General features: G+C 45.3%; 45 protein-coding genes. 30 read left to right on the top strand and 15 right to left on the bottom strand.

The features are described 5' to 3' along the window. The 4 genes from JC525_RS19905 to JC525_RS08750 all read left to right on the top strand — a co-directional run. Positions 1–240, top strand: a 240-nt coding sequence (locus JC525_RS19905) for a hypothetical protein (RefSeq protein WP_233095081.1), incomplete at its 5' end; no start/stop codon positions are given. Positions 241–325: 85 nt separating this feature from the next. After that, complete coding sequence (locus JC525_RS08760) at positions 326–1,879, top strand: EAL domain-containing protein (RefSeq protein WP_198815487.1); 1,554 nt, start codon at positions 326–328, stop codon at positions 1,877–1,879. 87 nt (positions 1,880–1,966) lie between these two features. Continuing rightward, on the top strand, positions 1,967–2,677 hold the full coding sequence (gene lolD / locus JC525_RS08755; RefSeq protein WP_198815486.1) for a lipoprotein-releasing ABC transporter ATP-binding protein LolD: 711 nt from the start codon (positions 1,967–1,969) through the stop codon (positions 2,675–2,677). Next, positions 2,664–3,890: a lipoprotein-releasing ABC transporter permease subunit gene (locus JC525_RS08750; RefSeq protein WP_198815485.1), complete on the top strand. Its 1,227-nt coding sequence runs from the start codon at positions 2,664–2,666 to the stop codon at positions 3,888–3,890. Before lolD ends, JC525_RS08750 begins: the two co-directional genes overlap by 14 nt. 170 nt (positions 3,891–4,060) lie before the next feature. Here JC525_RS08750 and JC525_RS08745 read toward each other — a convergent pair whose 3' ends face one another. Next, positions 4,061–5,407, bottom strand: a complete 1,347-nt coding sequence (locus tag JC525_RS08745; protein WP_198815484.1) for a dicarboxylate/amino acid:cation symporter — start codon at positions 5,405–5,407, stop codon at positions 4,061–4,063. Between the two features lie 114 nt (positions 5,408–5,521). On the opposite strand from JC525_RS08745, the gene JC525_RS08740 reads away from it, so the two are divergent. Continuing rightward, the gene (locus tag JC525_RS08740) at positions 5,522–8,071 is read left to right on the top strand and encodes an Ig-like domain-containing protein (RefSeq protein ID WP_198815483.1); all 2,550 of its coding nucleotides are present in this window, start codon (positions 5,522–5,524) and stop codon (positions 8,069–8,071) included. 146 nt (positions 8,072–8,217) lie between these two features. Here the strand turns inward: JC525_RS08740 and astB are convergent, their stop codons facing one another. Further along, entirely contained in the window at positions 8,218–9,558 is a 1,341-nt protein-coding gene (gene astB, locus JC525_RS08735) for an N-succinylarginine dihydrolase (RefSeq protein ID WP_198815482.1), read from the bottom strand. A 397-nt stretch (positions 9,559–9,955) separates the two neighbouring features. Between astB and topA the strand changes: the two genes are divergently transcribed. The 4 genes from topA to fdhD all read left to right on the top strand — a co-directional run bounded on the left by topA (position 9,956) and on the right by fdhD (position 14,942). Beyond that, complete coding sequence (gene topA, locus JC525_RS08730) at positions 9,956–12,616, top strand: type I DNA topoisomerase (RefSeq protein WP_198815481.1); 2,661 nt, start codon at positions 9,956–9,958, stop codon at positions 12,614–12,616. A 130-nt stretch (positions 12,617–12,746) separates the two neighbouring features. Further along, entirely contained in the window at positions 12,747–13,298 is a 552-nt protein-coding gene (locus JC525_RS08725; RefSeq protein WP_198815480.1) for a DUF2058 domain-containing protein, read from the top strand. A 167-nt stretch (positions 13,299–13,465) separates the two neighbouring features. After that, a complete protein-coding gene (gene mobA, locus JC525_RS08720) occupies positions 13,466–14,059 on the top strand; it encodes a molybdenum cofactor guanylyltransferase (protein ID WP_233095080.1) in 594 nt (197 codons plus the stop codon). A 7-nt stretch (positions 14,060–14,066) separates the two neighbouring features. Next, on the top strand, positions 14,067–14,942 hold the full coding sequence (gene fdhD / locus JC525_RS08715) for a formate dehydrogenase accessory sulfurtransferase FdhD (protein ID WP_332874092.1): 876 nt from the start codon (positions 14,067–14,069) through the stop codon (positions 14,940–14,942). Position 14,943: 1 nt separating this feature from the next. Here fdhD and JC525_RS08710 read toward each other — a convergent pair whose 3' ends face one another. Beyond that, entirely contained in the window at positions 14,944–17,268 is a 2,325-nt protein-coding gene (locus JC525_RS08710) for an FdhF/YdeP family oxidoreductase (protein ID WP_198815477.1), read from the bottom strand. A 287-nt stretch (positions 17,269–17,555) separates the two neighbouring features. On the opposite strand from JC525_RS08710, the gene JC525_RS08705 reads away from it, so the two are divergent. Continuing rightward, a complete protein-coding gene (locus JC525_RS08705; RefSeq protein WP_198815476.1) occupies positions 17,556–18,020 on the top strand; it encodes a GNAT family N-acetyltransferase in 465 nt (154 codons plus the stop codon). A gap of 107 nt (positions 18,021–18,127) precedes the next feature. On the opposite strand, the gene JC525_RS08700 is transcribed toward JC525_RS08705, so the two are convergent. The 4 genes from JC525_RS08700 to rne form a co-directional block, all read right to left on the bottom strand. Next, positions 18,128–18,805, bottom strand: a complete 678-nt coding sequence (locus JC525_RS08700) for a response regulator transcription factor (protein WP_198815475.1) — start codon at positions 18,803–18,805, stop codon at positions 18,128–18,130. Between the two features lie 43 nt (positions 18,806–18,848). Beyond that, a complete protein-coding gene (locus JC525_RS08695; RefSeq protein ID WP_198815474.1) occupies positions 18,849–20,420 on the bottom strand; it encodes a sensor histidine kinase in 1,572 nt (523 codons plus the stop codon). A 114-nt stretch (positions 20,421–20,534) separates the two neighbouring features. Then, on the bottom strand, positions 20,535–21,716 hold the full coding sequence (locus JC525_RS08690; protein ID WP_198815473.1) for an oxidoreductase family protein: 1,182 nt from the start codon (positions 21,714–21,716) through the stop codon (positions 20,535–20,537). 92 nt (positions 21,717–21,808) lie between these two features. Continuing rightward, positions 21,809–25,273, bottom strand: a complete 3,465-nt coding sequence (rne, locus tag JC525_RS08685; RefSeq protein WP_198815472.1) for a ribonuclease E — start codon at positions 25,271–25,273, stop codon at positions 21,809–21,811. Positions 25,274–26,065: 792 nt separating this feature from the next. Here rne and rluC point away from each other — a divergent pair. Both rluC and JC525_RS08675 read left to right on the top strand, forming a co-directional pair. Next, on the top strand, positions 26,066–27,007 hold the full coding sequence (gene rluC, locus JC525_RS08680; protein WP_198815471.1) for a 23S rRNA pseudouridine(955/2504/2580) synthase RluC: 942 nt from the start codon (positions 26,066–26,068) through the stop codon (positions 27,005–27,007). Between the two features lie 5 nt (positions 27,008–27,012). Further along, the gene (locus JC525_RS08675; RefSeq protein WP_198815470.1) at positions 27,013–27,720 is read left to right on the top strand and encodes an HAD-IA family hydrolase; all 708 of its coding nucleotides are present in this window, start codon (positions 27,013–27,015) and stop codon (positions 27,718–27,720) included. 7 nt (positions 27,721–27,727) lie between these two features. Here the strand turns inward: JC525_RS08675 and JC525_RS08670 are convergent, their stop codons facing one another. Beyond that, positions 27,728–28,348: a Maf family protein gene (locus tag JC525_RS08670; protein WP_198815469.1), complete on the bottom strand. Its 621-nt coding sequence runs from the start codon at positions 28,346–28,348 to the stop codon at positions 27,728–27,730. A 176-nt stretch (positions 28,349–28,524) separates the two neighbouring features. On the opposite strand from JC525_RS08670, the gene yceD reads away from it, so the two are divergent. The 14 genes from yceD (at position 28,525) to JC525_RS08600 (ending at position 40,128) form a co-directional block, all read left to right on the top strand. Then, the gene (gene yceD, locus JC525_RS08665; RefSeq protein WP_105931044.1) at positions 28,525–29,058 is read left to right on the top strand and encodes a 23S rRNA accumulation protein YceD; all 534 of its coding nucleotides are present in this window, start codon (positions 28,525–28,527) and stop codon (positions 29,056–29,058) included. Positions 29,059–29,061: 3 nt separating this feature from the next. After that, entirely contained in the window at positions 29,062–29,232 is a 171-nt protein-coding gene (gene rpmF / locus JC525_RS08660; protein WP_012518206.1) for a 50S ribosomal protein L32, read from the top strand. A gap of 15 nt (positions 29,233–29,247) precedes the next feature. After that, positions 29,248–30,273, top strand: coding sequence for a phosphate acyltransferase PlsX (gene plsX / locus JC525_RS08655; RefSeq protein WP_198815468.1), 1,026 nt, complete (start codon positions 29,248–29,250; stop codon positions 30,271–30,273). Continuing rightward, positions 30,270–31,235 carry a beta-ketoacyl-ACP synthase III gene (locus JC525_RS08650; RefSeq protein WP_198815467.1) on the top strand — a complete coding sequence of 322 codons (966 nt, stop codon included), beginning with the start codon at positions 30,270–30,272 and terminating at the stop codon, positions 31,233–31,235. The genes plsX and JC525_RS08650 overlap by 4 nt, the downstream gene beginning before the upstream one ends. Before the next feature lie 68 nt (positions 31,236–31,303). After that, positions 31,304–32,233: an ACP S-malonyltransferase gene (gene fabD / locus JC525_RS08645; protein WP_198815466.1), complete on the top strand. Its 930-nt coding sequence runs from the start codon at positions 31,304–31,306 to the stop codon at positions 32,231–32,233. 9 nt (positions 32,234–32,242) lie between these two features. Then, the gene (fabG, locus tag JC525_RS08640) at positions 32,243–32,983 is read left to right on the top strand and encodes a 3-oxoacyl-ACP reductase FabG (RefSeq protein WP_198815465.1); all 741 of its coding nucleotides are present in this window, start codon (positions 32,243–32,245) and stop codon (positions 32,981–32,983) included. A gap of 200 nt (positions 32,984–33,183) precedes the next feature. Further along, positions 33,184–33,423, top strand: coding sequence for an acyl carrier protein (gene acpP / locus JC525_RS08635; RefSeq protein ID WP_012518211.1), 240 nt, complete (start codon positions 33,184–33,186; stop codon positions 33,421–33,423). Between the two features lie 79 nt (positions 33,424–33,502). Beyond that, complete coding sequence (fabF, locus tag JC525_RS08630) at positions 33,503–34,741, top strand: beta-ketoacyl-ACP synthase II (protein WP_198815464.1); 1,239 nt, start codon at positions 33,503–33,505, stop codon at positions 34,739–34,741. A gap of 341 nt (positions 34,742–35,082) precedes the next feature. Further along, positions 35,083–35,931 (top strand): aminodeoxychorismate lyase, encoded by an 849-nt coding sequence (gene pabC / locus JC525_RS08625; RefSeq protein WP_198815463.1) that lies wholly within the window; start codon positions 35,083–35,085, stop codon positions 35,929–35,931. 109 nt (positions 35,932–36,040) lie between these two features. Continuing rightward, on the top strand, positions 36,041–37,054 hold the full coding sequence (mltG, locus tag JC525_RS08620) for an endolytic transglycosylase MltG (protein WP_198815462.1): 1,014 nt from the start codon (positions 36,041–36,043) through the stop codon (positions 37,052–37,054). A gap of 78 nt (positions 37,055–37,132) precedes the next feature. Then, positions 37,133–37,804, top strand: coding sequence for a dTMP kinase (tmk, locus tag JC525_RS08615; RefSeq protein WP_198815461.1), 672 nt, complete (start codon positions 37,133–37,135; stop codon positions 37,802–37,804). Then, positions 37,804–38,691 (top strand): DNA polymerase III subunit delta', encoded by an 888-nt coding sequence (locus JC525_RS08610; RefSeq protein ID WP_198815460.1) that lies wholly within the window; start codon positions 37,804–37,806, stop codon positions 38,689–38,691. The genes tmk and JC525_RS08610 overlap by 1 nt, the downstream gene beginning before the upstream one ends. Before the next feature lie 61 nt (positions 38,692–38,752). Continuing rightward, complete coding sequence (locus tag JC525_RS08605) at positions 38,753–39,535, top strand: YchF/TatD family DNA exonuclease (RefSeq protein WP_198815459.1); 783 nt, start codon at positions 38,753–38,755, stop codon at positions 39,533–39,535. 35 nt (positions 39,536–39,570) lie between these two features. Continuing rightward, positions 39,571–40,128, top strand: a complete 558-nt coding sequence (locus JC525_RS08600) for a pyridoxamine 5'-phosphate oxidase family protein (protein ID WP_198815458.1) — start codon at positions 39,571–39,573, stop codon at positions 40,126–40,128. 172 nt (positions 40,129–40,300) lie between these two features. On the opposite strand, the gene JC525_RS08595 is transcribed toward JC525_RS08600, so the two are convergent. The 3 genes from JC525_RS08595 to JC525_RS08585 form a co-directional block, all read right to left on the bottom strand. Next, entirely contained in the window at positions 40,301–40,933 is a 633-nt protein-coding gene (locus JC525_RS08595) for an SDR family oxidoreductase (RefSeq protein WP_198815457.1), read from the bottom strand. A 352-nt stretch (positions 40,934–41,285) separates the two neighbouring features. Further along, a complete protein-coding gene (locus JC525_RS08590) occupies positions 41,286–44,240 on the bottom strand; it encodes a ligand-binding sensor domain-containing diguanylate cyclase (RefSeq protein ID WP_198815456.1) in 2,955 nt (984 codons plus the stop codon). Between the two features lie 155 nt (positions 44,241–44,395). Continuing rightward, entirely contained in the window at positions 44,396–46,216 is a 1,821-nt protein-coding gene (locus JC525_RS08585) for a M2 family metallopeptidase (RefSeq protein ID WP_198815455.1), read from the bottom strand. Between the two features lie 159 nt (positions 46,217–46,375). Here JC525_RS08585 and JC525_RS08580 point away from each other — a divergent pair, with 159 nt between their 5' ends. Continuing rightward, on the top strand, positions 46,376–46,753 hold the full coding sequence (locus JC525_RS08580; RefSeq protein WP_198815454.1) for a DUF4870 domain-containing protein: 378 nt from the start codon (positions 46,376–46,378) through the stop codon (positions 46,751–46,753). Positions 46,754–47,276: 523 nt separating this feature from the next. On the opposite strand, the gene JC525_RS08575 is transcribed toward JC525_RS08580, so the two are convergent. Both JC525_RS08575 and JC525_RS08570 read right to left on the bottom strand, forming a co-directional pair. After that, positions 47,277–48,041 carry an SDR family NAD(P)-dependent oxidoreductase gene (locus JC525_RS08575; RefSeq protein WP_198815453.1) on the bottom strand — a complete coding sequence of 255 codons (765 nt, stop codon included), beginning with the start codon at positions 48,039–48,041 and terminating at the stop codon, positions 47,277–47,279. Between the two features lie 45 nt (positions 48,042–48,086). Next, a complete protein-coding gene (locus JC525_RS08570) occupies positions 48,087–49,001 on the bottom strand; it encodes a haloalkane dehalogenase (RefSeq protein ID WP_198815452.1) in 915 nt (304 codons plus the stop codon). 245 nt (positions 49,002–49,246) lie between these two features. Here JC525_RS08570 and JC525_RS08565 point away from each other — a divergent pair, with 245 nt between their 5' ends. The 3 genes from JC525_RS08565 (at position 49,247) to JC525_RS08555 (ending at position 54,488) form a co-directional block, all read left to right on the top strand. Then, complete coding sequence (locus tag JC525_RS08565; protein ID WP_198815451.1) at positions 49,247–51,370, top strand: 3-hydroxyacyl-CoA dehydrogenase NAD-binding domain-containing protein; 2,124 nt, start codon at positions 49,247–49,249, stop codon at positions 51,368–51,370. 127 nt (positions 51,371–51,497) lie between these two features. Next, positions 51,498–52,679: an acetyl-CoA C-acyltransferase gene (locus JC525_RS08560; protein WP_198815450.1), complete on the top strand. Its 1,182-nt coding sequence runs from the start codon at positions 51,498–51,500 to the stop codon at positions 52,677–52,679. Between the two features lie 9 nt (positions 52,680–52,688). Next, the gene (locus tag JC525_RS08555; protein ID WP_198815449.1) at positions 52,689–54,488 is read left to right on the top strand and encodes an acyl-CoA dehydrogenase C-terminal domain-containing protein; all 1,800 of its coding nucleotides are present in this window, start codon (positions 52,689–52,691) and stop codon (positions 54,486–54,488) included. Positions 54,489–55,173: 685 nt separating this feature from the next. Here the strand turns inward: JC525_RS08555 and JC525_RS08550 are convergent. Continuing rightward, positions 55,174–55,572, bottom strand: coding sequence for a DUF3718 domain-containing protein (locus JC525_RS08550; RefSeq protein WP_198815448.1), 399 nt, complete (start codon positions 55,570–55,572; stop codon positions 55,174–55,176). A gap of 242 nt (positions 55,573–55,814) precedes the next feature. Further along, entirely contained in the window at positions 55,815–56,213 is a 399-nt protein-coding gene (locus JC525_RS08545; RefSeq protein ID WP_198815447.1) for a DUF3718 domain-containing protein, read from the bottom strand. Between the last annotated feature and the right edge of the window lie 1,041 nt (positions 56,214–57,254).

Genomic DNA, 57,254 nt, shown 5'->3' with positions numbered 1-57,254 from the left:
TTGAATACCGGCCTGTCACGCCGGGGGTCGCGGGTTCGAGTCCCGTCCGCTCCGCCATTTTTGGAAGCCTTTAGATATATCTCCTCAGAAAGTTTCTTGGTATTTTCAAAATTACAGCCCACTTCAAAACAACAGTTTACGCCCAAAATAACACTTTACGCTTTTTTCCATACTTTCATTGAATTTTTAATCCAAGCTCCCGTTTATCAGATTCTGCTTTACCGATTTTCTCTTCATTAAAAACAATAATATGCGCTAAAGTCGTAATGCTTTTTTTCACAGTTGTACTAGAGTTACGCTCTGCATGTTCTAGAAGCAAAGACTTATGACAAAAAGTGAACAAAAACAGTATTTTCTCGCAGATAACCTAAAAGCCATTCTCGTTTCTTTAATCAGCGTAGTAGCCGTAACCCTGCTGCTTGGCGCTGTTATGTTTCTGTTTGTTCGAGAGCAGGAAGAAAATCGCGCATCAGAGATTCTCAATAATGTGCGTGCTGTTTTTAGAGATGCAGAAATAACATTGGACTACCTCAATGCACTTCCATATGAATCGTGTGGCAAAGACAACTTAGCTGAAATGAGAAAAACGCTCTTTCGCTCTCGTTTTGTAAAAGAAATAGGTTTTTATGAAGAAAATGCGCTTGTTTGCAGCACCTATCTGGGCATTTTAGAGGAGCCGTTAGCGACAGACGAGCCCGATTTTTATACCAAGCTTGATGATGCGTTTTGGATCAATACGCCGCTGCAGCTTTTTGACAAGCAAGCGACAGGGACTATTGTAAAACGAGGTCGTTACAATGCCGTGTTAGATATGGATAGTATCATTGGCTACAGCTATATCCAGGACTGGCAGCTTTTCTACAACGGTGATCAATTTTATCATATGGCTGGAAACCCTGCTTTAGTTGACTCGACGCTTAGTCAGCAGGACATGGATGCACGCACCGGGTATTTTTCATTACAGTTTATTTTGTGTGATGAACGTTATACCAGTACATGTCTTCAGGTTAAATCTGACCACGGAAGAGTGTTAGACCTGCATCTCGGAAAGCTTGTGCTATTTGTTTTCGTCATGCTAATGACGGCAGCACTCACACATATGATAACGTTTAATTATTTAAGACGAAGACGTTCATTAGAATCAAGAGTGAATAAAGGGCTGCGGGAACATAAATTTTACTGCCTTTATCAACCATTTGTAGACTTACAGTCTGGTAAGGTCATCGGTTGTGAAGTATTAAGCCGTTTTAAAGACGAGTTTGGGCCAATATACCCGGACGAATTTATTCCCCAAGTAAAAGAGCAAGATATGACGTGGGAATTCACCGTCGACATGATAACTAAAGCCATGAACGATCTTAACGACAACCCCGATATTCCTGAAGGATTTAAAGTGTCGTTTAATTTATTTCCGTTCGATTTTACCCGCGACAGTTGTCTTAACTTAGATTTTGTTCTTGATATGAACATCAAAAATTTCAAGTTGGTGTTAGAAATAACCGAAGACGAGCAAATAGCCACGCAGAGCGCAGCAAAACACATTAAGTCACTAAAAAGCAAAGGCTTCCTATTTGCTATTGATGATTTTGGGGTTGGCTATTCGAATTTAGGCCAGTTAAAAACGTTAAACTGTGATTATCTAAAAATTGACCGAAGTTTTGTCATGGATATGGAAGAAAACAGTATCCGCTCGTCACTTATTCCTCACATTGTAAGTATTGCAGATGGCCTCAACGTAGAGTTGATTGCGGAAGGCGTGGAAAATCTTGAGCAGCTTAATGAACTTAAAATGCTGAAAATAGGTTTTGGACAAGGTTGGTTATTCGGTAAACCACAATCAGCCAATGCACTTGCAAAAACCGTTCAAGAGACCCTCTGACGCGTTTTATGACTGTCATTTTTCGGTTGGTGTTGGTAGTGTTTAACGCTACCATTAACCGCCTGAAAAACTTAGAAGAACAGTCGCATGCAAGACGTGCTAATTTGCCGCAATATCAATAAAACCTATCAAGACGGAAGCAACGCTACGCCCGTTCTACATGATGTCTCTTTGGCGATCAAAGCTGGTGAGCATGTAGCAATATTAGGAAGCTCCGGTTCAGGAAAAAGTACACTTCTCCATATTCTCGGTGGCCTGGATAAACCTACAAGCGGTGACATTGAATTTAAAGGTAAGGCGCTAAGCCAGTTATCAAGTAATGCATTAGCAAAACTTCGCAACAATGAGATGGGTTTTATCTATCAATTCCACCATTTGCTTGGCGAATTTACGGCTCTGGAAAACGTGGCAATGCCCCTTCGTATAAGAGGTCTCTCAGCGAAGCATGCTGAAGCTAAAGCGAGAGATATGCTTGAGGAAGTCGGCTTATCACATCGCTTCGACCATTTACCTTCTGCTATGTCTGGCGGTGAGCGCCAACGAGTAGCCATTGCTCGCGCTTTGGTTACAGAACCTTCTGTTGTTTTAGCTGACGAGCCGACGGGAAATCTTGATGATTCCACCGGTCAGCAAATATATAAGCTACTTAAAAGCTTGAGTGAAAAAAAAGGTACTGCCTTCGTCGTTGTGACCCATGACATCGCGTTAGCGAAAAAAATGGATAGGGTGTTAAAAATAAAAGATGGCCGTTTAGCGAGTGAAGTAATACCAAAGGAGAGCCATCATGCTCGCCCTTGAACTTGCGCAAAAGTTTAGGAAAACACGTTCTCAACAGCGCTTTATATCTTTTATCTCGATGTCTTCTACCATTGGCATAGGGCTTGGATGTTTCGTTTTAATCGTGTTGCTTAGCGTGATGAACGGCTTTGAAAAAGAGCTTACCGGCAGAATATTGAGCGTGGTTCCCCATGGTGAAATTTATAGTAAAAGCGAAAGCGGCATCGAAAACCTTGAAGCGCAGCTATATCGTTTTTCTCAAGATAGCCGGCTAGCAAGTGTTACGCCTTATACCGGCCTAACAGGCATGCTTCAGTCGAACGGAGAGCTAAAAGCGATCAGTGTTACCGGGGTTCCTGTTGAACAAGTGGATGAAAAATATGCTGAAAGGGTGTCGAAGCAAGATTGGCTGAGGTTTAGCCGTCAAAGTAATAGTTTGATTGTGGGGAAAGGAATTTTCACCTCAATGGGTCTTGAGGTTGGCGATAAAGTACAGATCCTCATTCCTCAAACTACGCAAGATCTCACATTCAAAGCACCGCGTGCTATTACGCTTGAAATAGCGGGGGTATTATCTGTTGGTGGCGAACTGGATAACCAGCTAGGACTTATGCACCTTGAGGTCGCTTCAAACGCAATTGGGATAGCATCTAAAGCACAAGGTATACAGTTTACGTTGAAGGACCCTTTTTCTGCTTATGACACCATGCGCGATATTGGGTATAGCTATCCACAAGCGGTGTATATGTCTGACTGGACACGTACCCAAGGGCATTTGTACAGCGATATCCAATTAGTAAGAGCGGTTGTCTATATTGCATTATCGTTGGTAATAGCCGTTGCATGTTTCAACATCGTCTCGTCTCTGGTCATGGCAGTGAGAGATAAGCAGGCTTCTATTGCCATTTTAAAAACAATGGGAGCCAGCGATAGCTTAATTCGCAATGCATTCGTACTACAGGGCGTTATTAATGGTTTTGTCGGGATAACGGTAGGGGTGACACTTGCGCTTTTAGTCGCGCCTAATCTTTCAGATATTGTACGTATTATCGAATCAGGATTGGGCGTAGAAATATTGTCTGGCGACATCTATTTTATCGACTTCTTACCATCGAGCCTGCATTGGCAGGATGTTATTGTAACTATTATCGTTGCTATGTTCTTGAGCGTAGGGGCCACGCTATACCCTGCACAGAAAGCGGTAAACATTTCCCCATCTTCTGCGCTTCACTGATCATGAAGTTTTGATGTATGTTCTCTATGTTTTTAGCGGATAGTTCGATGAAGGTTTCTCTTAGGTGGCGACGTCGCTTGCGCATTTAGCTATAAGGGCGCATAGATGTTGTGTTTTATAAAAAAGGCCAGCGAAGCTGGCCTCTATTTGAGTAGACTTTCAAGCTTCTGCTATTGGTTTTTCTCAAAGTGCTCGAAATCCACGTCTTCTTGTTTCAAGCCCGCTTTCGGATCATTATAAACACTTTCATCAAGCGCGCCTTCGCTCTTTGCTACCACGCACGACACCATGCAGTCGCCAGTGATGTTAACCGCGGTACGGGTCATATCGAGCAGTCTGTCTACACCAATAATAAGAGCAATACCTTCAACGGGCAGGTTTACCTGTTGTAATACCATGGCAAGCATAATAAGCCCAACGCCCGGCACGCCAGCGGTACCAATAGAAGCGAGGGTGGCTGTCAGTACCACCATCATGTAGTCGCTCAGGCTTAGGTCTACGGCATAGACTTGCGCAATAAACACGGTTGCCACTCCCTGCATGATGGCGGTGCCGTCCATGTTGATTGTCGCACCTAGCGGTAGAGTAAACGAGGAGACTGAATTACCTACACCTAATTTGTTCTTTGCAGTTTCCATGGTTACAGGAAGCGTGGCACTGCTACTGGATGTGCTGAAGGCGAAAAGCGCTGCATCTCGCATTTTTCTCATTAATATAAACGGATTCAAACCTGCTAGTGCTTTAAGTAAAATAGAGTAAGTCACAAGCCCGTGAAGAATAAGCACGCCAAAGACCAAGAAGAAATATTTCGCTAAACTCAGTATGGTCTCGCCACCAATGGTTGAAAAGAGCTTTGCCATTAACACGTATACGCCATATGGCGCTAGGTTCATGATAATAGTAACTAAGCGCATAATAACGGTATTAATGTCTTCAAAGATGGCTGTCAGGCGTTTCCCTGCGTCGCCAGTCATCGCCATTGCGATACCAAAGAGTACCGCAAAAACAATAATTTGAAGCATATTGCCTTGCGCCATCGAATTTATCGGATTGCTTGGGAACATATTGACGATAACGTCAGATAAACTAGGCGCTTCTTTCGCTTCAAATGTTGTTTGTGTTGTTAAATTTAGCCCTTCACCTGGAGACACTACCAAAGCTATACTCATGGCTAGTGTTATAGCGATTGCCGTTGTGACAACATACAGCCCGACGGACTTTGCACCAAGCCTTCCCAATTTACTTGGGTCAGAAAGGGTACTGGTGCCACAGATCAAAGAAACAAAGACAAGCGGAACGACCAACATTTTTAAACTGGCGATAAATATTTGCCCGAGAGTCGAAAATATACCTTCTACAAGAATGTTATACGTTGAGAACTCGAAACCGAATATCGAAAAAGCAAAATCTCCGCTATCATCAAATAACAATTGGAGAAATACACCAGTCAAGATACCGGCAGCCATGCCGATAAAGATACGTGCGGTTAAACTATACTTATGTGCAGTTGAAGACATCAATGTTTCCTGTGCATTTTTATATTTTTAATCTTTCGTAGTGTGCCAGATTCAGTTGATTTTTAAACATAAAAAACGACGCAATTGTCAATAAAAGAGGTTCAGGAACGAATTATGTCGACATTAGCGAGAACGCTAAGCTTAATTAGCGCAATATTTATGCTAACAGCATGTGGTGGAGGCGGTTCGTCAGTCTCTCGGGAAGACACGGATAATGGAACTGGAGGCGGCGGTACAACAACCCCTTCTTATAAGATTTCGCTATCTTTAGAGAACGAAAGCGGAGCAAGCGATAACAATTTATCAGAAGACAACAGCTTGTTCGCTGTCGCGACTGTGACAGATGAAGACGGTAACCCCCTCTCAGATGCGCTTTTAACGTTTACGCTGAGCAATACTGAACTCGCTGAATTTGGCAACGACACAGGCACAGCACGCACCAACGCGAATGGTGTGGCACGGCTTCGTTTAAACGCCAGTACTGCATCTGGCGATGGTGAGATTACTGCAGCATTGAGTTCAGGGGAAACCGGAAAAACGACATTCTCCGCTACAGCGGTGAGTACCGTAGACCCAACAACGATAACCGTTGCGTTAACGTTGCAAAACGCCGCCGGAGAAACCGACAATAGCTTATCAACAAATAATGCATTAGTGGCGCTAGCAACGGTTACTAACTCTCAAGGTGAACCTCAGGCAGATCTTCTGCTTACGTTTTCGTTGAGTAACGATGAACTTGCAACGTTCTCAAATGATACAGCGACTGCACTAACTAATAGTGAAGGTGTTGCGACTATAGGTATGTCGGTGGGAAGCGCTTCTGGTGACGGTCAAGTAACCGCAACATTACCCACAGGTGAGAGTGATTCTACGACATTCAGCTCGACAGGAAGTACAACAGTTAGCGAAGAGCCTGCCTCCTTGGAACTTTTCGCTAACAATATTCAATTGGCTTCAAGCGGTAGCGATGAGGTAGAGTTGATTGCATTAGTTAAAAACGAACAAAGCGTATTGATGGAAGGGGTTGAAGTGAGCTTTTCAGCCCAAACAGGCGATGGCGTTGAGCTTCAACTCACGCAACCTGTTACCCTTTCCGATGGTACAGCCCGTGCAATACTGACATCGCAAAACGATAAATCAAACCGTACTATTACCATTACTGCCGGCGCTGGCAGTCTTTCTGAGTCTGTTGATATTACGATTCGAGGGACAGAAGTAATCATTAACGGTGCCTCATCTGTCATTTTAAATGATACTGTTGATTATACGATCCGCCTTCAAGACTCCGATGGCCAGCCTATTGATAACGAAGATGTTGTCTTAAGTGTTACTAATGGCACGCTTAGCAGCACCACAGTTAATACCGGGGCTAATGGTCAAGCTACGGTATCCTATACGGCATCCGCTTCTGGAGAAAATACAATTACGGCATCAGCACTTAATGCTGAAACAAACTTTACGGTGCAGGTTCAGCAAGACGAATTTAACTTTGTTAATTTGCCGGAAGAAGAAGTGCCATTGGGACAGTCGCAAACCATTACCGTACAGTGGCGTCAGAACAACACGCCCGTAGTTGGTCGAGACGTGACATTTAGCGCTTCTCGCGGTCAAATTGCTGGTGATGCTACGGTAACGACCGATGCAAATGGCCAAGCAAGTATCGATATTAGCGCAAATAATGCTGGTATTTCTGCAATTACAGCGTCTGCCAATGACGGAAGCGGCAATGTTTTAGTCTCCGCGCTAACGCAAATTGAGTTTATTGCAACAACACCGCATACACTTATCGCCGACGCATCACCTGATATTCTTGGCCCTGACGGTCAAACCAGCACGATTAGTGCTGTTGTTCGAGATGTAAATGGTAACCTGGTCAAAAATAGCGTGATAAACTTTACGGTTTCTGACGTGTCTACCGGTTTTGTATCACCGTCTCAAGCAACGACAGACAGCAAAGGGATAGCAACAACTGTATTTACATCCGGCTCGGTATCTACCTTGGAATCTGTTGCGATAACCGCTTTTGTTGCCGATGATCCTGCCATTGAAGACAGAGTCTCTTTAACTGTTGGTGCTCGCGCGTTCGATATCTCTCTAGGAACAGGTAATGAGATTGAAGAGCCCACGTCTACATCATACTTAAAACGTTTTGCTGTTTTCGTATCCGACTCTGCTGGCCAACCGGTGAGTGGTGTGAACCTTACCGCGTCTGTAACTCCGGCGAAATACGTGAATGACGGTGAGTATCGCACAGGGTTTTGGGTCTATAATGACGACGAATCTCAGTGGATAGCGATAGTCAATCAGAACTGTCTTACCGAAGACATTAATGACAACGGCATATTGGATACAACACCAACTGACGAAGATACTAACGGTGACGGGCTGCTTACGCCGGGATTAGTGGGGACAATTACCTTTACTAATGGCAACGCTGTGACGGACGAAAACGGCTATGCGGAATTAGAGTATCGTTACCCAAGCAGCTATGCAGTTTGGTACGATGCCGTGATTTCCGTTTTCGGCCAGTCTACTGGAAGTGAGGCGCAAGCATCAATGAATTACACCTTAGATATATCAGCCGACGACGTGACTGATGAAGGAGCGGCGCCGCCAGCTAACCCTTTTGGTGTCACTGACCAATGTACATTGGTTAACCCCTAGCAAATAAGCGATAGTCAAGAAAGCCGGCGTTATGCCGGCTTTATATTTTTAAGGTGACGCGCCTTAAAAGTGTTCACGCCTTAAATAGTTTTCACGCCTTAAATTGCGTTCACGACTTAAATTTCGTTCACGGCTGTGTCGCGTAATTACACCTGCTGGAAAGGATAAACAGATCCAATCTTAAGAATTTGAGTCAACTCATCAAGTGCTGTGCGAGATTCAATAAGCAACTGCGGATCACGCAAATCATTTTCGGTAAGTTCGTCACGATAGTGTTTATCCACCCACGCGTTTAAGCGTGCGAACTGTGTCTCGTTGATTAGCGTGTTTGGGTTTACCGCTGCTAGCTCTTGATCGTTCATCGCAACGCGCAAGCGCAAGCAAGCAGGGCCTCCACCGTTACGCATGCTCTGTTTCACATCGAAATAGTTTACAGACTTAATTGGCGTTCCCAATGTGACCAGTTTGTCCAGATAGCGACTAACCGCTTCGTTTTCCTGACATTCAGTTGGTGCAATTATGGTCATGTCGCCACTTGGTAGCGTAATAATTTGCGTATTAAACAAATAGGTTTTAACCGCATCTAAGACTGACACTTCATCCGTTGGCACCTCAATGAAATGAAGTGGTTCATCACCAAATTTTGCCTGAAGTTCCTGTAGGCCCGCTTCTTTTTGGAAAAAAGCCTGTTCATGGAAAAACAACACATTCTGATTACCCACTGCGATGACATCATTGTGGAATACACCCTGGTCAATAACGTCAGGGTTTTGTTGCATATAAACCACGCCTTCATCGTCAAGGCCGTGTAAGCGTGCTACAGCCTGGCAGGCCTCTAGTGTTTGGCGGGCAGGGTATTTTGTCGGTGCAGGTTTGCTGGTATCAAACGCATGACGGCCATAAACAAACAGCTCTACGCCCGCTTGGCCATAATTGCTACAAAGACGAGTATGATTTGCTGCGCCCTCGTCACCAAAATGTTCATTGTCAGGTAAGTGCTGATGATGGGCAAAGTACTTTTCATTGGCAAAAGTACCGCGCAGAATGTTTCCCGTTACTTGGGGCTCTAAAGAGCGATGAAACTTGTTGGTTAAGTTTGCAGGGGTAAAGTGAACTCGTCCATCGGCAGTATCGGCGCTAGGAGACACAGTAGCAGCATTTGCAGTCCACATACTACTAGCAGAGCAGCAGGCAAGAAAAATCTCGCGAGACTGCTTTGCAGCGCTTTCTAGTACTCTTGCATCACTTCCCGTAAAGCCTAAACGACGAAGAGCAGCAATATCCGGTCGCTCTTGCGGCGCTAAGACACCTTGCATCATACCCATGTCAGTGAGGGCTTTTGCTTTCGCTAAGCCTTGCTTCGCAGCCTGTTTCGGACTACTCACCGCATTGGCATTGTTCAGTGAAGCAACATTGCCGAAGGATAAACCGGCATAGTTGTGGGTAGGGCCTACTAGACCGTCAAAGTTAACTTCAAACTGCTTCATACTTTCCCTCATTCTAGGTGTGTTGCCGCTTGACTCTTATGCTAACTTTGACACTCGTGCGACCTTGATTTTTTTATCAGCGGTCATACTTGTGCTCACAGCGATGAGTAAAACGATACACTTCTTATTTACCTGAAAACGTTGTCAGGCCAGGTTGGAATGGCTCGCATTATACGGCTTTTAAGGCCAAAGCCAATCGTGCTGGTTATTTAATGAACAGAATTTGGGTGCAATTAGAGCGAAGGAAAGAATAAGTATGAAGAAGATCTTGTTTTCCATTCACTTTGTAGATATATGTTAAAAAAGAGCGGGTACCCTATATATAGTGCAAGGTTGCTCCAAATTTCAGAATTTGACGTAAATAGTCATTTAAAATCAATAGGTTTAGTTCAATTATATGGCAAAATCACTGGTCATAGTCGAGTCACCAGCCAAAGCGAAAACGATAAATAAATATCTCGGTAAAGATTTTATCGTAAAAAGTTCGGTTGGCCACGTGCGAGATCTTCCGACGAAGGCATTAGGCAAAGTAGAGCCTAAAAAACCGGCTAAAGAACTCAAAACTTTAAGCGAAGAAGCGCGACAAGAATATCTTCGCCGACACGAATATTTAAAACTTGTAGACAGGATGGGTGTGGATCCAGAAAAAGACTGGAAGGCGCATTACCAGGTGCTGCAGGGTAAAGAAAAGGTCGTAAACGAACTAAAAAAGCTTGCTAAAGATGCCGATACTATTTATCTCGCAACCGATTTGGATCGCGAGGGAGAAGCAATTGCATGGCACCTACAAGAACTGCTCGGCACCAAAGGCAAAACGTATCAGCGAGTGGTGTTTAACGAGATCACGAAAAACGCGATTCAAGATGCGTTTTCGGCCCCGGGTGAGTTAAACATTTCTCGTGTAAACGCACAGCAGGCTCGTCGATTCCTAGACCGAGTAGTGGGCTTTATGGTATCGCCACTACTGTGGAAGAAGATTGCGCGTGGTCTCTCAGCGGGTCGTGTTCAGTCGGTAGCAGTGCGCTTAGTGGTAGAGCGCGAACGAGAAATCAAAGCCTTTGTTCCAGAAGAGTTCTGGGATGTTCACGCGGACCTAACCAGTCAAGAAAAAGCGGCGCTTCGCATGCTGGTTGCTAAATATCAGGGCGATGGGTTTAAACCGAAAAATAAAGCGCAGGCCGACAAGGCGCTGGCGGATTTAGAAAACGCAAAATACACGGTAGAAAGTCGTGAATCTAAGCCAACGCAGAGCCGTCCATCAGCGCCGTTTATTACGTCAACACTGCAGCAGGCAGCAAGTACTCGACTAGGTTTTGGCGTTAAGAAAACCATGATGATGGCGCAGCGTCTCTACGAGGCGGGTTACATCACCTATATGCGTACTGATTCAACCAACCTGAGTAAAGAGGCGGTCGAAAGCGCAAGAGCGTATATTACAGATAAGTTTGGTGACAAATATTTGCCAGATTCACCAATTCGCTACGGCAGCAAAGAAGGCGCACAGGAGGCGCACGAGGCCATTCGTCCTTCTAACGTAAATATCAGTGCGGCGAACCTTGGTGATATGGAACGCGATGCGCAGCGCTTGTATGAGCTTATTTGGCGTCAATTCTTAGCTTGTCAGATGACACCTGCAAAGTATGACGCTACCACCATTAAAGTGGCGGCAGGCGACTATGAACTTACTGCGAAAGGCCGCGTGCTTAAGTTTGACGGTTGGACTCGTGTGCAGCCACAGCTTCGCAAAAAAGGCGATGAAGAATTAATGTTGCCAGATGTGCAGAAAGGCGACGTGCTTGACTTGAAAGCACTTGATCCTAAGCAGCATTTCACTAAACCTGTCGCTCGATTTAACGAAGCGTCCTTGGTTAAAGAGCTTGAAAAACGAGGCATTGGACGTCCTTCAACGTATGCAAGTATCATCTCTACCATACAAGACCGTGGTTATGTACGTTTGGAAAATAAACGTTTCTATGCCGAGAAGATGGGCGAGATTGTCAACGATCGTCTGATGGAAAACTTCGACGATCTGATGAGCTATGACTTTACCGCCAATATGGAGCAACATCTCGATGATATTGCTGAAGGCAACAAGGACTGGAAAGATGTACTCAACGAATTCTACAGTGGCTTCTACGGTAAGCTTTTAAACGCCGAAAAAGAGCCAGAAGAAGGCGGTATGCGCCTAAATCAGGCGATACCAGCGGGCATCGACTGCGATAAGTGCGGTCGCGAAATGAACGTAAGAACCGCATCGACGGGCGTGTTCCTGGGCTGTTCAGGTTACAACTTGCCGCCTAAAGAGCGCTGCACAAACACCATGAACTTAACGCCTGGCGATGAAGTGGTGAAGGTGGACGACGAAGAAGAGCTCGAAACAGAAGCGCTTCGCTCTAAAAAGCGTTGTCCGAAGTGCGGTACGGCTATGGACAGTTACTTGGTTGACGAAACCCGTAAACTTCACGTTTGTGGCAACACGCCAACGTGCGACGGAACCTTGGTTGAAACCGGCACATTCAAAATTAAAGGCTATGACGGCCCCATTATCGAGTGCGACAAGTGCGGCAGTGATATGGAGCTTAAAAACGGACGATTCGGCAAGTACTTTGGCTGTACTAACGAAGAATGTAAGAACACCCGTAAGCTGCTAAGAAACGGTGAAGCTGCGCCTCCAAAAGAAGACCCAGTGGATTTGCCTGAGCTTCCATGTGAAAAGTCGGACGCCCATTTTATGCTTCGTGATGGTGCCTCGGGTGTTTTCTTAGCAGCCCATAACTTTCCTAAGTCGCGAGAAACTCGTGCGCCGAAAGTGGAAGAACTTGCTCGCTTTAGAGACAGAATTTCGCCGAAATTCTATTATCTTGCCGATGCGCCACAAACTGACCCTGACGGTAACCCAGCAATCGTTCGCTATAGCAGAAAGACCAAGCAGCAATATGTCATGTCTGAAAATGACAGCGGTAAAGCGACAGGATGGTCTGCCTGGTACGACAACGGGAAATGGCAAGAGCAATCGACGAAAGCGCCTGCGGCTAAGTCAAAAGCGAAGAAAAAGTAACGCATAGTGAAGTCAAACGCTTTGTCTTATGCGTAATATAAGCCCGAATTTTTTCGGGCTTATTACGTATCAGCATCTATGTAGATGCGCCTAGACGTTAAAATTAGATATTTATTAGTGAGAGTTGATTATGTCCTCTTTACAAGACCAACTTTTAAAAGCCGGTTTGGCAGATAAAAGTACTGCTAAGCAAGCTCGTGCGGACAAGCGCAAGAAGCAAAAGCAAAAAAACAAACAGAAACAGCCGGTACTCGATGAAGCAACCTTAGCGGCTCAACAGGCTGCCGAAGAGAAAAAAGCGCGCTCTCGTGAGTTAAATCAATTGCAGCACCAAGAGCGTGAGAAGCGCTCAATTGTGGCCCAGGTCAGACAGTTGATCACAGCGAATAAGCAGCCTCGCGACGGTGACGTTGTGCTGAACTTTACTCACGATAACGTGGTAAAGCGCATGTACGTGAGTGAGTCCATTCACAAACAAGTGACTAAAGGCCGGTTAGCTATTGTCTTGTTGGATGATGCTTACGAGCTTGTACCTATGCCAGTTGCTGACAAAATTGCTCAGCGCGACGAGGCTTCAGTCATCTATCGTGCTGATTTAGATAAGAGCGGCACTGACGGTAAAGACGAAGCTGAAGATGATTGGTATGCTGACTACGAAATTCCTGACGACTTAACCTGGTAGTCCACTCACCCTAGCGTCGACGCAGCTCTAATTTTATAGGGTTGCGTTGACTTTCCTGTGTGGTTCGCAAATGGCGCTTTATCGCCTAAGTTTAATAGTATTGAGCGCGGCCTAAGATTTTTTTCAAAGAAGAAAGTATACACAACCCAATCAAGATGGAGATAGGCATGTTATACGGGGTAGTGCTAGCGGGTGGTGCTTCTCGACGCATGGGGCAGGACAAAGCGTTGATGCAATTTAACGGATGTACTTTGATATCACATGCTTCCCATTTGCTTGAGGCGGCGGGGTGTGAAAGCGTAATAGTGAGCCGTAATGAGGAGGGGTATCTCCGTGATAAAATAGAGGACGCTGGGCCGCTAGGCGGAGTGCATGCCGCGGTTTGTGAAATAGTAGAAAACCCGTCATGTAAACCGTCGAAAAAAGGGAAAGCAAAAAGGCATGAACTTTTGGTTTTGCCCGTCGATATGCCTCGAATGACACCACAGTTACTGAGTCAATTGGTATCGCTAGGAAGGCAAAATAAACGGGCTTGCTTTGTCGAAAACCGCTTTCTCCCTTTCTATTTACCGATTAGCAGCAACACACAAAAGGTTTTAACTGATTATCTTGTTAACCAAGGTAAAAGGCGGGTTATTGGTTTTCTAGAGCACGTAAATGCGTTAGCGCTTTCTTCATCAAGTGTTGAAAATGAAGCGCAATGGCTTAATGTTAATACACCAAACGATTGGCCTACAAACAAACCACATCATTCTTTGTGAGCGAAAAGTGTCAACAAGAAAATCGTCAACAAAAAACGTTTTAGCTGAACATGCTAGTGCATCTGTGGCCGTAAAAAACGAAAATAAGAATGAAAACAAAGGCGAACGAGCTGATAAAAAGCAAGCCGTGATTATTCGAGATAGCGCAGATAACGAAGGGTTTATACTTGCTGAAGAAGTTGCTCTTAGTATTAGCTATAACGGCATAAATTACGCGGTAATGTTGGTGTCTCCTTATGATATCGAGGACTTTATCATTGGCTTTAGCTTGTCTAATGACATCATTGAGCACACCAGGCAGCTTTATAATATCGATGTGTCTCATCATCAAGAGCATATTAACGCGGAAGTCGAAATAGCAAATGAGGCGTTTTGGAAATTAAAAGAAAAGAAACGTCAGCTAACAGGCGCATCGGGGTGTGGTTTGTGTGGTATTGAAGCCCTCGACAACGCACTGCCAGCGCTCGTACCTGTTGACACCGTAGCACTGCCACCCACTAGCTGGTTCGAAGGCTTGCGAACCGCGATACAAAAAGCCCAGCACCTCGCCCACAAAAGTGGTGCAGTTCATGCGGCCTTATACATTGACAAAGAGCGAAATGTCATAGCATGTAGGGAAGATATAGGGCGACATAATGCCTTTGACAAGCTTATTGGGGCTATTGCCTCGAAGGGGTATTACGATACCGAGAGCATTGCGGTTTTAACTAGCCGTTGCAGCCTTGAACTTGTTCAAAAAGCAATTAGAGCAAGGCTTGCGTTATTAGTGACACTGTCTGCGCCAACGGCGCTTTCAGTAAAATGGGCGAACCGACATGGTGTAACCCTTATCCATGTACCCAAGCACGATGCTCCCCGAGCATTCGTGCCAGGCGCACCTTAGTTTACGTTGAAGAAATCGGAATACGCCCATCAGATTCAGATTTAGTAAGTTTGATAGCAATAAACTTTGCAGTCGGGGTAAAAGTGCCGTCTCCGTAACTTTCAAGGGGTACAAGCGGATTTGTTTCAGGGTAATAGGCAGCAGCTTGCCCCTCAGGAATATCATAAGCCACTAGCATAAACTGTTTTATTTGACGGGTTCGACCATCGTTCCACAGCGACGTAATATCCACTTTCTCCCCGTCTTTAAAGCCAAGCTTTTTTATATCACTTTCATTTACAAACAGCACGTCTCTCGCGCCAAACACATTTCTGTACCTATCGTCCATGCCGTAAATAGTGGTGTTGTATTGGTCGTGGGAGCGCAGCGTTTGCAATATGAGATCAGGCTTTTCGCCTCTTGCTGCGATGTCGGTGTTTAGCAAAGACGCTGGTAGCGTATTCGTCGCAAATTCTGCCTTACCCGAAGGCGTTAACCAACGTCTTTTACTTGCTGCATTACCCAGATGAAAGCCACCAGGCCGAGACACTTTTTTATTAAAATCTTTAAAGCCGTCTATGGTATCAGCAATAAGCTCGCGAATATTGTCGTAGTCGCTAATTAAGAAGTCCCAGTCCACCGGTTTATTGCCAAGTGTAGCCTTTGCTATGCCCGCAATAATGGCAGGCTCTGACTGCAACATGTTTGAACTGGGGGGGAGTTGACCATAAGAGAGATGGACCATTGAAAACGTGTCTTCCACCGTTACACCCTGCTGTCCGTTTGCCTGTAAATCAATTTCCGTTCTTCCTAAGCAGGGCAGAATTAAGGCATCTTTTCCGGTTGTGAGGTGAGAGCGATTAAGCTTTGTCGCAATATTTACCGTCAAATTACACTTCGACAAAGCAGCATGAGTACGGGGGGTATCTGGCGTGGCTTGGGCAAAATTACCACCTAAGCCAATGAATACCTTTGATTCACCACGTTCCATAGCCTGAATGGCTTGAATAGTGTTGTGGCCTCTTTCTCGAGGTACGGCAAAGTTAAACCTTGCTTCCAGCGAGTCGAGTAGTACTTTTGGCGGCGCTTCGTTAATACCTACGGTTCTATCACCCTGTACATTGCTATGGCCCCGAACAGGTGACAAGCCTGCCCCAGGCTTACCCACGTTGCCTCGTAATAACTGGACGTTTACTATCTCTTGCACCGTCGCAACAGAATGTTTGTGCTGAGTGATCCCCATCGCCCAGCACATGATGACGCGTTCACCACGCCTGTACATCATAGCTGCATGTTGTATCTCGTCTTTTGAGAGACCCGATTGCGCTTCAATCTGCTCCCAACTGGTAGCCTTAACCGCAGTTAAGTAATCGTCTAACCCACTTGTGTGAGTTTGAATAAAGTCATGGTCTAATACCAATAGCTCGTTCTTCGCTTTCGCTTCGTCATCCCACGTGATTAGCCATTTAGCGATGCCGCGCATTACCGCCATGTCACCGCCAAGTGCAGGCCTGAAGTAAGCTGTATTTGTTGGCGTTGACCCATTGGTGATCATTTCGACGGGATGTTGAGGGTGTTGAAAGCGCTCTAAACCCCTTTCTTTAAGCGGGTTAAAACAAACAACTTGTGCCCCTCGGCGAACAGCGTCACGCAGTGGCTCCAGCATACGAGGGTGGTTAGTCCCTGGGTTTTGACCGATGACAAAAATCGTATCGGCTTTGGCAAAATCATCGAAGGTGACCGTGCCTTTACCTACACCTATAGTTGGTTTCATGCCCTGGCCTGATGCTTCATGACACATATTTGAGCAATCTGGGAAGTTGTTGGTGCCGTATGCGCGTACAAATAGCTGGTACAGATAGGCCGCTTCGTTACTCGCTCGTCCAGAGGTGTAAAACTCGGCCTGATGAGGTGAGGGTAAACCATTTAAGTATTTAGCGATAAGTGCGAAGGCATCGTCCCATGATACGGGTTCATAATGATCAGTCTGAGCATTGAAGCGCATAGGGTGGGTGAGTCTGCCTTGTGATTCTAACCAATAGTCAGTGTGCTTTTTGAGCGAACTTACTGAGTGCCTTGAGAAAAACGCTGGGTCAACATAGCGACCGGTAGATTCCCAATTAACCGCTTTAGCGCCATTTTCACAAAACTTAACTAATCCACTTTCCGGTGACTCGCCCCATGCACAGCCAGGGCAGTCAAAGCCTTTATCCTGATTGGTCTTCAGCATAGCTCGTAGGTTTTTCAGCGGCTTTTCACTTTGGAGCCAGCTTTGGGTAACGCTTTTTAATGCACCCCAACCACCAGCTGGCTTGTCGTAATTTTTGATATTGCGTTTGTCGCTCATGCTATCTGCTATGCCTATGAATGTTTAGAAGCTTTGTTTTTGATACACCTTAACTATTCAATTGGATGAAATCCAACAGTAAAGAGGGCTAAATTGACAATTACACCATAAGACAATATGTAAGGTTGTTGGCGAAAACAAATTCGCCGAGTAATTTGTGAGACAAAGCGTCAGAGGTTACACTTTGCTTTCTTATTCTAACTAGCGCTACCCGGCACAAGTGCCTATCTTAACATCCTAATGACAACTGTTTGTTAGGCGGCTTGAACATCAATCAACGAGGCAACATGGTTTCTTGGCAATCACTCACCTTTAATGACCTGACTAATCACCAACTCTTCGACTTGCTCAAACTGCGTGTGGACGTTTTTGTTGTTGAGCAAAACTGTGCTTATCCAGAACTTGATGAAAAAGACCGTCTTCCGCAAACTCATCATTTAATGGGTTTTCAAGATAATAAATTGGTGGCGTGTGCACGATTACTTTGCGAAGGTGTAAGTTATCCATCGGTAAGCATCGGTCGGGTTGCTACCAGTGAAGTCTTTCGAGGAAAGGGAGCAGGGAAAGCCCTCATGCGAGAGGCGATCAGTCGCTGCGAAGCCCTGTGGCCAGGCTGCGATATTGAAATTGGCGCGCAGGAGTACTTAAAACGCTTCTACGAAAGTTTTGGGTTCGAAGCTACCTCAACGATGTATTTGGAAGACAACATTCCCCATATCGATATGAAAAGAGTTACCACAGCGAAGAGTTAGCTTTTCATCTAGCTCTACTTGATACATTTCAATTAACCGGCTTATACGTTTGGTGAACGAGCGCTTTACACGTTAGCTTTATTGCAATAGCTCATTAGACGAAACGACTATTTTCTGGTGGTCAATCGATACCCGTTACCCCGCAGGGTTTCAATAAATATGGCATCACTGCTGTGAAGTTTTTGACGCAACCTACTGATATATACATCAACTACATTGGTTAGCGGGTCGCTGTGACTTCGCCAGACTCGACTTAATATGCGTTCACGAGACAGCACTTTTTCAGCATTTTCGGCAAAATAGTAGAGCATATCGTACTCCAGTTTAGTAAGGGATATTTCTACGTCGTTCAAGGTTGCGATCCTGGACTCGTCATCAATGACTAACGGACCAACGGAAAGCCCCTTATTTGACGCCGGTGCGTGCGTTACCCTGCGGCCAAGGGCCGTTATACGGGCCAGTAACTCATCAAAGTCAAAGGGCTTACATAGATAGTCGTCGGCGCCTTGCTTTAAGCCGTTTACCCGTTCGCGTACTTCATCTACAGCAGTTAAAAGCAAAACCATAGGAGCGTTTGGTAATGATTTTATTGCGGGTAGCAATTCCACACTGTCTTCATCACCGAACATTCTATCGAGCACAATGATAGAGGGAGATTCATGACGTATGCGCGTCACTAAATTATGTAGCGCTGATTCCTCGACACATTCGAAACCTTCGGCACTCAAACCTCGGGACAAAAAGCGCAATAGCGGGGCTTCGTCATCAGCAATAAGAATTTTCATTGTTTTTATAATCCTAAAGGTTCGATAATAATGTTACGACGGTTTACGCTAATGATGTTATTTGATCATCCAAAACGGGGAGCGCAAGCGTAAATTGGGAACCTTTGCCCAACGTCGATTGTGCTGATAGGGTACCGTTATGGGCCTCTACTATCGCTCTAGCGATAGACAAGCCTAACCCCATACCATTGCCTTTGCGTTTTAGTCGAACAAACCGTTCGAAGACATGTTGTAAATCGCTTGATGAAATGCCATCACCCGTGTCGATTACGGAGATCATGATAGTGGTTCCTGAATGTTCAACCTGAAGTGTAATAGGGGCATCAGCATAAGAATATTTGTGTGCGTTTTCGATAAGGATGGTCAACACTTGCAATATTCGGTCTTTATCGATCAGCACGTTAAGGTTCTTGTTGGCTAGCCATTCCAAATCAAAGGCTCTGGGTTTTGTAAGTTTTTGCCATAAGTGCATGTTTTGAGTAAGCAGGTTGTGTAAATCTGATTTCACCAAATCTACGGTAAATTCGTGCATTTCAGCACGTGCCAGTAGCAGCAAATCATCGACAAGCTTACTCAGATTCACGGCTTGCTCAAGAATCGTCTCTAGGGTTTCTTTATAAATTTCATTGGTTGCTGCAGCTTGGCGTAACGTTACCTGCGCCTCTCCGCGAATGATAGTAAGCGGCGTGCGTAATTCATGACTAACATCAGCCATGAACTGGCGGCGTTTAGTGTCTAGCTGGGTTAATTTGTCATTAGCCTCTTTGAGCGCTCGTGTCCGACTTTCAACCTCAAACTCTAGATGTTTTCGATGGGCATCAGCCTGGTCCTCGTGCTCTTGAAGCCTCACTATCATCGAGTTGAACGCTTTCACTAGATCGGTGAACTCGCTATCCAAGGTTTCCGGCAGTCGATAATGGTAGTTACCCGATGCAATGGCATCGGTGCCTGTGCGTATAACAGTAAGCGGTTGATAAAGCGCGTTAAAAAGCCAATAACACCCGAGTAAAATGAATGGGCAGGTGATGAGCCCTAAGCTAATAGTAAACCACACAATGCTGGTGTTGAGCGTTTCAATACTTGCATTGATACGCGAGACCACGCCCGTTTGGCGATTTACCGCAGAGTTGATAGCTTCTCTGAACTGATTGTCGATGGTTACCTCAAGCAGGGTTTGTAACCGTTCCTGTTGATTAAGCGGAGTGTTGTCGTTGCTAAGCGCAATTGCCCTGAATTCTTCTACAATACTTTGAATAAGGGTCTCTAGTTCACCGGTGTCTTCTACACTGCCGAGTGTCGCTTCAAGACCCAGTGCCTCGCGCTGGTCGAGTTCCAGTGATTTAATGCGGTTTAGTGAATTCTCAATCTGTTGTTGTTTGTTTCTTACCTTTGCCTGATTGGCGTTTTTACCAAAAATGAGCTCGTCGGTAAGTTGCTTAAATAAGCGGTACGAAATACTGGAGAGCTGTTGATGTTCTGATAATAGTGACTGAGCAAGTTGGGCTTGCGCTAAGTTAGTTCGAGTTAAATGTGCAGATACCGCCGCGCTGGCAAGCGCGATTAGCAAAATAAACGTTGAAAGCAGGCCAAAAAGGTAAAGTTTGCGTTTATACATGATAAGTGCGTTACATATATTTACTTGTATATACGTATAACGGTATGTAACGGTGCAAAATTAACGCAATTTGAGGTTTAACGTTAGGTAGAAAAGCGAGCTAGGTGTTAAACGCTATATATCTTTGCTCAACTTGGCCAATGCAATGTCTGTTTGATGCTGGAGTTCTTGGTCAAGTTTCCAATGCTCTGGGCTCCAGCCCGCTAGAAAACGATAAAAATCTGCACAGGCAAAACTATATAGGTATTTCCATTCTTTGATTACTTGCACTACGTCGTTGTACATAAGAGCATCGTTGTTTATAGAGCTATCGCTGTGTGTAAAGGCGCAGTGAAGATCATTTTCAGACAAGCGAGCGAGTAACGCTATTTCTAACTCATTAAAATACGTGTCGAGTAGCGTTTCACGGTGTTCCTGCTGTTCTTGCGTGGTTAGCGCGCTTCCCAAAAAATAGGCAACGTCTTTTACTCCTACGCCATAGCCTACGTATTGAAAATCAACAGCAGCACAGGATGAGAAATCTGCGGTAAAACAAAAATTGGCTACTTTAGCATCGCCATGCACAAGCGTTTGATATCGGGCGCTGGACAGACGTTTAGAAATAGCTTCGGCATTTTGCTTCAACAAACCTTCAGGCATTGCCTGATACTCATCTTCTCTTGTGGATAAGTGCCAGTAGGTGCCTTCCGGCCAAAGATTAGTATCTCGATTTTTCTCGCCTGCCTCTTTAGTCAAAAAACGCCCGTGAAAATGAGCCAGCCATTTAAGCACCGTTTTTGCATTATTCGGTGAAAGAGACATTGAGGTATGGGTGTAGCCACAGTGCGCTAAATCTTCCATTACAAGTAGCGTTGAATCTCCTTTTTGCGCATGCGCGACGCAAGTGGCTGTTCTACATCTTTCAGTAGTCAACCACTGCACTTTATCGTAAAAATAGTTTTCAACACGAAAAGAGTGACGCTTGCGTTCGTCACTTCGTTGTCCGTTCCATCCTTTTGGGTGGGCTAAATTGCTTGGCGGCGACGCGCATTTCACAACGACGTGGGTGAAGCGCTTGCTATGAGCGATGGGATAAAACTCGCTGTTTTTAGTGCCAGCAGCCACATCAGAGCCAGTGCTGTCTTGCTCAAGCCTATGTTCTTTTTTATAACCAACAGGAGTAGCGTATTCCAGTTTGGCTCTAAAACACGCGCCATAGCCGCTCCAAAGAGGTTGGATCATATGTGTATGGACAACACAGGCACGGCATGCTTCGCCAAGCCAGGTTGTATAGTCATTATCGATTGAATTTTCCATTTCTCACCAGCGACTTTTGGGAAGAAGTATGTGCCAATTTAACAAACGAAAAAGCCGCTCGAAAGCGGCTTTTTTACTATATTAGCAAATTGCTATTCGGCAGCCGTTTCAGGTTCAACAGCAGTTTCGGCTGACTTAGGTAACGTAGTCGGTGCCGAAGCACGAGACGCTACACGAGCCATCGCTGCGGTTTTTCCTGATACTGTTAGGGCAGGGCGAGCGTCATCAGCTTTGGCCGTTAGCGCAACATCAACGAATGTGTCGTTCACTGTTGCAGGTAGGGCCATCGGATGTGATGCGCCACGCTTACCTTTTCCACTAGCCGCAAGGCTAACTTCAGTGGAGGAGGCGACGCTGTCATCAACCTGCTTAGAAACTACAGGTGTTTCAACTGCTGTTTCTGATGTCGCTTCTTCTGACACTGGCTCTTCTGTCTTTTCAGAACCTGTATCAGCTAAGTTAATCTCAACTTGTTCTGGCGACGCCGCTGTTTTTTGAGAAGCAGCAGAAACCTCTGTTTTTACTTCTTCTTTAGCGGCCAAGCTATCAGCAATAGGAGCGGTGTCTGCAACCTGCTCTTTGTCTTCTGACGTGCGAGTTTGTTCGGCCACTGGTTCTTTCTCAGTTGAAGCTGCTTTTTCAACGAAGTCATTAGCCTCTTCTAGAGCTTTTGCACTTTCCGCTGAAGGCTCTTCGTCTTGCACTAACGCCTCGTTAGCTACCACCGCAGATTTCTCGGCACCAGCTGATGGCTCTTGTTTCTCAGCTGATGGCTCTTGTTTATCGGCTGAAGGCTCTGCATCAAATTGAAGTTCATCCTGAACTGCTTCAACTGCGAGTCTAGCGCTTTGTTGCTTCTCTTGCGTTGATTCAGGCTGCTCATCAGCAGAAGCTAATTGACCTGGCTCTTCAGCTTGAGTTTCTTCAACGACAGGCGCTTCTGGTTTTACAGGAGACTCTGCTTTAACCTCTGTATCTTGAGATTCTAGCTCGCCCGGCTGCTTAACCTGTGTTTCTGAATCGTCCGCTAACTGCGACTCTTTCTTGCGACGCTGACCAGCTGCACGGACGTGACGAGGAGAACGGCGTGAACGTCCGCGTCCCTCTCGTTTCTGTCCATTATCTTCACCGCTTGCATCTGTCGAGTCAGACGCATCTGGATGGCCTTCTTCCGTCTTTTCGACGTCAGATGTCGATTTAGATTCTACTGCGATATCAGCAGATTTCTTTGCAGACTTCTTAGGCTGTGGCTTTTGTTCTTGCTCTACAGCATTTTCTGTTTTTTCTTCGACCTCATCAGGTTTTGTTGCTTTTTGAGGCTTAGCATCGCTCTTAGGTTTGCTTTGCGCTTTGCTTTCTTGTTGAGGTGTTTTTACCGCATCACTGCCTTTTGGTGCTGATGGCGCTTTTGCTTCAGTCTGCTCGATAGTATCAGACGCAACCTCATCTTTATTTACGCGAACACTACGACGCTTGTCACGACGCTTTCTACGTTCAGCCACTTCACGCTTTTTCTGCACTTGGGTGTCTTGCTGTTCGCTTTCTTGTTTTTCCTGCTTAGGCTTTTGCTGCTCATCACGAGGTTGCTGTGCTTTACGCGGCTTACGGACTTTGCTGTTACGCTTTTCGTCTTGCTCTGGGCGCTGCTCACTGCGTGGTTTGCGAGTATCTTGCTGTTCGTTATCGCGACTATGTTCTTTAGCCTGATCTCTATTTTGAGATTGATTGCCTCGACGGTTGTTCTTGCTGCGTGGCTTACGGCGTCGATCGTCGTTGTTACGACTGCGGTTGTTTCTCGACTTACTATTTTCGTCAGCCTGTTGCGTCTTATCTTGACTCGCTCCTTGTTCGCTCTCAGAGCCAAACAAGTCATTAATCCACTTACCAATGCGAGCAAATAAAGAAGGCACATCATCAGTTTTCTGAACAGGCTCTTCTTTAGGTGCAACTACTGGCGCCGCCGTTGGTGCAACTAAACCTTTAAGCGCAGGCTCTTCTCGCTTAACAGGGGCAGAGGTTGAAACATCAGTTTCCGCTTCCACCGCAGGCATCAACTCAACTTCGTAGCTAGCATCTGATAGAACATCATCAGGACGACGACGCAATACTTGGTAATGCGGCGTATCTAAATTAGCGTTAGGTATAAGCAGTAAATCAACGCCATGACGCTTTTCTAAGAGCTGGATAGATTTTCGCTTTTCATTGAGCAAGTATGTTGCAACTGGTACAGGCAACTGTGCCTCAATTTGCCCCGTATTTTCTTTGATGCTTTCTTCTTCTAGTATGCGAAGAATCGATAACGCTAAAGACTCGGTTCCGCGAATGGTGCCATGACCTGAACAGCGAGGGCACACGTGGTGCGCTGATTCGCCTAGCGACGGACGTAAGCGTTGACGAGACATTTCAAGCAGGCCGAAGCGTGAAATACGCCCTAGCTGAACCCGTGCTCTGTCGCTTCTTACCGCATCTTTCATGCGATTTTCTACTTCACGCTGATGGCGCACAGGAGTCATATCGATAAAGTCGATAACCACAAGGCCACCTAAGTCACGCAGACGTAGCTGACGGGCAATTTCGTCTGCGGCTTCTAAATTGGTGTTGAGCGCAGTTTCTTCAATATCACCGCCCTTCGTTGCGCGAGCAGAGTTAATATCGATTGAAGTTAGTGCCTCTGTTGGGTCAATAACAATTGAGCCACCAGAAGGTAAGCGAACTTCACGTTGGAATGCAGACTCGATTTGGCTTTCAATTTGATAGTGACTAAACAGTGGAACTTCACCGCGGTACAATTTTACGCGGCTAGCAAAGTCTGGTCGTACTAGCTGTATATGCTGTAGCGCTTGCTCATATATGCTGGTTTTATCAATTAGGATTTCACCAATATCGCGACGAAGGTAGTCACGGATTGCACGTACAATAACGTTACTTTCTTGGTGAATTAAGAACGGTGCTTCACGCTCCTGAGAAACCTCTGAAATAGCTTCCCAGTGCTTCAGAAGAACTTTTAAATCCCACTCTAATTCTTCGTAAGATTTTCCTACGCCAGCAGTACGAACAATAAGGCCCATGCCGTCTGGAAGTTCGAGTTTGCTAAGCGACTCTTTTAGTTCTGTGCGCTCGTCACCTTCAATACGGCGAGATATGCCACCAGCACGAGGATTATTTGGCATAAGTACCAAATAGCTACCTGCAAGTGAAAGAAATGTGGTGAGGGCTGCGCCTTTTTGACCGCGTTCTTCTTTATCAATTTGAACAATAACTTCTTGGCCTTCTTTAATCACATCTTTGATGTTTGGGCGGCCTTCGAATTTGTAACCTTTAGGGAAGTAAGTGCGGGCTATTTCTTTGAGAGGTAGAAAACCGTGGCGGTCAGCGCCGTAGTCAACAAAAGCAGCTTCTAAGCTAGGTTCAACGCGGGTTATCTTACCCTTGTAAATATTTGCTTTTTTTTGCTCGTGTCCCGGGCTCTCTATATCTAAATCGTACAACCGTTGCCCATCGACAAGGGCAACGCGCAACTCTTCTTGCTGAGTTGCATTTATTAACATTCTTTTCATTGTATCTAACTCTGGTTTAGTACAGCCGTTAAGACACAAAATTAAAGTGACATGTGCAAACCCTCACCGCGCAACCTCACGGCTGGACGGGGACTTTGTTGTAACGCCGCATTATCCTTGGTGGTTGACCATTTTGACGTCGTTTTTAACGTCTAGAGTTACTCGATATCATTCTTACTTCGTATTGAAACAACGTAGCGAATGAATCGTTATGGTCACACTGCTTTAAGGATGTCGGGAGCGACTTGCCCTTATTACTGTATTCATTATCGCGAGCAATCTTTTTTTGCTCACGTGTCATTTAATTCTGTTTTAACGGCAAACTTATTTTATGTTCGCAAGCAATGGCGGTTGCTTTATTACGGCAGTGTAGTCGTTGCCTCTCTCGCTAGGTTGGTATGAAAAGTACTTTTTCATTGCGGATGCCACCAACACGATCGCCATGCTTTTTCGTATACAAGTTTGAACAGCGCCTTTATTTTTTCGCTGATTCGGTCTTGTTTGTTGTTTTTATAACGCTGAGTTTCACGATTTTGAGGTAGGGGATAGAAACCGCCTGCTACCAAAAATTATAGTGTGAATTATTCCGTGCCAAAAACGCCGTTAAGTATCGCACCAAAACCCCGTTTTTAGCAAGGACAGCAAGTGAATAAATTGTGTATATCTTTTTATCTCTTACTGGTCTGCCCACAAAATGGGTGCTTTGCTCAAAAATACAGCGGGAAGGGTTATTTTCAATATTTTATGACTTTCAGTTAGCCGATAGAAATAGCATTGAGGTATACTTAGTGAATGAAAGAAGAATCTCTCCAAAAAGTACGTTTTGTAACCGTTGAGGCCGACTTGGCTGGGCAACGTATCGACAATTTTTTGCGCACGCAGCTAAAAGGTGTGCCAAAAAGCATGATTTATCGCATTTTGCGTAAAGGCGAAGTGCGGGTAAATAAAGGTCGAGTGAAGCCAGAATATAAGCTTCAGGCTGACGACCTAATCAGAATTCCACCGGTTCGCGTGTCGGAAGGCGCGCCTGCACCCTCGCCAAAGCTTGATAAAATCGCATCGTTAGAATCGCATATCTTGTTTGAAGATGATCGCCTCCTTGTTATTAACAAGCCATCAGGAACAGCGGTTCATGGCGGGAGCGGGTTAAGCTTCGGGCTTATTGAGGGGTTGAGAGCGTTGCGTCCGGATGCCAAATTTATGGAGCTGGTCCACCGGTTAGATAGGGATACCTCTGGGTGTATCTTAATAGCGAAAAAGCGTTCTGCACTTCGCCATATGCACGAGCAACTGCGCACAGGTAAAATGGACAAGCGCTACAATGCGCTAGTGGCAGGAGAGTGGCCAGATAGCAGATTTAAAGTCAAAGCGCCCCTTCGCAAAAACGTGCTGCAATCAGGTGAGCGCATGGTCAGTGTGAGTGAAGATGGTAAGCCGTCCGAAACGCGCTACCGCATATTAGAAAAATATGCGGGTGCCACCCTTGTTGAGGCATCGCCAATAACAGGCAGGACTCATCAGATACGTGTGCATTGTTTACATGCAGGGCATCCAATTGCGGGCGATCCAAAATACGGTGACGCGGATTTTGATGCAGCCATGCGTCAAAAAGGATTGAATAGACTTTTTCTTCACGCTCGCAGTATTTCTTTGTTGCACCCGGCAACGGAAGAACGCGTTACGTTTACTGCACCGTTAGACGATACTCTTGTAAACACACTTAAAGCCCTTTAGTAGTTATGGAATCAAAAGCTCAGGAGGCCGCTGTACGGACCTCTACCTCGTTAAACGAAAAGCAGCCCCGATATAAATTAGTTATTTTCGATTGGGATGGCACCTTAATGGACTCGGCGGCGAAAATTGTAAGCTGTATGCAAATTGCCGCAAAGCAATGCGATATGCCAATTCCAACCTATGACGAGGTTGGGCATATTATTGGTATCAGCCTAAAACCGGCTATTAAAAAGCTGTTCAACATTGAAGATGACAAATTAGCAGAGCGGCTCGTAGCTGCCTACAAAGATGCATTTGTGACCCGTGATACCACGCCTTGTCCGTTGTTCGATGGTGTTAATTCATTATTGTCTAGTTTAAAGGAAGCGGGGTGTACGTTGGCGGTTGCTACAGGAAAAGCACGCCGCGGCCTTGACAGAGCATGGGCGCAAACCAATACGGGCAGCTTCTTCAGTGCATCAAGAACCGCCGACGAGGCCGAGTCAAAGCCTTCGCCTGATATGCTGTTGCAGCTTTTAGATGAACTTGGATTTGAAATAAGCGATGCAGTTATGATTGGCGATACCACCTACGATATGCAAATGGCCAGAACTATTGGTATGGACAGAATAGGGGTGTCATATGGCGTGCATGCGCAGGTGCATCTAGAAGCGTTGTCACCCGTGGCGCTAGTTCATTCTGTTAGTGAGTTGGAAGCCGCGCTTTTTAATTAGCGCTTTTTTAACGCGCCGCTATCTCTAACAAATCAACGTTGAAGTGAGCGCCGAGTAACTCATTTAACAGCATAATAGGAAGGCCTATTAAACTGTTAGGATCTCGGCTTTCAATTTTCTCAAACAGCAAAATACCTAATCCTTCGCTTTTAAAGCTACCTGCGCAATCTAAAGGCTGTTCTTTTTCTACATAAGCGCGAATGGCCTTTTCCCTGCTATGACGGAAAAATACTCGTGTTTCATCCACCTGTGTAATCGTTTTCTTCGATGCAGGCTGATGCAAACAAAGGGCGGTATAAAATGAAACCTGCTTACCTTGGCATGCCATCAGTTGCTTAACTGCATTTTCAGACGTACCGGGTTTACCGAGCAACTGGGGACCAGTGCCTGTTTGCACTAGCGCGACTTGATCACTACCGATAACGATGACATCGCTATCTAAAGAATTGAATTCAGCCGCTACCCTGCGCGCTTTTGCCTCTGCAAGACGCAAACTCAACGCAGTGGGGCTTTCATTACATAAGGGCGTTTCATCAATATCCGGAGCGTATGTATCTACCTGAATACCAATGTTTTCCAGCAGCATTTTCCGGTATTGAGAAGAGGAGGCGAGAATCAGATGAGCCACAAATACTCCTTATATAGAAATCATCATCTTGTAATAGATGTTTTTATCGATTTTTTACCGAGGGTTTATCCGGCGATGGTACATTATCATCGCTCGATATATACAGCCTTTTATTGTAAGTTAAAACGCAATTATGCTTTGACAGGAAGGGGTTGACCCTTTATCATGCGCGCCCTATGCAGAAAGTGAAACTCCCTCATTCGGTCGAACCGACTAAAAGTGCCATGAAACGTTCCGACTATCGGGGCGTGATTGCGTCTAAAGATATGGAACGATTGAGTGAAGCAGTTGTCCGATGCAATGACTATGTGGACGCAGAAGTACAGTTCGAAAAAGACGCGCAGGGTCTTACTGTTTTTCACGGCCGCCTAGCCACGCAGGTAACACTTATCTGTCAAAGGTGTAATGGTGAACTTGATTATCCCGTGGAAGCGGAATTCTGTTTTACTCCAGTGCAGGGAGAAGAGCAGGAAAGCGATGACATCATTCCCGAGGCTTACGAACCGGTAGAGGTCAACGACCACGGAGAAGTTAGTCTGCTTCAAATTTTTGAAGACGAGCTACTGTTATCTTTGCCCATCGTACCCCTTCATGCAGAGTCGGAGTGTACGGTAAAGCGAGACGACATGTCGTTTGGAAAGATTGAACCGGAACAAGAGCGACAAAACCCTTTCGCGGTTTTGAAAGAACTTAAGCGAGACCAGGAGTAAGTTATGGCAGTACAACAAAATCGTAAAACGCGTTCTAAGCGCGGTATGCGTCGCTCACACGATGCATTGACAGGCGCGACTTTGTCTGTCGATTCAACGTCAGGCGAGACTCACCGTCGTCACCACGTGACTGCTGACGGTTATTATAAAGGCAAGAAAGTAATCGGCGCGTAATACGGCGACTACATTTTGTCTACACTAACCATCGCGTTAGATATCATGGGGGGCGATCATGGTCCCCCTGTTATCCTTTCTGCAGCCGTCAAGGCTATCCAACTTCACCCCGATGTGCATTTCATGTTGTGCGGTGACGAAGAAATTATCAATTCAGGTCTTCTACCACTTTCTGATACAGAGCGCCGTCGTGTTTCTGTAAAACACTGTTCGCAAGTCGTTGAAATGGGCGAAGCGCCGACATCAGCGCTCAGAAATAAAAAAGACTCTTCTATGCGCCGCGTTATTGAGCTTGTCGAAAGTGGCGAAGCAGATGCGTGCGTAAGTGCAGGCAATACTGGAGCGCTACTCACTCTATCTTTTTATCTGCTTAAAACTCTGTCTGGTATAGATAGACCCGCGCTTATAAATATGATGCCTACCACAGGGCACCACAATGTATTTCTCCTCGATTTAGGCGCCAATGTAAATTGCACGCCTGAAATACTTTTTCAATATGGCGTTATGGGGTCAGTACTGGCACAAGAAGTTGCTGGCATTGCGTCACCTCGCGTTGCTTTGCTAAATGTGGGTGAAGAAGATATTAAGGGTAATGCGCAGGTAAAATCTGCCGACCAGCTTTTCAAAGACGCGCCTGGCATTAACTACATTGGTTATGTTGAGGGCGATGATATTTTTACCGACCATGCGGACGTGGTTGTTACCGATGGCTTCACTGGAAACGTAGCGCTAAAATCTAGCGAAGGGTTAGCTAAGTTAGTGATTAACGAGGTGAAACGTCAGACACAGAAGAATTTATATACCCGATTATTAGCCAAAATTGCTTTCCCATTACTGAAATCTATCTATAACAGTGTGAACCCCGACCAGTATAACGGTGCGAGTCTGATAGGATTGCGCGGCATTGTTATCAAGAGTCACGGAAATGCACAAAAAGACGCCTTTTATTACGCCATCGTGCAAGCAATGAAAGAAGCAAAGATGCATTTACCTGAAAAGATAAAGACAAAGATAGAAACGGTATTGTTGGAGCAGCTTTGAGCAAATATTCACGCTTTATAGGAACAGGTAGCTATTATCCCAGCGACGTGCGTACGAACGCTGATTTAGAATTAATGGTAGACACCAGTGATGAATGGATCACTGACCGTACTGGCATTAAAGAGCGACGCATTATCGGAGCAGATGAAACCGCTGCTACCATGGGGGCAGAAGCCAGTAAAAAAGCCATTGAAATGGCCGGCATCGACCCAAAATCTATCGACATGATTGTGTGCGCGACCACAAGCGGTCGCTATGCGCTTCCAAGCACAGCATGCGAAATTCAACGCATTCTTGATTTAGACGGTATTCCCGCATTTGATGTAGCTGCTGCATGCGCAGGGTATTGCTACGCCTTGAGTGTAGCCGACCAGTACATAAAGTCAGGCATGGCGAAACGCATTCTTGTCGTCGGTACTGACTGTTTAAGTCGCTTGATCAACCCCGAAGACAGAACCATGGTTATTCTATTTGGTGATGCCGCAGGGGCAACGATAATAGAAGCAAGCGATGAGCCTGGTATTCTCTCGACCCACATCAACGCATCGGGCTCTCACGGAGATTTGTTGTACGTTGGAAATCCAACCCGTGGTGATGAGCAATCAGTGCACGAAAACTGGGGTGTTATGCGCGGCAACGAGGTTTTCAAGGTTGCGGTAACTAAGCTTTCAGAAGTAGTGGAGCAAACCCTTGCTGCTAACGGTATGGAAAAATCTGATCTTGACTGGTTAGTGCCACACCAAGCAAACTTTAGAATTATTAAAGCCACAGCGAAAAAGCTGAATATGTCTCTTGACCAGGTCGTGCTTACATTAGAGCAGTACGGTAATACATCCGCAGCTACCGTACCAACAGCATTAGATACTGCTATTAGAGACGGGCGTATTCAACGCGGACAGCATTTATTACTAGAAGCATTTGGAGGCGGATTTGCTTGGGCATCGGCGCTGGTTCGCTATTAAGCTCGGCAATCGCTTCAGAAATTTTTAATGTATTCTCGTTTCTAGTAAAACAATAATAAGGAATCGACATGACAAAGACAGCTTGTGTATTTCCAGGGCAAGGCTCCCAGAGCGTAGGCATGCTAAAAGAGCTTGCTGAGACGTCTCCGATTATCGAAGCAACCTTCAAAGAAGTCTCTGATGCACTCGGTTATGACCTGTGGGACTTAGTTCAAAACGATACAGACGGTAAACTTAACGAAACCCATATCACTCAGCCAGCGTTACTTGCTGCAAGTGTTGCCATTTGGCGTGTAATTCGTGAGCAAGGTATAGACGTAGACTACCTTGCAGGGCACAGCCTTGGTGAGTATTCAGCGCTAGTTTGCGGTGGCGCGATGGACTTTTCTGACGCCATTAAATTGGTAGAAGCCCGTGGTAAATACATGCAAGAGGCCGTGCCGGCAGGGGCGGGCGCTATGTATGCCATTATCGGCTTGGAAGACGCAGCAATAGCAGATATTTGTCACCAAACCGCCATTGCCACTGGTGACGTTGTTGCACCTGTTAACTTTAATTCACCGGGTCAGGTTGTGATCGCGGGTGAGAAAAACGCGGCAGAACAAGCTGCTAACGCGTGTAAAGAAGCTGGCGCTAAACGCGCGCTGCCGCTTGCGGTAAGTGTGCCTTCTCACTGTGAGCTAATGAGACCGGCCGCGGATAAACTCGAAGAAGCGCTTTCTTCTTTAAATGTTCACGAGCCTGCAATCAATATTGTTAATAATGTTGATGTCACCATTGAAACACAGGGTGATGCAATCAAAAACGCGCTGGTGAGACAGCTTTACTGCCCAGTTCAGTGGACACGTACGGTGGAATACCTAGCCGCAGCGGGTGTAGAGCGTGTTATCGAAGTAGGCCCGGGCAAAGTGCTAACAGGCCTTAATAAACGCATTGACAAGAGCTTAGCGTCTCTTGCAGTGAATACACCTGACGGTGTTGAAGCATTAAAACAATAAGGAATCGCAATGAGTCAATTAGACGGTAAAATTGCGCTGGTAACCGGAGCAAGCCGAGGTATAGGCAAGGCCATTGCAACGCAACTTGCACAGCAAGGTGCAACGGTTATTGGCACAGCCACGAGTGAAAATGGCGCAAAAGCAATCAGTGATTATCTTTCTGAGTTTGGTGGTCAAGGCTTTGCACTGAATGTTACCGACAAGGAAAGTGTTGATACTACCTTGAAAGCGATTAACGACGCTCACGGTGGAATTGATATCTTAGTCAATAATGCAGGCATTACGCGCGATAATCTTTTAATGCGCATGAAAGATAACGAGTGGCAAGATATTATAGATACTAACCTTACTTCAATATTTACGCTGTCAAAAGCTGTACTTCGCGGTATGATGAAGAAACGCTTTGGGCGCATAGTAAATATTGGTTCTGTGGTAGGCAGCGCAGGTAATGCTGGTCAAGCCAACTATGCTGCGGCGAAAGCCGGCGTCATTGGTTTTTCTAAATCTATGGCCAGAGAAGTGGCTTCTCGTGGTATAACAATCAACGTTGTTGCCCCTGGTTTTATCGATACTGATATGACAAAGGCGCTAAGTGATGATCAAAAAGCCGCCATTTTTAAAGATATTCCGGCTAACCGATTAGGCGAGCCTGATGAAATTGCAGCCACTGTTGCCTTTTTGGTAAGCGATGGTGCAGCCTATATTACAGGCGAAACCATCCATGTTAATGGTGGTATGTATATGGGGTAAATTCGCAATTTTTGCGAATTTTCCTTAGTTTGGGGTGGTATTTACCTGAACTTGGATGTAAAAATAGTATTTTACGAATTTCGAATGTCGCTGGTTTGACCAGAAAATTTGTTTAAACTGGTGCTTGCAAGGATGCACCTTGCAAAATAAACTAGCGGCACTTTTATTATCTAGTGACGTTTTAAGGGAAACCTAGAATTATGAGTAACATTGAAGAACGCGTTAAGAAAATCATCGTTGAACAACTTGGCGTTAAAGAAGAAGAAGTAAAAGCAGAAGCTTCATTCGTTGACGATTTAGGCGCTGATTCACTTGACACTGTTGAGCTAGTAATGGCTTTGGAAGAAGAATTTGATACTGAAATTCCTGACGAAGAAGCAGAGAAAATTACTACAGTTCAATCAGCAATTGACTACATCAACGCTAACAAAGACGCTTAAGTCTTAAGTAGCGACAAAACGGCTCTTATAAAGAGCCGTTTTTGTATCTCCTACCTTAGTTCCAAAGCGAGGGCTTTTTGTGACAAAACGTCGCGTAGTGGTTACTGGTCTTGGAATGCTTTCACCATTAGGTCTTAATAGCGAAGACACATGGCGCAAATTGCTCGCGGGCGAGAGCGGCATCGGTGAAATCACCCATTTCGATTGTAGTAACTATTCAACCCGTTTCGCAGGTCAAATCAATGATTTTGATCCGCAGCAATACATTGAAAAGAAAGAAACCAAAAAAATGGACCGCTTCATCCAGTTGGGTATTGCAGCTGGCAAGCAAGCGCTAGTCGATTCTGGTTTCAGTGTTTCTAAAGATAATGCTCACCGTATTGGTGTTGCTATTGGCTCAGGTATCGGTGGTTTAGAACAAATTGAACAAAACCATTTAAAGCTGACAAATAGCGGTCCTAAGCGCGTATCGCCATTTTTTGTACCTTCAACCATTACCAACATGATCTCTGGCTTTTTGTCTATCATGGAAGGGTTGAAAGGACCGAATTTAAACGTTGTGACTGCATGTACGACAGGTGTTCACAACATTGGTATTGCCGCAAGAACTATCGCTTATGGCGATGCAGATGCGATGTTAGCTGGCGGTGCAGAAGCGTCTATCACACCGTTAGGAATGGCAGGTTTTGCCGCAGCGCGCGCGTTGTCTTCTCGCAATGACAATCCACAGGCTGCAAGTCGCCCATGGGATAAAGACCGCGATGGTTTTGTTATGGGCGAGGGCGCTGGTGTTATCATGCTGGAAGAATACGAGGCAGCAAAAGCGCGTGGCGCGCATATTTATGCTGAGCTTGTTGGTTTCGGTATGAGCGGCGACGCATATCACATGACATCACCACCAGAGGATGGTGAGGGCGCAGCAGCGTCAATGCAAAACGCTATCAATGACGCAAACGTAGACGCGAACCTCATTGGTTACGTGAACGCCCATGGTACATCAACGCCAGCTGGTGATATTGCTGAAGTTGCGGCAGTTAAGCGCGTTTTCAATGATCATGCTTACAAGCTACTGGTAAGTTCTACTAAATCCATGACGGGCCACCTGTTAGGTGCCGCTGGTTCTGTAGAAGCGATTTTTACTATCTTAGCGTTGCGTGACAAGATGGCGCCGCCAACTATCAATTTAGATGAGCCAGGCGAAGGATGCGACTTAGATTTTGTCGCAAACAAAGCGAAAGCCTTCAATGAAGATTATGCGCTATGTAACTCATTCGGCTTTGGCGGTACAAACGGTTCGTTGGTTTTCAAACGAATGTAGGTCTATTCAAAGAATAGATATCACGTTTAAAGGCAGCTAGTCGCTGCCTTTTACATTCACTTCACCTTGAACCCGCACATTAGTAGATGCCATCAAAAAAATGCGCAGTGTGTCCATCGCTACAAACGAGCTGAAGCCGTACGTGATGTTTGCACTATGAAAAACCACACCCCTTTCTTCCCTATTCAACTGTATAAGTCTTATTGTCGTTGGGTAGGTTAAACGAATATCAAATACTCATATACGATGACAAGCCTATACTGAATAACGCTATAAGTTGTTTGACCAACGCAAGTTGGTATACTCCTGCTAACCAGTAAATCAGCAAGTAAGACTAGGCATTGATAATTATTCCAAATGCTACGCCAGTTTCATCGAGTGACCGGGCGTTTAATTACGGAGACGGTGTGTTTACCACATTGTTGGTCCACCGCAATAAAGTAGAGCTAAAACCTTATCATCTATCCAGGTTAAAGCACGACGCCGCAGCAATTAAGCTTGATATTGATATCAACGCACTCGACCTAGCGATTAGTGAGCATATTGACCATATTGCCACATCATCATGTAACGATGTGGGTTCCAAATACGTCTTAAAAGTGCACATTTCAGGCGGGCAGACGGGTAGAGGATATGCGCGAAGCGAAGACAGTGTGGCGCAGGTAAGATTTAGTCAGCATCCTTTTCCTAGTCATTATGAGACTATGGCTAACAAAGGTTTGTCTGTCATATGCGCCCAAACTCGGCTAGCCATTCAACCGCTGCTTGCAGGCGTTAAACATATGAATAGGCTAGAGCAGGTTCTGGTCAAGCATGAAGTGAACGAAGCCCACGTAGACGACGCTATCGTATGTGACACCCAAGACAATGTGATCGAATCGAGCGCTGGCAATCTGTTTTTTTTCTACAACGACGCTTGGTACACCCCTTCACTGAAAGGAAGTGGAGTAAATGGCGTGGTGAGACAATACCTTATTGATTCATTGTTGAACGATAATCACGCACTGCATGTCGGAGAGTATCAACTCGACCACTTGCAAAGCGCAAGCGCTGTCGTGATAACCAATGCTTTGATGGGAGTAATACCAGTAAAGGAATGTCGAATGCCAGATTTCTCCATGGTCAGCTTTGACGTTGAAAGTAAGCCAGTTAAAGCATTACAGAAACGATTGGATGATGGAAAGCAATGACCTTACGCATTCGTGCGGGTTACGCTTTCACACTTAAAATAATGATAAGCATAAAAACGTTAGAGCCTAAAATGGAAATAATATTTGTGAAAATAGGGGAACGATAAGAATGAAGCGGTTAGTTGTTCTTCTTTCAACCCTTATTTTGCTTGTTGCTATTGGTGCTGCATCGGGCGTTATATTTGTATCTTCAAAGGTTGCTACGCCCTTAAAACTACAAGAAGAAACCCTTATTACTATCGAGCGTGGAAGTAATGCCTATCGAACAGTAAAGCTTTTGCGTAATCAAGGGATTAGTGAGGTATCCCCGTTTGTAGCTAAGGTTTGGCTGAAGTTTTTTTCCGGCAACACAGTGGTCAAATCAGGCACTTATATGTTACGCCCCGGTCAATCCTTAGTTGATGCTTTTACCCTTTTTGCCGAAGGTGATGAGCATTTGTTCGCAGTAAGTTTAGTAGAGGGCCTAACGCTCACCCAGTGGCTCGATACGTTAAGACAAAACACTCAGCTGGATTTTGACATAGCTGACAATACGCTACGCGACGTTACCAAAGATAACGATGTAAAATGGTGTTGTGAAAACGTGGAGCAGACTGAAGGCCTTTATTTAGCCGATACCTACTTCTTTACGAAAGGTACCAAAGCCAGCCAAATTTTGAAACGAGCGCATGGTGCACTGATTGATTATGTGTCTAGCGAATGGGAGCAGCGAGCCGTCGATTTGCCGTTACAAACCCCCTATGAAGCGCTTATATTGGCGAGCATTATTGAGAAAGAAACCGCAGTGCCGGCAGAGCGGGACATGATAGCAGGCGTATTCATTAATAGGCTTAATAAGAATATGCGACTGCAAACAGATCCCACCGTAATTTACGGTATTGGACCTATGTTTGACGGAAATATTACGCGCAAGCACCTTCGTACCGCTACCCCGTATAATACTTATGTTATTAAAGGGTTGCCGCCAACGCCGATCGCAATGGCTGGGAAAGCTGCGATTCATGCTGCGCTGCGTCCCTTATCAACTGATGCGCTGTACTTTGTGGCGAAAGGAGATGGAAGTCATCAATTTTCCGCAACACTAGATGAGCACAACGCAGCTGTGAGAAAATATCAGCTTTAAAGATAACGCTGTGGAACTTATTAACGCGTTCATTTACCTATCGCGAAATACTGAAAAATAAATAGAGTTTAAAACGTTATGCGCGGAAAGTTTATTGTAGTAGAAGGCCTTGAAGGGGCTGGTAAAAGCTCTGTAATAGGGCTGATTGTTGAGGCGTTAAAAAAAGCCGGAAAGCGCGTGGAACAAACTCGAGAGCCTGGCGGCACGCCGATGGCCGAAGCAATTCGGGAATGCGTGAAGCATGATTGGCATGAAACGGTAAGTGAAGAGACAGAGCTGCTTTTAATGTATGCCGCTCGTGTTCAACTGCTTACAAATAAAATTTTGCCTTCTCTTGAAACTGGTGCATGGGTAGTAGGAGATAGGCATGATTTATCGTCTCAAGCTTATCAAGGCGGCGGGCGTGGGGTTAGCGAAAAAACGATGAAAGCGATAAGCGACATCGCGTTAAAAGGCTTCAAGCCTGACCTAACCTTGTATCTAGACGTTGAACCTGCAGTGGGCCTGGAGCGCGCTCGTGGGCGCGGAGAGCTAGACCGTATAGAGCAAGCTGGTTTGGCGTTCTTTGAGCGTACTCGCGCTAAATATCTCTCGCTGGCAGAGCAGGATGAAAGCATAGTCATAGTCAGTGCCATGCAGTCCATGGACAAGGTTCATCAAGACGTTATTGCACTTATCCATGGGTATGTAAATAGTGAATGCAGCGGCAATGACAGTCAGCGAACTACACGCCCGTTAGGAGACGGTTAATGCAAACGCTGCCTTGGTTCACTGAAACCTACGCTACCTTACTTTCTCGCTATTTGGCTAAAAAGCTGCATCATGGTTTGCTGCTAACCGGGCCCGAGGGCATTGGTAAATATCACTTGGCCACTAGCGTCACCAATGCGCTGCTGTGCAAGCGGCCAGGTGTAGACGGCCCTTGTGAACAGTGCCAGAGTTGCCAGCTAAGACAAGCAGGCAATCATCCTGATTTCCACATCCTTGAAAGTGAGAAACAACTTGGCGTGGATAAAATTCGCGAAGGCATAGCTAAGCTCTCAGGAATGGCGCAAATGGGAGGAAACAAGGTGTTGCTGATCCCAAGCGCCGGAACAATGACTGAAGCAGCAGCTAATGCGCTGTTGAAAACCTTGGAAGAGCCCACAAACAACACGTTTCTACTCCTGGTAACTGACAACATCAACAAACTTATGCCTACGATTTTAAGCCGCTGTGAAAGGCAAGTATTGCCATTGCCGTCAATATCAGAGAGTTTGAACTACTTGCAAGCCAAAGGCGTAGAAGATGCAAGCGAAGCATTACTGGCCGCCTATGGTTACGCCCCGTTGCGTGTGGAAGAGGCATTATCAGGCGATAACGATTTTAGCTACCGCGATTTCAGCGATGGTATCCAGGCGCTACTCGCCGGTGATGCCAATTTGCAGGCACAAACGCTTGCAAATAAGTGGCAGGATAATGCACAGCAAGTTGCATCATGGTGTCAGCAAATGGCACATGATGATTATATGCAGCGCCAGCAAGCGGTTGACTTCAAGCGCTATACAACGTGTGTTGAAGCGGTAAAAACGTTGCAGCATGCGGGCGTGAATAGGTCAATGGTGCTTTTTGGATTACTTAAACAATTTCAACGTTAATAGCGAGAGATAAGAAATCATCTTATGTCTTGGGTATTAACTACAAAAATATAGGTGTAGTTTGTTCGTAGATTCTCATTGTCATTTAGACCGACTAAAGCAAAGCCCACAGGAACTGGCGGAAACGCTAAACTTTGCGAGAGCTCGCGGTGTTGAGCACTTTCTGTGTGTGTGTGTGTCGGTTGGCGATTATGACAGCATGCTAGAAGCGGTAAGTGGTTTTGACGATGTCTCTGTGTCTTGTGGCGTTCACCCATTACATCAGGACGAGGCATGCAGTTTTGAAGTGCTCTTGGAAAAGGCAAAACGTAAAGAGGTTGTCGCCATAGGTGAAACCGGGCTGGATTATTTTTACAGCCCCGAAAGCAAAGACGTACAGCTAACATCATTTGTCGACCATATCAAAGTGGCAAATGAAACCAATAAGCCGCTTATTATTCACACCCGAGATGCGCGGGAAGATACCATTAATTTGCTTAGAGAGCATAAAGCGCCGCATACTCAGGGCGTGCTACATTGCTTTACAGAGTCGCTAGAGATGGCACAAGCAGCCATTGAAATGGATTTTTATATTTCTATCTCTGGCATTGTGACCTTCAATTCTGCCAATGAATTACGGGACGTAGTAAGCGCGATCCCTTTAGAGCGGCTATTGATTGAAACTGACTCTCCTTGGCTCGCTCCTGTCCCTCATAGAGGTAAACAAAACCAACCGGGTTATGTGGTAGAAGTTGCGGAGTTTATTGCGGAGCTCAAAGGCGTATCTGTGGAAGAGTTAGCAAAGATAACGACGCGTAATTTTTATACATTGTTTTCTCTTGCCAACAAACAAAAAGTGGCTTAACGCATACGGTTAACAACAAGCAGTCGGAGGTGTTCATGCCCCAGTGGCGACAGGGATTAACGAAGAGTTTGCATCAAACCCGAAGTATGCCCGAAAGTCGATATTTTCAATTAGCTACCGTGGACGAAAGTGGAGCGCCTTTTTGCCGAACCGTAGTCTTTAGAGGAATAACAGATGATGATCAATTGATCGTCATCTCAGATACGCGTTCTGAAAAATTTAACCAGCTTGCTCAAAACGATAAAGCTCAAGTGTGTTGGTATTTTTCGAAGACCAGAGAGCAGTATCGTTTTTCATGTAATGCGTTAGTCATGACCGCTGATGATAATTTTGACTTAGTAAAACAGCAGTGGGATAAGCTTTCTGATGCAGGGAAAAAACAATTCTTTTGGGGAGAGCCGGGTACCCCTCGAAACGATGGCTCTGCGCTTCACATTGAAGGGGACTTTAAGCAGGTTCCTTCACATTTCTGTACTCTATTGCTCGCTATCCAAACTGTGGATTATCTGAATTTGCGAGGGAACCCGCAAAATCGTGAGTGGCATCAAAAAGACGAGAATGGAAATTGGGTTAGCCAATCACTTATACCATAATGCTATAAGCTGATACGCTCGATTTTTTGTCCAACACTCGCAGTAAAACCCGCAGAACAAGCCAAAAAAGCGGCTCTCTTTTGCTTTTCTTTAGACAACAAAAGAATGCCGCTTGTCTTAATGCTTAACTGTCAGTAGCTGAGTTTTATTTATGCCCGTTGCCAACGCTAGGTTAGAAAATCTGAGAAATTGGCGTATCACCCTTGAACAAATAGGTAATGATGTTATCACTACCTTCTCTTGCGACACTTTCCACAATGGCGGTAGCAACGTCTTCCCTTGGAATAACGGCATCATCTTTGTTATCAGGCATATCGGTGCGAACCAAATGTGTGCCGGGCTCATTGAGTAGTGTGCCAGGACGTAAAATAATGTGATGCAAACCGCTATTAATTAAGTGCTCGTCTGCCATGTGTTTAGCGACTAAATAGGGCTTAATTTCTGAAGAAACGGCATCTGGATCACCAGCCCCGATTGAACTTACCATTACGAATTTAGGCGTACCCGCATCTTTGGCATAGTTAACTGCGTTGCGTGCCGCCCATAGATCTATCATGATAGTCTTATCTGCGCCCGTGTTTCCGCCTGAACCAGCAGTGAATACTACGACGTCAGCACCGTCAAAATGCGCTGAAAAATCGTCTTCCAAATTTTGCTCAACGACAGTGAGATTGCCGTTTTCTATATCTGACAATTTTTCAGGGCTTCTCACCGGGGCTAGTACTTTATGCCCAGCATCTAATAACTTTACGGTAGCCTGTTTTCCAATTTGTCCTGATGCGCCGATTACTAATACGTTAGCCATTATTTGAAACTCCTTTCAATTCGATAAGCGAATCGTTACTAAATGTGAATTCACTGATTGATAGTGATTACATGTGTAAAGCGATCACAAAGAGCGGTTATACCAGACCTTCCCGAAGGGCGAGTTTAAAATGTCCTTACTCTTTGTTGTATTACCTTGATGTAGAGCCACTATACCTACGGTAACACGCCGCGATTACGAACATTTTAACTCTCGCTGAGGGGCTAATTATCTGTGCGGACTGGTATTAAATGCAGGATTATGAGATTGACAACATCAGCCTTGCGCTAGAGAAAATTAGGATAAGAGGGCAGTGCTTTACCTACAATAGAGTTTAAGCAGACATTAGAACTTATTTGATCACAGCATTTCGTCCAGGTTCTTTACCCCGATATAGTTTTTCATCAACCGCATAAATACAGGCTTCAATACTATCGTAGTCGGCAATATCACAGACGCCGCAAGTAATAGACACGTTAATTGTATGGGGGGGGACATTAATGCTTGTTTCAGCTATGCATTTACGCAGTTTTTCAGCAACCCGGTAAGCTTCTTGTAAATTTAGCGAGGGAAGCAGAATAAGAAACTCTTCGCCGCCCCATCTAGAGATTACATCGCTTTCACGCAGGTTATCTTCGAGCGTTCGCGCTACCTTAGTTAATACGATATCTCCAGCTTGATGGCCGTATTTGTCGTTAATGCGCTTGAAGTGGTCTATATCGATAATGAGTAAAGAAAAGGTGCGGTTGTGTCGTTTAAATTCATGCCATTGTGCATTTGCTCGCTGCGAAAAGTAACGGCGATTTTTCAGGCCGGTCAGCGAATCCTGGGTAGAGAGTAGAGTAAGCTGTTCAACCGCTGCCTCTAAGTCTTTTGTTTTTTCTTCCACCTTTAACGCGAGTTCGGCCGAGCGCCTTTTTAACGTCATGATCCTGAACCAAATGGCAGAGGACAATATCAAGATAATGGTTAACAAGAATACCGCTCGCCATATAGGTTTGTCCCACCACGGTGGTACAACAACAATCTCAATTTGTGCTTCCTTACTGCTCCATTCATTTTCTTTGTTAATGGCTTTTACCGTGAAGCGGTAGCGACCTGGATCTAAGTTTGTATAGGTTGCTACTCGTGTTTTTGCGTCAGTAAAGCGCCAACTGGTTTCAAAGTCGGCAAGTTTGTAAGCATAGCGGATCTCGTTTGCGTTGATGTAGTCTAACGCCGCAAATTCAATAGATAGCGCAATGTCGTTGTGGTCAAGCGTTATACCATCACCCAAGATAACCTTCTGCTGAAACGTCTTCCCACTGTTTTGCTCTTTCCTTACTACCTCTACCTTCGTAAGATGAACATTTGGATCCCAATGGGTACTGACCACATTAGACGGATTAAAAAGTGTAAGACCTTCTGCACCACCAAAAAGCATGGTGTTATTTTGCGTTAAAGAAACTGAGCCAATGTAATAACCTGTAGTTAATGCGCCGTGTTCAGCACCGAAGTAAGAAAGGGAGGAGAGATTTGGCGCGATATAGGCTATGCCCTCTATCGTCGATATCCACAATCCATATTCATCGTCTTCAATGATTGCACCAATTGAAATGTTGCTCAATCTACTCTTTGGTTTTAACTGAGTAACTTTGATGGAGGATAAGTCAGTGCCGTCTTTGGTGATAAAAAATAAGCCAGCCGCCTGTGTTCCGACCCAGTAGCCGCCGCGTTTGGAGCGGGAGATCCAAGTGACAACGGTTTTGTCAGTAATTTTGTCAGTGTACTGACTAATGCTGTCTATCTCACCGGTGAGTTTGTTGGCAAGGTACAGGCCAGAAACCGTACTGAGCCACGCGCTTTCCTTATCTTCAAGCAAAATTCGAGTCGTCAATGACAGTGGCCACTGCTTTATTATCCGTCCTTCAGATGGCCGAAAAACGAATACACCATCACTATAGCCGCCGAACCAAATATCTCCGTCTGCATCGACGTTGACACTGTATCCCGCTTTACCTTGCATAGCGACAATATCTAACTGATTGGTTTGCTCATTGAGTTTTGCAAGGCCAGAGCGTGTCGCTACCCACAGTTCGTCCCTCTTATCATCATAAACAAGGCCTATGAGCTTATCGCTCGATGTGTCATCGCTTTCTCTGGCATCGCTTGATGTAAAGGGGCCTTCATAACTATGTTCAACGGTGTCGAAAAGCCACAGTCCTTTTTCGTTAGTAACCCATACTTTATTGTCTTTATAACTTGTCATCGACCCGATTACGCGTCCGTCGCCCACGTCCATTGAGCGAAAGTTGCTCAACGCTGGATTGCCCATGGCAAAGCCATCGTCTTTGGTTCCCACAATGACAAGGCCGGCTCGACCTTGAAAAATGCTTGAAACCCGTTCGTTGCCCGCATCTTTTTCGGACAGTGGGACGCGCATTACCGTGTAGGTACTGAAAGAGGTTAATAAATTTAGCCCACGTTCTGTGCCAATCCAAACATCGCCCTTAGAACCAAGTAAAATGTCGGTCACATAATTGTCAGACAACCCATGTATTTCTGAAGTACATTGGGTGGTAATCTCTTCGTTTTTACGATCTGGGTTAAACAGACAGACACCACGTGAGACCGTTCCTAAAAATAGCGTCGAGCCCTCGGCCGCGGCCAGTCTCGTTATGCTAATTTTCTCAGGCGAGGCTAACTCTAGCTCCTTTTTGCTTGGGTCAAATTTATAAAGGCCTTCAGTTGATGCCACGTAAAGTGTTTTGCCTAGAAGCTCAACATCGGTAAGGGTACTTGTCGTATCAGGTAAAAAACTTACAAGTTCTATGTTGTCAGTTGCTTCATTGTAAGCGTATAGGTTACGTTCCGAAACAATCCAAAGTTTTCCATCACGGGTCGTTTTAATACGGTTAATAACGTGTTTGGTGTAGGAAGAAGATGAGGGAAGGTTGTAATGTTCAAACACTTCGGTATCTACATTTAGGCGGCTCAAGCCACTAAATGAGCCAATCCACATGTATTGTCCATCTTTGCTCGCTTCTATTTGAAGCGCTAGAAGAGTCTGTAAACCTGAGGTTTCGTCTTCACCCCGCATACCAAAATTAGAAAAAGTGTAGCCGTCGAATTTGTCGATGCCAGACTGCGATGCAAGCCACAAAAAGCCATATTTGTCTTCCGCAATGTCAGCCACGGAGACGTGAGTAATTCCACTCTCTTTATTGAAAGAATGAAAGGCGGGCACATCCATTTGGACTTGAGCACTGAGCGCAAAACTAAGTAGAACGCTAAAGGTAAAAAGCAAGCGAGTAAGGGAGCCTTTCATACTTAACTATATTTAACTTGAGACAAGGTTAAACGGTACGCGTTTATTAAAAATTTTCAATGGGACAAAAGTTTAATTTGAATAAAAAAGCCCCGAATATTCGAGGCTTAGGGACTTACATAGGGCCTCTTACAGTGCCTAGATAAGCAACTAGTTTACCAGCCACATTGACGCGACGCGTTTTGCTCATCAAGCCACGTCTTAAGCGGTGCAAAGTAGTCAGCGATGGTGCTAGCATCCATGTGCGGCGAGCCCGTCAATGTTTCCAGTGCATTTTGCCAAGGCTGACTCATGCCCATTTCTAACATCTCGTTCAGTGCTTTACCGGCTTCTTTACTGCCGTAAATAGAGCAGCGATTTAACGGGCCTTCATCACCGGCGATATCACACAAGGCTTTGTGAAATTGGAACTGAAGGATGTGCGCCAGGAAGTAGCGGGTATAGGGGACATTTGCCGGCACATGGTACTTTGCACCAGGGTCAAATGCATCGGCGCTGCGCTCGATAGGTGCCATCACACCTTGGTATTTTTCTCTTAGTTCCCACCATAGCTGGTTGTATTGTTCAGGCGAAACTTCCCCCGACATGACCTTCCAGCGCCATTGGTCAACCATCAAACCAAAAGGAATAAAGGCTATTTTATCTAGTGCAACCTGCATCAGCATCCCAATATCGTTAGACGCATCGGGGATCTCGTTGATTAGGTCGATTTGCTTAAGATATTTAGGCGTGATCGATAGTGCGATAGTGTCACCAATCGCTTCATGGAAACCATCGTTAGCCGAACCGCGATAGAGAAGAGGCTGATCTTTGTAGGCGCGCTGGTAATAGTTGTGACCTAGTTCGTGATGAATAACGTTGAACTCTTCGCCAGTTTTTTGAATACACATCTTTATACGAAGATCGTCTTTGTCATCAAGGTCCCAAGCCGAAGCATGGCATTGTACGTCGCGGCCTTCGGGCTTTTGAAACATAGAACGTTCCCAGAACGTATCTGGCAGCTCTTCGAAGCCAAGGGATGAGAAAAACGACTCGGCCTGTTTCACCATGGCAATTTCGTCATAGCCTTGTGCAGCCAATGCACCGGTAACATCAGGCACCTTCATTTCTTGTTGAGGTTTTACTATATCGTAAATATTGCCCCAGCTCTGCGCCCACATATTCCCCAATAAATGCGCGGGAATGGGTTTGTCTTGAGGAACGATGTCTTCACCGTAATGTTCACCAAGCTTTGCGCGTACATGACAATGAAGTGATTCATAAAAAGGTTCAACTTGCGTCCATAAGCGGTCTAGCTCTTTTGGGAAATCGTCAGCAGGCATATCGTATTTCCCACGCCACAGCGCACTCACGTTCTCAAACCCAAGTTCTGCTGCGCCCTCGTTGGCAAGCGACACCTGTTCGGCATAAAGTGGCGCCATTGGTTTTGAAATCTCTCGCCAGCCCGCCCAGTATTCTAATAGTTTATCGGCGTCGCGAAGGGTGGCCATTTCACTGCTCATTTCTACTAAGCTTTTGCATGACCCATCTTCACTACAATATTCACCCGAACCGTACATGGCGCTTAATTCTGAGCCAATTTTTGCAAGGCGTTCTGCTTTTTCAGCATCTGCTGGCGGTGGCATAGTGAGACCATTTTTGAGCAGTTCGAGCTGCCTGCGGGTATCGGCATCCACATCTACATCGTTAAATTTGGCCGCTTCTTTTGCTAATTTGGCTACCTTCGTTGATAGCACTTCGTTAAAATAGGCGCTTACTGCCGCGGTATCGAAATTAATATTGGTTGCATAGCTCCACTCAGCGTGGGCAGCAGGCACCTGCATTTTGGCAATGTCGCTTTGCGCCTGCAGTAAGAATTGTTTTGCGTCTTGCGCAGTAAGCTCTGGTTTGGCTTCTGTCTGCTTAGCACTTTCGCCACATCCTATAAGCGATAGGCTGACAAATGCGGCTATCAGAGTACGTTTACGATTGAGCATACTTTGTCCTATTAATTATTTTGATTGTAAGGTTTATCGATGTTCACATGGACATATGAGAGCATTGTGTAACGCTACATCGCTTTTGTAAAACAAATTTGATAGCACTCCTTTATGCGGGGGGCTTTTTAAAACCCTCCTGTAACAACAGGGAGTATTATGACTATAGTGTTTCATCCGGAAGAGCCGTGTTATTGGGGGCTTAATGCCCGCAGTTACTGCACATTAATACACGTTTCTCAATTATCAAGCTTTGTTATACCCGGTTTGGGCCTTGTTTTGCCAATTGTGCTTTGGATTGCGCACAAAGATCGAAATGAAAATATTAATCAGCACGGCAGAGTAACAGCAAATTGGTTATTGAGTTTGCTCGTTTATTCAGTGGTATGTTTTATCCTCACCTTTGTTATCATTGGTGCGCTAGGATTTATCTTACTTGGATTGATGAACATCATATTTGCGGTCGTGGCAGCGGTAAAAGCCAACAAAGGAGAATTGTGGGTTTATCCGTTGAGTTTTCAGTTTATTAAGCGATAGCGTGGTTTGATTAACGCTTGATAGTTGCTACTCAGCTTTTGAGCGGTTATTGGGTAAAACGCTGTGAATTAAAAAAAGGCCGCTTGGCTGTTTTTTATTTTGCGACCCTTGAAATATAGTGCGTTTAACCGAGTTAAGTGCCAGCGTTTTGTTTAAGCGTTGCTTTTTAACGTTTTGGTTAGACGCGATTTCTTTTGTATGAGTCATCGAAAATGACGTCTCGCTTGCTAAAGCAGTAGAAGAAAAAAATGCAATTGAGTTGAGCGCGATTGACAAAACGATGTTTTTACTTAGCGTTTGCATAACACTTTTCTCTCAAAAATCAATCAGTATAGCTTGCATCTTATGTAAGAATGATTCGACATCAGAGGCGGTTGCACTCGCCTCATCCGTCGGCTTTGTTTGTTCTTCGCCATTACACCTAAAGTAGAATGAAATCGAAACAGTACATGTCATACCAGGGTATTCAGAATCATACTTTTATTTGGTTGAATACGTTTTTCTGTGTGATATGTGACCAGCTTCACCATGCTGTTACGCCGCCGTCTACGGCTATCGTTTGTCCGTTCATATAGCTATTGCCTGGTGACAATATGAGCATCATGGTATTAACGATTTCTTGCGGCTCGCCAAGGCGTTTCATTGGGCTGCCCATACCAAGCTGCTCTCTCGCCTCTGGCGTGTTATAACCATCTACATTTAAAATATTAGTAGGGCTGTAAAATGGGCAAATAGCATTTACGCGAACATTCTTGCGACCGTACTCTACAGCGGCGGTTCGCGTTATTCCTGATACCGCATGCTTTGCTGCAGCATATGCACCACCTTTTGGCGCCCCTCCTAAACCCGCTAGCGAACTTACGTTAAGTACGTGACCTTGCTTTTGCGCAAGCATAACGGGAATTTGATGTTTCATTCCGAACATCACGCCCTTCACATTTACAGCAAATTGTGAATCCATGATCTCCTCTGTCAGTTGATGCACGGGCACTGGATTGTGCGCTATGCCTGCATTATTTACCGCGATATCCAAACGTCCAAACGTGTCCATGGCTTTATCAACAAGGGCTTTATTGAGCGTTTCGCTTGCAATATTACCTGCTAATACCACCACATCAGTCAGCGCTTTTACGTCTTTTTTCGTTTCCTCAAGGGCGGTTTCATTGATATCAGAAAGCACAAGTTTAGCACCTCGTCCGGCAAGACCTAGAGATAATAAGCGGCCAAAACCGCTGCCCGCACCTGTGATTAATACAACTTGTCCGGTAAAGTCGAGTAGAGCATCCATGGTAATCTCCTGTTATTAGATTGCTTAATTTCATCGAATACGCGGCTATTTTTGCTGCGTTTGTTGAATAAACTGTATAAGTAAATTGGCTAGCTCTTCCCCTTTGTCCTCTTGAATAAAGTGTCCGCCATTTGCGATACGTGTGTGGACCATGCCTTTAGAGCCGGGAACAAGCTTTTGAAATAATTTATCCCCGCCACTCGTTACGGGGTCGCTATCACCAAAAGCCGTTATGAAAGGTTTTTTGAATTGCTTTAATTTTTCCCATGCTTGTCTATTCGCCTGCGCTTCTGGACTGTCTGGGCTCGTGGGAACAAGAAGGGGAAACATTCGCGCCCCTGCTTTGTATCGCTCGTCAGGGAAGGGAGCGTCGTAAGCAGCAAGTGTCGCTTCATCTAATTCTGTAGTCGTCGCATTTTGGATGATTGTTGAAGTGGGAAATATCGGTACGTCTTGTGAAAATCGGCGCCATTTAATAAACGCTTCGCTTGGCGAATGGTGACCGGTTGGTAATCCGGTATTCGAAACCATTACGCCAGAAAAACGCTCTGGCATGTCAGCGACAAGTCGCAGCCCTAATAGTCCTCCCCAGTCTTGGCAGAATAGCGTGGTAGGTCCTTTCACGATCTGAGTAAACCAATCCTTTATCCAAATCACGTGTCGAGCGTAAGAATAATCGTCTTTTCTAACAGGTTTATCTGAACGCCCAAAACCAATGAGGTCTGGTGCGATAACATTGAACCCTGCGTCGGCAAGTAAAGGCATCATTTTACGGTAAAGATAGGCCCAAGTCGGCTCGCCATGTATCAGCTGCACAGTATGACCGTCAACAGGACCGCATTGATAATGAGCCATGGTTATTTCGCTGCTGACTGTGTCTGTAATTTCAGTAAAGCGGGGAGCGTAGGGAAAGTCATTAATTTCATCAAAAGCACTTTCCGGTGTTTTAAGCACTTGCATAGCCAATTATCCTTTTGTAAATAAAATGTAATAACAAGTGTTGCTCGGTTAACAAAAACATTGGTTTTAATTTCTGTCAAATAAACCTTAGGCAAGGTAGGACAAGCTCTACACAGATAGATGAAACAGCAAAAGGGCTAGCGCTCATTATTAAAAATTATGATAAATGTCTATAACACCAATAAACTTGGATGATTAACAACACTGCAATAACATCCAGTTAACGTGATAAACAGGACATGGTTATGACAGAGATGGAAAATAAAGCCGTAGAATATGCAGTAAAACAAGGCGTTGCCACGCTAACGATGCAAAGTGCGCCGGTTAATGCGCTGTCACGCGCTCTTAGAGTAGGATTGATAGAAGGTATAGACAATGCACTCAATGACGATAGTGTAAGTGCTATCGTTATTACTTCTTCACTCCCTATTTTTTCAGGTGGCGCTGACATTAGCGAATTCTCAGGCGGCGATTTATCTCCCATGCTGCCTGAAGTACTGGATAAAATAGAAAATGCATCAAAGCCAGTCGTCGCAGTCCTCCCAGGTCCCGCGTTCGGTGGCGGTTTAGAAGTCGCACTTGCCTGTCATCATCGTATAACCTTCGCTGGCAACAAGGTTGGTTTACCTGAAGTGAATCTGGGGATTCTTCCTGGGGCAGGCGGTACGCAGCGACTTCCTCGTCTCGCCGACACGCAAACGTCGTTGGAAATGATTGTTACTGGAAAGCCAACATCAGTTGTCGCACTGCCAGGTGTCTTCGATAAAATATCTGACAAACCGGAACACTTGCTTGAAGATACAAAAAACTATTTGCAAACGCTAACGCCGGAAAAAGCAATAAAGCGTACCAGCGATATCACGTTGACCATGTCTGAAGAAACCCAAGCAGTGTTTGATGCGGTGACAGCACAAACTAAAAAAGCGACCCGTGGTTTCTTTGCACCATTAAAATGTATCGAAGCCGTGCGCGGCGCTTACACGCTTTCTTTTGAAGACGGCCTTAAAAATGAAGGCAAACTTTTCATGGAGTGCATGAATACGGCACAGGCGCGTGCGCAGCAGCACTTCTTCTTTGCAGAACGTGCGGCAGGTCATGTGAGCGATTTTGATAAGAATACGCCAGAGCGCAGTATCGAAAAAGTTGCAATTATAGGCGCGGGCACCATGGGGGGCGGAATTGCAATGAACTTTGCCAATGCCGGTATTCCCGTAACTATGCTTGAGCTCAAAGAAGATGCATTGGAAAAAGGTCTTGCACTCATTCGCAAGAACTACGAGAACTCTGCGAAAAAAGGCAAGCTGACCCAGGAACAGGTGGAAAGTAGGATGGCGCTGCTGTCTGGCACGACTTCGTATGACGACTTAGCTGATGTTGACCTTGTCATCGAAGCCGTGTTCGAGAAAATGGAAGTAAAGAAAACGGTATTCTCAACGCTTGATAGAGTGTGTAAGCCCGGCGCTATTTTGGCCTCGAATACATCAACACTGGACATAGACGAAATTGCGACCGCTACGTCACGCCCACAAGATGTTATCGGCCTTCATTTCTTCTCGCCAGCCAACGTAATGAAGCTACTTGAAGTAGTTAAGGCCGAGAAGACGTCTGCAGAAGTCATCAAGACTTGTATGAAGATGGCTAAACGCATTAATAAAGTAGCGGTACTGGTGGGCGTTTGCTTTGGTTTCGTGGGTAACCGCATGATTGAACCTTACGGCCGTGAAGCCAATCGATTGCTTCTTGAAGGGGCTACGCCTGAACAGGTTGATCGCGTACTCACAGAATTCGGCATGCCAATGGGGCCATTCACGATGGGCGACATGGCGGGATTAGATATTGGCTATTATGTACGTCAATCTCGCCAAGAATATATCTCACACGATCCAGCCTACGGCGCGGTAGCAGATCGCCTTGTAGAAAAAGGACGCAACGGTCTAAAAACTGGGCGTGGTGCTTACAACTACGAACCTGTTAGTCGCGTTCCTATACCAGACCCTGAAGTATTAGAAATTGCCAAACAAGAGGCTAAACGTCTTGGCGTTTCGCAGCGTTCAGACATAAGCGATGAAGAAATTCTTGTTCGTGTTATGTATTCACTAATCAATGAGGGGGCGGCTATTTTAGACGAAGGTATTGCGGCAAAGTCTAGCGATATTGATGTGATTTATGTTTACGGCTATGGCTTCCCCGTTTATCGCGGTGGACCTATGCAATACGCTGACGAAGTAGGGCTCAGCACTATTTTAGACAAGCTAACCACCTACCGTGATCAATTGGGTGAGTACGGAAAAATGTGGCTTGAGCCGAGCGAATTGCTTGTTAAGTTGGCGAAAGAAGGCGGCACATTTAAAAACTTTACGTCTAAATAGCAACGTTAAAACGTGAGCGGTTCGCCGCTTACGCCTGAACATACAAAAATTGGCAAAGCTAAGAAGCGACATGTCAACTTAGCTAAATTTTGGCTGAACTTTCAGCCCAACTGAAAGGAACAACAATATGCGTGATGCAGTTATCGTAAGTACAGCACGAACGCCAATTGGGCGCGCCTATAAAGGTACCCTAAACAACTTACCCGCACCGTCATTAGGTGGGCATGCTATTCAAAACGCAGTAGCACGTGCCGGCATTGACCCTACCAGCGTCGATGACGTGGTGATGGGCGCAGCACTGACCCAAGGCAGCGGCGGTATGAATATTGGGCGCTTAGCAGGTCTAGCGGGTGGGTTACCAGTAACAGTCGCTGGCATGACCTTAGATCGCCAGTGTAGCTCTGGTATGTATGCCATTGCCGTTGCTGCAAATTCGATTCGAACTGGCGATACCAACATTATGGTTGCAGGCGGTTTAGACTCTATTTCATTGGTGCAAAATAAGAACATGAATATGTTCCGAGCAGTAGACCCTGCACTTGTTGCTAAGCACAAAGATATCTACATGCCTATGCTGCAAACGGCTGAAGTGGTAGGCAAGCGGTACAACATTAGCCGCGATGTACAAGATGAATACGGCTTTCAAAGTCAGATGCGCACCGCAGCGGCGCAAGAGGCCGGTAAGTTTGACGACGAAATTGTGCCTATTACGGCAGTTCAAGCGGTGTTCAATAAAGAAACGGGTGAAACCTCTGAGCGCGAAGTCACCTTGTCTAAAGATGAAGGTAATCGCCCAGAAACTACTCTTGAAGGTTTGAAAGCGTTAAACCCTGTTATTGAAGGCGGCTGCATTACAGCTGGCAACGCAAGCCAGCTTTCAGACGGCGCAAGTGCAACAGTTATTATGGATGAGCAGTCAGCAGCGAAAGGCAGTGCTCAGCCACTTGGTATTTATCGCGGTATTGCAGTAGCAGGCTGTGAACCAGATGAAATGGGAATTGGCCCGGTATTCGCCATTCCTAAGCTATTAAAGCAGCATGGATTAACCATGGACGATATCGGTCTATGGGAGCTTAACGAAGCGTTTGCGGTACAGGTTCTGTACTGTCGCGATAAGTTGGGCATTCCAGACGAATTATTAAATGTAAACGGCGGTGCCATTTCTATAGGTCATCCGTACGGCATGAGCGGTGCTCGCATGGTGGGTCACGCACTCATCGAAGGTAAACGACGCGGTGCAAAGTATGTAGTTTGTACCATGTGTATCGGTGGCGGCATGGGCGCTGCTGGTTTATTTGAAGTTCTATAGGTATTGGGTATGGAAGGTTATAAAGCTCCACAACGTGACGCCATGTTTGTAACACATGAGCTATTAAAGTATCAAAATCACTATCAAAAATTAGGTTTCGAAGAAGCGTCTGAAGACTTGGTGTCGGCTATTTTCGCTGAAGCCGCTAAGTTCTCTGAAAACGTACTCGCACCGATTAACGCGTCGGGTGACGAAGAAGGCTGTAAGTGGGTTGATGGCGAAGTAACGACGCCGAAGGGCTTTAAAGAAGCCTATCAAACTTACGTAGAAGGTGGCTGGCCAAGTATGTCTCACCCAGAAGAATTTGGTGGTCAAGCGCTACCTTATTCACTGTCTTCTATCATTGCTGAGTGGTTCTCAGGTGCGAATCATTCGTGGGCAATGTATCCAGGTCTTAGCCAAGGCTGTATGGAAACGTTAAAAGCACATGGTACTGAGCTACAGCAAAAAATGTTCCTTGAGAAACTCATCAGTGGCGAGTGGACGGGAACAATGTGTCTAACCGAAGCGCACTGCGGTTCAGACCTTGGCATGCTTAAATGCCGTGCGGAACCTCAGGAAGACGGTAGCTACAGCTTAACGGGGACAAAAATCTTTATCTCTGCTGGCGAGCACGATATGTCGGAAAATATCGTTCACATAGTATTGGCTCGTTTGCCAGACGCACCAGAAGGCACTAAGGGTATCTCGCTATTTGTCGTGCCTAAGTTCAACGTGTCTGAAGACGGGGAAAAACAAGACAGAAACGCCGTTAGCTGCGGTAGCATTGAGCATAAGATGGGTATCAAAGCTAGCGCGACGTGTGTTATCAACTTTGACGGTGCTAAAGGCTTCTTGATTGGCCCGCCAAACCGTGGTTTGAACTGCATGTTTACGTTCATGAATACTGCGCGTATTGGTACTGGTCTTGAGGGCTTAGCTGCGTCCGAAGCAGCCTTCCAAGGGGCACTTCGCTACGCAAAAGATCGTATTCAGTTTCGTTCATTGACCGGACGCAAGAACCCTGACGGTCCGGCTGACCCTATTATCGTGCACCCAGATGTGCGCCGTATGCTATTGACGCAAAAAGCGTTCGCGGAAGGTAATCGTGCACTTGCTGCTTATTGTATGCAGTTAGTAGACGTCACGCTTTACGGTGATGACGCTGCTGAAAAACAGGTGGCCGAAGCTAAACTCGCTTTCTTAACACCTATCGTAAAGGCGTTTCTAACAGAGACAGCGCAAGAAGCAACCAGCTACGGCATGCAAGTTTATGGTGGTCACGGCTTTATTAAAGAGTGGGGCATGGAGCAACTAGCACGTGATACGCGCATTTGTACCATGTATGAAGGTACAACAGGCATTCAAGCGGTTGATTTATTAGGCCGCAAAGTGATGGGATCTAACGGTGAGTTGCTTAACGTATTTGTTCAAGAAGTACGCGATTACTGCAACTCTCTACGTGACAACGCCCAGTTCAGTGCCTGGACCAATGCGCTCAGCTCACACCTTGATGAGTGGCAGCAAATTACCATGGATATTGGTAAGGCAGCCGCGTCTAACCCAGATGAAATTGGCGCAGCGTCTGTCGATTACCTCATGTATTCAGGCTATGTATCGGTGGCTTATTTCTGGCTCAAAATGGCAGTAAAAGCACAAGAGCAGCTTGATGCAGGTAGCACGGAAACCGAGTTCTACAAGAGCAAAATTTTAACGACAGGTTTCTACTTTGACCGCCTGTTAACGCGAACACGTTCGTTAGTTTCAGCTATGCAATCAGGTGCAGATAACTTGATGTCTATGCCAGAGAGCATGTTTGCTGTCGAGTAACGCCATAGTAGTTAAACGAGCTCTAAAATACGCGCGTAGCTAAAGACGTGCATCTAAGGCCGAGCGAATGGGGTAACCAATTTATAGTTGGATACGCCATTTAGTTCGGTCTTTTTGTTTTTAAAACTTAAATCAAGCGTGCAACGTGATAGTTGCTACACCATTCTAATATAGACGGCTGACTTACTGTATATCTCCGTGAGAGGACAATAGCAGCCACTTCTCTACTAACTTTGTACCACAGGTTGCATTACAGTGCTGCTACGATAAAGGGCTTCATAATTGGATAACTTTCACATAGTTATGCAATTGCGCCTGACTCTCCTTGCTAATATCACTTAAGCTATGATTTGTTTAGTCTCCTTGAACAAGAAGAAGATCATCAAGTGCATACCCGTTCATCTTTATTCACTCTCTGATTTTAACGTTATGGTAAAGTAGATTGATGCTTTCGAACTATGTGGGCAATTATCTATGGGAACTGGTTTTACAACAATTGAACTATATTTAAGTGAGCTTTCGTTACTTAACTTTCAAAAAAACAGAACGTTTCAGGTGCGCGAACAAATAGGAGAATATTTTGAGGCTTAGAAAAGGGTGAGGCCCCAAGAAGGGGCCTCTAGTGCGGCGTCCCGCCGCTACCATGTTGAAGCGATACATCACATGGTGTGACTAAATTTTATTATTAAATTCTGCCGTTGATTTCAGCTGAAATAGGTGAGCTCTGGAGGCCTTGTTCAGCAATCCAAGCCTGTAGTGTCTTACCATCTGCCTCAGGCTCAGCCAAGTCTTTGCTAGGCATTTGTTTTACAAGCAGTGTACCCGCTTCAACGGCGTTGCTAGTAAGGGCCGTGCGAATAAGGCTTTGGCCGTTGCATGAAATACCAGAGTAGTAGTCGCGAAGTTTTAGCTTGTAGTCTGCTTGTACGCTACGCATTTTTTTACGAAGTTCACCTTTATCGTCTGCTTGAACGATTGTACAGATATTTGCTAGTGCTTCGTTGATATCATTCGCTTGTGCTGCGTTAGAAAAAGCTAAAGTAGATGCCGCAATTACTAGAGAAGTTTTAACGATTTTCAACATGGTTAAATTCCTTCGGTTGTTGTTTAGTTAATGTCTGTTCGTTGAGATGTATTAAACCCTAATCTAACTAATTGAAAAACATGCGGTAAAATAACAGGGTATACGAAAGCATACTTTAAGCGATAGTCAGTCTTCGCATAGGCGGCGCGCCAATAAAAAAGGCCCCGTAGCAGTGGGGCCTTCGAGTGCAGCATTCGCTGCAACCATGTTGAATTGATTCACATGGTGATGTGATATGATACCTAAATTCTGTCGTTAAGCTCAGCTGAAATTGGAGAGCTCTGCAGTCCTTGCTCAGCAATCCAAGCTTGTAATGTTTTACCGTCTGATTCTGGTTCAGCAAGATCTTTACTCGGCATTTTCTTAACCAGTAGCGTACCTACTTCAACCGCGTTACTGCTAAGCGCGGCGCGGATTAAACTTTGCCCGCCGCATGAAATACCTGAGTAGTAATCTCTAAGCTTTAATTTAAAGTCTGACTGAACGCTACGCATCTTTTTGCGAAGCTCTCCCTTATCGTCTGCCTGAACGATAGTACAAATATTCGCAAGTGCTTCGTTTATGTCATTTGCTTGCGCTGTGTTTGAAAAAGCAAGTGTTGATGTAGCAATGATTAGAGAAGTTTTAACGATTTTCAACATGGTTAAATTTCCTTCGTATATTTAATTATTTAAAGATTGTTTGTTCGGGTTTCATTAAAAGATAATCGTGGTGATTAAAAAACATTCACTCAAATAACCATGTATGTCACTTAATACCTTATACTAAAGGCGTAGATGGCGTGAACTTCGTTATAGCCTTTAGTATTAAAGGGCCTGCGAGGTTAACGCACAGTAAGATTGGTGGACGGGAAATGAACAAAAAAAGTGCAAAACAACTGCGTTCATGCCGTTTTTTGCTTTTGCTATTCTCGCTATTCATGCCAGAACCCGCAAGCTTGCTTAGCCCATCATCAATAAAATCGACTTTATTAAGAGACGATATATTATCTATCAGGATGGAAAGTCATTAGGAATAAAACGATGTATTGTCCGAGATATTTCATCGCGCTGCTCAGCAAAGCGAAACTGATACCTTAATCTTTTTGTAGATAGAAGAAGTGTTTGGCGAGCTTGCTCAAAAAGAAAAATTAGCTGATGCCTATAAGGCATTCCTAGCGCGTGTTTATCAAAATGAGCCTGTACTTTCGATAGGCCAGGGACTTTCGGACGAAAAGCTAGCGGTGGCTAAAGCTAGCTAGGCATTAGCTACGAATTAAAAATAAAAAGGAGAGCTAATATCAAATTTCCTTTTTGATTATATTTTCATTTTGAAAAGAAAAAAGCGACCCGAAGGTCGCCTTTAAAGTGCAGATTTCTCTGCAACCATGTTGAAATGGTTCACATGGTGTGAAAAGGTATTACAGTCGGTCGTTAATTACCGCTGCAATAGGGTTATCTTGTAAGCCGTTCTCAGCAACCCAAACTTGTAGTGTCTTTCCGTCCGCTTCAGGTGCTTCCAAATCACTTTTAGGCATTTTTTTGGCTATTTGCATTCTCAGGTTGGATATTGAAATTTCATCCAGATAGCGACATTTCCGATTTGTGCAAAACTTGGTAGAAACTGGTTTGATAGTCAAGGTCGCCTAAAGACAAACAGCAGACGTTCAGGGCTCTCTGCTCTTGATTCCGATATTTACCATA

Source organism: Alteromonas sp. IB21, assembly GCF_016405965.1.
Taxonomy (GTDB): Bacteria; Pseudomonadota; Gammaproteobacteria; order Enterobacterales; family Alteromonadaceae; genus Alteromonas.
Note: the sequence above shows the minus strand (reverse complement) of the source record. Positions and strands in the feature narration are given on the sequence as shown.

What these genes read in the sequence shown, in the direction of transcription:
- JC525_RS08745 (WP_198815484.1), bottom strand. Translation starts at nt 5,407, where the DNA reads ATGTCTTCAACTGCACATAAGTATAGTTTAACCGCACGTATCTTTATC.
- JC525_RS08740 (WP_198815483.1), top strand. Translation starts at nt 5,522, where the DNA reads ATGTCGACATTAGCGAGAACGCTAAGCTTAATTAGCGCAATATTTATG.
- rpmF (WP_012518206.1), top strand. Translation starts at nt 29,062, where the DNA reads ATGGCAGTACAACAAAATCGTAAAACGCGTTCTAAGCGCGGTATGCGT.
- topA (WP_198815481.1), top strand. Translation starts at nt 9,956, where the DNA reads ATGGCAAAATCACTGGTCATAGTCGAGTCACCAGCCAAAGCGAAAACG.
- rne (WP_198815472.1), bottom strand. Translation starts at nt 25,273, where the DNA reads ATGAAAAGAATGTTAATAAATGCAACTCAGCAAGAAGAGTTGCGCGTT.
- JC525_RS08595 (WP_198815457.1), bottom strand. Translation starts at nt 40,933, where the DNA reads ATGGCTAACGTATTAGTAATCGGCGCATCAGGACAAATTGGAAAACAG.
- JC525_RS08695 (WP_198815474.1), bottom strand. Translation starts at nt 20,420, where the DNA reads ATGTATAAACGCAAACTTTACCTTTTTGGCCTGCTTTCAACGTTTATT.
- JC525_RS08575 (WP_198815453.1), bottom strand. Translation starts at nt 48,041, where the DNA reads ATGGATGCTCTACTCGACTTTACCGGACAAGTTGTATTAATCACAGGT.
- JC525_RS08600 (WP_198815458.1), top strand. Translation starts at nt 39,571, where the DNA reads ATGCCCCAGTGGCGACAGGGATTAACGAAGAGTTTGCATCAAACCCGA.
- JC525_RS08760 (WP_198815487.1), top strand. Translation starts at nt 326, where the DNA reads ATGACAAAAAGTGAACAAAAACAGTATTTTCTCGCAGATAACCTAAAA.
- mltG (WP_198815462.1), top strand. Translation starts at nt 36,041, where the DNA reads ATGAAGCGGTTAGTTGTTCTTCTTTCAACCCTTATTTTGCTTGTTGCT.
- lolD (WP_198815486.1), top strand. Translation starts at nt 1,967, where the DNA reads ATGCAAGACGTGCTAATTTGCCGCAATATCAATAAAACCTATCAAGAC.
- JC525_RS08675 (WP_198815470.1), top strand. Translation starts at nt 27,013, where the DNA reads ATGGAATCAAAAGCTCAGGAGGCCGCTGTACGGACCTCTACCTCGTTA.
- JC525_RS08560 (WP_198815450.1), top strand. Translation starts at nt 51,498, where the DNA reads ATGCGTGATGCAGTTATCGTAAGTACAGCACGAACGCCAATTGGGCGC.
- astB (WP_198815482.1), bottom strand. Translation starts at nt 9,558, where the DNA reads ATGAAGCAGTTTGAAGTTAACTTTGACGGTCTAGTAGGCCCTACCCAC.
- JC525_RS08580 (WP_198815454.1), top strand. Translation starts at nt 46,376, where the DNA reads ATGACTATAGTGTTTCATCCGGAAGAGCCGTGTTATTGGGGGCTTAAT.
- JC525_RS08690 (WP_198815473.1), bottom strand. Translation starts at nt 21,716, where the DNA reads ATGGAAAATTCAATCGATAATGACTATACAACCTGGCTTGGCGAAGCA.
- yceD (WP_105931044.1), top strand. Translation starts at nt 28,525, where the DNA reads ATGCAGAAAGTGAAACTCCCTCATTCGGTCGAACCGACTAAAAGTGCC.
- JC525_RS08710 (WP_198815477.1), bottom strand. Translation starts at nt 17,268, where the DNA reads ATGAGCGACAAACGCAATATCAAAAATTACGACAAGCCAGCTGGTGGT.
- JC525_RS08590 (WP_198815456.1), bottom strand. Translation starts at nt 44,240, where the DNA reads ATGAAAGGCTCCCTTACTCGCTTGCTTTTTACCTTTAGCGTTCTACTT.
- JC525_RS08585 (WP_198815455.1), bottom strand. Translation starts at nt 46,216, where the DNA reads ATGCTCAATCGTAAACGTACTCTGATAGCCGCATTTGTCAGCCTATCG.
- JC525_RS08555 (WP_198815449.1), top strand. Translation starts at nt 52,689, where the DNA reads ATGGAAGGTTATAAAGCTCCACAACGTGACGCCATGTTTGTAACACAT.
- JC525_RS08725 (WP_198815480.1), top strand. Translation starts at nt 12,747, where the DNA reads ATGTCCTCTTTACAAGACCAACTTTTAAAAGCCGGTTTGGCAGATAAA.
- JC525_RS08705 (WP_198815476.1), top strand. Translation starts at nt 17,556, where the DNA reads ATGGTTTCTTGGCAATCACTCACCTTTAATGACCTGACTAATCACCAA.
- tmk (WP_198815461.1), top strand. Translation starts at nt 37,133, where the DNA reads ATGCGCGGAAAGTTTATTGTAGTAGAAGGCCTTGAAGGGGCTGGTAAA.
- JC525_RS08700 (WP_198815475.1), bottom strand. Translation starts at nt 18,805, where the DNA reads ATGAAAATTCTTATTGCTGATGACGAAGCCCCGCTATTGCGCTTTTTG.
- mobA (WP_233095080.1), top strand. Translation starts at nt 13,466, where the DNA reads ATGTTATACGGGGTAGTGCTAGCGGGTGGTGCTTCTCGACGCATGGGG.
- JC525_RS08565 (WP_198815451.1), top strand. Translation starts at nt 49,247, where the DNA reads ATGACAGAGATGGAAAATAAAGCCGTAGAATATGCAGTAAAACAAGGC.
- fabG (WP_198815465.1), top strand. Translation starts at nt 32,243, where the DNA reads ATGAGTCAATTAGACGGTAAAATTGCGCTGGTAACCGGAGCAAGCCGA.
- rluC (WP_198815471.1), top strand. Translation starts at nt 26,066, where the DNA reads ATGAAAGAAGAATCTCTCCAAAAAGTACGTTTTGTAACCGTTGAGGCC.
- fabD (WP_198815466.1), top strand. Translation starts at nt 31,304, where the DNA reads ATGACAAAGACAGCTTGTGTATTTCCAGGGCAAGGCTCCCAGAGCGTA.
- JC525_RS08750 (WP_198815485.1), top strand. Translation starts at nt 2,664, where the DNA reads ATGCTCGCCCTTGAACTTGCGCAAAAGTTTAGGAAAACACGTTCTCAA.
- JC525_RS08570 (WP_198815452.1), bottom strand. Translation starts at nt 49,001, where the DNA reads ATGCAAGTGCTTAAAACACCGGAAAGTGCTTTTGATGAAATTAATGAC.
- JC525_RS08550 (WP_198815448.1), bottom strand. Translation starts at nt 55,572, where the DNA reads ATGTTGAAAATCGTTAAAACTTCTCTAGTAATTGCGGCATCTACTTTA.
- acpP (WP_012518211.1), top strand. Translation starts at nt 33,184, where the DNA reads ATGAGTAACATTGAAGAACGCGTTAAGAAAATCATCGTTGAACAACTT.
- JC525_RS08545 (WP_198815447.1), bottom strand. Translation starts at nt 56,213, where the DNA reads ATGTTGAAAATCGTTAAAACTTCTCTAATCATTGCTACATCAACACTT.
- JC525_RS08610 (WP_198815460.1), top strand. Translation starts at nt 37,804, where the DNA reads ATGCAAACGCTGCCTTGGTTCACTGAAACCTACGCTACCTTACTTTCT.